Consider the following 57,671-nt stretch of genomic DNA (forward strand, 5'->3'; position numbering starts at 1 on the left):
CGCTTCGTAGAACACAGAAGCCGAAGAACCGCCGGAGCACCCGGTCAGCGCAATGGTGTAGGACGTCGTGCCCGCCGTCTGTCCCGCTGCCGTCAACGTGCTGGTGGACACGGTGGGCAGCGTGACCGTGAAGTCCTTCTTACTGGTGCCGTTGCCGTTGATCGTGCATGTGTTCGCCGTCAGTGCGCCGTTGAACGTGATCGTTCCGTCGGAAGCGTGCGCGCCCGCGGCCGTCAGTTCAAGAACCGCGGCCGTGATTGCCGAAATGACATACATCTTCATCTTTTGATTCTCCCAATTGATTGCGAATCGACGAGCGCTTGAAAAGTCCCGATGCATCGAACTCTTTCGCTCGACGGGCTTCTTAGAAAAAACACTGACTCTTTGCCTATCTAAATGCCTTTTAAACATGCAGCCTCGAGAAAGGCCAATCAAATAACAATTTATTGATTGACAGCAGTCGACAACCAAGGCCAAGTGATATTAGTCATCCAAATAAAGACACCTAATCAGATTTCTCTTAAATGGACTCTGTCAAAAATTGGAATGTTTGCCTGTTGTCTCTAGAAATATTCTTAATGCTGCTGTTATGCAGATAAAAATTTCAGGCAAAAAGGTGAGATGAGCATGGAATACAGAAGCGAACCCGGGACGAATCCCCGCTTGGTGATCTACGACACCGATCCCGGCATCGACGATGCCATCGCGCTCGTGTTCCAGGCGCGGCATCCGGAGATCGAACTCGTCGGCATCACGAGCGTGTTCGGCAATTCGGACATCGACACGACGACGAAGAACGCGCTCTATCTGGCGTCGCGCTTCGCGCCGGGCGTGCCGGTCGCGCGCGGCGCGGCGGCGCCGCTCAAGTGCCCGCCGCCCGAGCCAATCGCGCATATCCACGGCAACGACGCGCTCGGCGATATCGAGCGCATCGGGCATGTCGACGCGCTGGAGGATGGGCGCGCGGCGCATCGGTTCATCGTGGAGACGGTGCGGGCCCATCCCGGCGAGATCACGCTGCTCGCGGTCGGACCGATGACCAACCTGGCGCTCGCGCTCGAAGACGATCCGGAGATCGCCGCGCTCGTGCGCGAAGTCGTCGTGATGGGCGGCGCGTTCGGCTTCAACGGCACGCTCGGCAATACGACGCCCGCCGCCGAGGCGAACATGCACGGCGACCCGGATGCCGCCGATATCGTCTTCGGCGCGCCGTGGAAGGTGTCGATCGTGGGGCTCGACGTCACCCACGAAACCGTGATGACGACGGCGTTTCTCGCTTCGCTGCGCGACCGTGCCGGCGATGCGGGCCGCTTCGTGTGGGACGTGTCGCGCTTCTACGAACGCTTCCACGCGGACGACGGCATGTCGAAAGGCATCTACGCGCACGATTATTCGGCGGCGGCCTTCGTCGTCGCGCGCGAGCTTTATACCGTGCGCAGCGGCCCGGTGCGCGTGCTGACCGATGGCATCGCGGCGGGCCTCACGATACAAAAGCCCGCGTCGATGCTCGCGAGCGCGCCGGACTGGGACGCGCGCCCCGCCTGCGATGTCTGCATCGGCGTGGATGCGGACGCGGTGCTCGCGCTCTTCGCCAGAACCTTAACGGGCTAGCCGCGCGCCGAGCCACTCGCGCAGCGCCTCGACTTCCTCCATGCAGACGGAATGCGGCATCGGATAGGCGTTCCATTCGACGTCGCAGCCCTGCGCGCGCGCGAATTCGCACGCCTGCTCGCCGAGACTCACGTTGAGCACGTCGTCGAACGTGCCGTGCGCGGCGAAAATGGAAATCGAGCGATTGGCCTCGGAGAGCGATTCGTCGATCAGGCCTTCGGACGGAATGTAGCCCGACAGCACGATCAGCCCGGCAAGCTTCTCGGGATGCGTGAGCCCGGTGTGATAGGTCATCGCGCCGCCCTGCGAAAACCCCGCGATGAAAATGCGCTCGCTCGGAATGCCGCGCGCGTTCTGCTCCGCGATGAGCGCACGCACGCGCTCGACAGATTGCGCGATGCCCGCCTCGTCCACGCGCCGGTTGATGCCCTCGAACGACAGGATGTCGTACCACGCGCGCATCACATAGCCGTTGTTCGCCGTGACCGCGATCTCCGGCGCGTTCGGAAACACGAAGCGGATCGCGGGCGCGTCGGCTAAGCGCAACTCGGGCACGAGCGGCACGAAGTCGTTGGCGTCGGCGCCGAGGCCGTGCATCAGGATCACGGCGAATTCGGGATTCGGCGCGGTTTCGATCTCGATGGTCGAAAGTGGTTCGGTCATTGCCCGGCACTCCTGCTTCAGATGATGGGAACGAGAATCTGCACGATGCCGACGACCGACACCAGCCACACGAGCGAGCGCACGAACGGCACGCCCGCCGCGTAGAGCGGCACATAGACGAGGCGCGCGACGAAGTACGCCAGCGCGCCGTAATGCGTGAGCGCGTTCTCGCGTCCCGTCACGTGCACGATCAGCACCGCGATCGCGAAAATCGGCAGCGTTTCGAACAGATTCGCCTGCGCGCGCATGAGCCGCCCGGAGAGCTTGCCGGGCGGCGGCGTGGGGCCGTCGCGCGGTCCGGTGTTGTACCGGATGCCGACTTCGCGATTGCGCACCAATGCGGGGAGCAACACTTGCACCAGCGCGAGCACGAGCGTCCAGGCCAGCATCGTCAATTCGAAACTCATGGCGTCTCCGCAATATGAATCTGCAACGATGGGTCGCGCCCATCATGCCATCATGATCCGCGACCGTGTAGTCTTGACTGCGATCCGGCTTCGAGTCTTCCATTCATGCACGCGATGACCCTGCGTCTCTCCCCCGGCGACGACCTGCGCGCCGCGCTCGATCACGCTTTCCATGCGCGCGGTCTCTCGGCCGCGTTCGTGGTGCAGGGAATCGGCAGCCTGAGCGTCGCCCGCTTGCGCTACGCGGGGCGCGACGATGCCGCCGAACTAAGCGGCGACCTCGAAATCCTGACGCTCGCCGGCACGCTGTCCGCGCAAGGTCCTCACCTGCACATGAGCGTGTCCGACGCACACGGCCGCGTGTTCGGCGGACACGTCACGCCGGGCTGCATCGTGCGGACGACGGCGGAGATCGTCGTCGCGAATCTGCCGGACGAGCGCTACACGCGCGAGCACGACGCGGCGACGGGCTTCGCGGAGCTCGTCATTCGGCCACGGTGACGGCGATGGCGGGCTGCGCGCCGTCGAGCGCGAGTTCGTGACGCGCGATCATCTCGAAGCTCTCGCTCGTCTCCGAGTAATCCCAGCGCTCGACGGTCGTTTGCCGCATCTCAACGCCGCCGGCTTCGTGGCGAATCACGTTCACCGAATTGTCGATGGTGCCGCGCGTGCGCCAGGAAAGCGCCGTGCCCGCCTGCACCGCCCACATGCGGCGCGGAAGGCCCGCGAAGGTATCGTGCAGCGGCAGCACGTACGGCAGATGAATATGCCCGCCGAGAATGAGGTCCGCGCCCGCCCGCGCCCAGCGTTGAACCGCGCGTTCGCGGCCGTGCAACAGGTTCTTTTCGTCCTGCGCGCGCGTGACGGCCACCGGCTGATGCGTGACCACGACGCGCAGCTGCGCCGCGCCCGCCGTCTCCAGCCGCGCGGCGACGCGTCTGATCTGCTGCATCGACACTTCGCCGTCCTTGTGCCGGTACGGGCGTGTCGTGTTCACGCCGAGCGCGAGCAGCCCGGGCGATTCGAACGACGGCTCGAGATCGGCGCCGAACGCGCGTTGATGATTCGCATACGGATAAAACAGCCGGGCGAGCGGATTGAAGAGCGGAATGTCGTGGTTGCCGGGAATCACGAGCGTCGGCGTGGGACTGAGCGCATCGACGAATGCGCGCGCGGCGGCGAACTGCCTGCGACGGGCGCGCTGGGTGATATCGCCCGACAGCACGACGAGATCCGGCGACAGCGCGTCGACGAGACGCAGCAAAGCCGCTGCGACTTGCGGCCGCTCGGTGCCGAAATGTGTATCGGAAATCTGCAACAACACGGTCATGAGCGATTCGCTTCGGCCATCGCCGGTTCCGGCTTGAGCAGGAACAGCGGCTTGTCGGAGACGCGGAATTCCAGCGGCATCGGCAGCTTCGCGATCTCGCCGTCCGTCGCGATCTTGATCGATTTGCGCTTCTTCGACGGGCGCATCACCGTAATGCGCTCGAACGTGAAGCTCACGACGTGATCGGAATCGGACAGCCGCCCTGCCGCGCCATGCAGCGACAGCCACAGATGCATGAGCCGCCCCACCGGCCGCGGCGCAATCGCAACGAGCAAACCATGTTCCAGCGCGCGCGCTTCGTCCGGCATGCCGATCTGCTCCATCTGCAGCCGGTTATTGCCGACGAAGAGCGTCGACGAGCGAATCTCGGTGGTGCTGCCTTCGTGTTCGATATGCAGATGCAGGTGGCGGTGCGGCTTCAACATCGTGGCGAGCGCCGACCACAACGCGACCAGCCGGCTGCGGCCGAACTGCCGCTTGTAGATTTCGCGATCTTCGAGCAAACGTGGATAAAGCCCGAGACTCGCATTGACGAGAAACATGCGCCCGTTGACGAAGCCCACCTGCACCGGATAAGCGCGGGCGTCGAGCAGGAGTTTCGTGGCTTGTTCGAGATCGGCGGGAATGCCGTGGTCGCGGCTGAAGTAATTGAAGGTGCCGCGCGGCAGCACCGCGAATGGGCAGCCGGCGTCATGCGCCGCGTGCGCGACCGTGCAGAGCGTGCCATCGCCGCCGGCGCCGACGAGCACGCCGTCCTGCGCGAAGGCCGCGGCGGCCGCCTCGCGTGCGACGCTCGCCAGGCGGCGCGGATCGTCGACGACGCGCAACTCGAAGCGCCGCCCCGCCGCGCCCAGTTCCTGCTCGAGAATGGTGCGTGTCGCGTCGGCCGGACGGCGGCCCGAGCCCGCGTTCATCACGATGACGAACGGCGCGTCGGCGGCGAGCGTCTGTCCTGTTTCGGCGGATGCAGCGGATGTGACGGTTGGAGTCATCGGCGGCGCTCCTTGGATCCCCCGCGTGCGAAAGGCACGACGAGGCTGGCCCGCGCTTTCGCGCGAAGCCTGCCGATTATAACGAAATGCTTACAGTCAGACGGCCGGGCGCGTGGCGCGCCGCCGGTGCTTACGTGTGCTCGCCGCGAATGTAGTACTCGAGCTGCTGGATGGTGAACTGCTGCTCGGAGATGATGTTCTTCACCAGATCGCCGATGGAGATCATGCCGACGAGCTTGCCGTCGTCGATCACCGGCAAGTGGCGCATGCGCTTGTCGGTCATGAGCGCCATGCAGTCGTCGGTGGTCTGGTCCGGGCGCACATAGCGCACCTGCGAAGTCATGATGTCGCGCACGGGCGTCTGCTTCGACGCGCGGTCCATCAGGACGACTTTGCGCGCATAGTCGCGCTCGGTCATGATGCCCACGATCTCGTCACCCTCGGTGACGATTACCGCGCCGATATGCTTGTCGGCCATCAGCTTGATTGCATCGAAGACCGACGCCGTTGCGGCAACCGTATAGACGGTCTGGTCGGGTTTCGAATTCAGAACCTGTGCGACTGTTGCCATCGAGCGCCTCCGTTGTAGCGGGGAACGTTGTTGCGCCTGGGCGACGGGTTTGTCTTGCGCCCTTGAGGAGCCTAAAGCCTTGCGCGCGGCGCCTTCATCAGCATTAACCCGACCATTCGAAAAAGTATAGATCAACGGCGCGGCGCGCAAGTGCGGCGCGCCACGTGAATCGCGATTGATGCCGCGTGCCTTCAGTTTCCCCAATCGATGCCGCTAATCATGCATTCGGCGGGATTCATCGCCATGAGTACGACCACGACGGCAACGCGGCGCAATGCACCGCTTAGAGGGAGAACGAGGTGAGCAGTTCACAACAGGATATCGAGCAGCGCGTGCGGCTCGCGGGCAGCAACATGTTCGAGTTGCTCCTGTTCAGGCTCGGCGAGACGCCGGGCTCGGAGCAACGGGAACTGTACGGCATCAACGTATTCAAGGTGCGCGAAATTCTCGCGATGCCGGCGATCACCGCCGTAGCCGGATCGAGCGAGGCCATTCTCGGCGTGGCGGATATTCGCGGACAGATCATTCCGGTGATCGATCTTGCGCGCATCACCGGCTGCCGGCCGAAGAACGGGCCGAAGATCCTGCTCGTCACCGAGTTCGCGCGCACGACGCAAGGCTTCGCGGTCGAGGAAGTCGACGACATCGTGCGGCTCGAATGGAATCAGGTGCTCTCGGCGGAATCGCATTCGGGCGGCAAGACCGTGACGAGCTTCGCGCGGCTCGACGGCAACGTCGATGGCTCGCGGCTCGCGCAGGTGCTCGATGTCGAGCGCATCGTGCGCGACGTGCTGCCGTCGCGGGAAGCCGACATCACCGAGGCGAACACCGGGCGGCTGCATCTGAAGCCGGGCGCGCGCGTGCTCGCGGCGGACGATTCGGGCGTCGCGCGGGCGCTCATCGAACAAAGCCTTACCGCGATGGGCGTGCCCTTCGTGATGACCAAGACCGGTCAGGAAGCGTGGGACGTGCTGGAAGCGGCGCTCAGGAAAGCGCAGAAGGAAGGCACCGAGGTCGCGGATCACATCGCGCTCGTGCTCACGGATCTGGAAATGCCCGAGATGGACGGCTTCACGCTCACGCGCCGCATCAAGGCGGAAACGGGGCTGATGCACATTCCGGTGGTGATTCACTCGTCGCTGTCGGGATCGGCGAACGAGCAGCACGTGCGCAAGGTCGGCGCGAATGCGTATGTGTCGAAGTTCGAGGCGTCGGAACTGGCGAATGTGATGCGCGGGGCACTCGCGCACGCCGCCTGACAAACGATCGGCGCCCGGCGAACGCAAACCTCGTGAGTGTGCGTTGCCGGGCGCCGAAGCGATCTTTCAGACTATCAGCCTGGCGGATAAGCCGGGCAAGCCGAACCGGTTATTGACCGAAGAAGACCGATTGCGCCTTGTTGGCCGATTGCGTGCGGTTACCCGATTGCGCCAGCGCGTCGCGCGAGCCGCCGAAAGCGTGCACATCGGCGCCGTGAGCGTTTTCCTCGGCGGCGATCGCCTGTGCGCTCGGGCCTTGTTGCGAAGCCGGCGCGCCGACTGCCGGACGGTAGAACGGCGCCGGGCCGTAGCCGCTCGCGAAAGCGGGGGCGGCGAGCGTGGCGGAAGCGGCGATCAGGAGAGTAGCGAGAAGATTGCGTTTCATGGTGTGCTCCAAAGACGGTTGACGTTCAATCAGAAAGCGCCGCAGCGGTCTTGCGAGAAACTGTCTGCTACGTCGATGGAATGCAGTGTATACCCCTACTATCGGTTTTTTATCCCCATAAGTTTCAATTCACTTTTCGCTCTGAGCCAACAATCACTGGCCGCACGGGCGTGCGAATTCGGCGCAGAGGCCTGCGTGGCAAGGCTTTACGCTTGTCGGGCCGCAACGCCTTATCCAACTTCGTTTGGCAGGGACGGAACAAATAATCGAGGGAACGCGCGTGCAACATACCGGCACGTGCGCCGATCCGGGACGTTATCTCAGTGAACGAGCCGCCGGATCAGCCGGACCAGCTCGGCGGGCGGATTGCCCTTCTGGCAGTAGCCGTCGAATCCGGCATGGACGGCCTCGGGCCGCACGGTCTCCTCGCCCAGCGCCGTGAACGCGATGATCACCGCCTCACGCGTGCGGGCGATGCGACGGAGCACGCGCGCGGTGGCGAAGCCGTCGTGCTCCGGCATGGTGATGTCCAGGATGAAGACGTGCGGCACCCAGCTATCGACCGAATGCAGGGCAGCGACGCCGGACAGCGCAAAGCGCGTGTCGAATCCGTCGGATTCGAGCGCGGCCGACAGCGCTTCGGCGCTATGGACGTTGTCGTCGACGACAAGGATGCGCCACGGGGCGCGGTGCAAGTCGACGCTACGGTTCGTCCACAACGCGCAATGAGGGGAATGCAGGGACACGGACATGGGCATCGGACGAGATCACACGTCCCGCGGCGCAGCACGTTTCGCGCCCGCCCCGCTGCGCGGCGCTCAGGCGTCGTTCGCGCTTCGTTCCGGCTTCGCTCAGGCGTCGCTTTCCTTCTTGCTTTTGCGCCGCTTGCCCGACGCAGCGCTTTCGCTCTCGCGCAGCCGCGCATTCGCCTCGACCAGCGATGCCGCGTCGCGCTGCCGCAACGCGAGATCGAGCTCCCCGAGCGCGCCGAAGAGCGCAGTCTGTTCCGCCTCGTCGGGCGGCGCGGTGTCGCGCGACGCCACGCGCCGCGCTTCCTTGTCGAGCCGTTTCAGGAGCTTTGCGCCGAAGCGGGTGTCGATTGCGCCTTCGCGCGCGAGCCCCGCGATCACCGACGCGAGCCGGATCACGCCCGCTGCCGTCGATTGGGTCGCCCCGTCCAGATCGTCACGGTCTTCCACTGCCTTCTCCCCATGTTGGCACGCGGCGCCGCGCGCCGGCGGCGAACTCCACGCGGGCGCCGCGTGTGCGCCCGTCTTGCGTGGCGCGATCATACGCCATCAATATGACAGCCATATTTGCACGTCCTGACGCAGCCGGGGCGATCATTTCGCTAGCCGATCACGCGCGACGAGCGCGATTCGGGGCGCGACCGGTGGCACACTAGCGCGTGGCGGCGCGAATCTCCGATGCGTCGACGCGCGCGCCATCAGCAGACACGCCGATCTACCAGAACGCAACCGAATGACCGCATGAATCCCGCTACCCTGCAAAGACCGCCTTACGGCTCCGATTTCTCCGGCCTCGTCTGCGGCTTCCGGTTTCATGTCGATCAACCGGCCAGCCGATCGATGCCGAGGCCGCGAGCGAATGGCTCGCACGCGACGACACCACGCGGGAATTCGTCTGGCTGCACTTCGATCTCGCGAACAGCTCGTGCGAGCGCTGGATGCGCGGCCGCCTCGGCCTGCCCGACGCCTTCTTCGACACGCTCAACGAAGGCTCGCATTCGACGCGCATCGAGCATCAGGAAGGCGCGCTCTTCGCGGTCATCAACGACGTGATGTTCAACTTCGAGCTGACGCCCTCGGAGATCGCGACGCTGTGGGTCTACACGCATCAGAAGCTGCTCGTCACGGCGCGCCTCAAGCCTTTGCGCTCCGTCGATTCGCTGCGCGAGTCGGTCAGGCGCGGCGAACTGTTCCGCTCGCCCGCCGAACTGCTCGCGCATCTGCTGCGCGATCAGGCGGACCTGCTCGTGCATATCGTGCGGCGCACGAGCGTCGAGGTGGACGGCATCGAAGACCGTTTTCTTTCGATGCGCGGCGCCGCGACCCGCACCGATCTCGGCGGCCTGCGTCGTGTGCTCGTGCGATTGCAGCGCCTGCTCGCGCCCGAACCCGGCTCCGTGTTCCGTCTGCTCGCGCGGCCGCCGCGCTGGCTGCATGCGCAGGACATTCAGGACCTGCGCGATGCGACCGAAGAGTTCTCGCTCGTGCTCAATGATCTCGCGGGCCTCGTCGAGCGCATCAAGCTGCTGCAGGAAGAAGTCGCGACGCGCATGGGCGAGCAAAGCAACCGCACGCTCTTCACGCTGACGCTCGTGACCGTGCTTGCGCTGCCGATCAATATCGTCGCGGGCTTTTTCGGCATGAATGTGGGCGGCATTCCGCTCGCGGAGAACCATCACGGTTTCTGGCTGCTGGTCGCGATCGTCGCTACATTCACCGTGCTCGCCGGATGGTGGGCCTTCCGTCGCCGCCGCGATATGTAGGAAGAAGCAGGCACGTCCGATGCGGCATCACTGGTGAGGCGCACGCCTCGCAAACCGTCGGAGGTGATCATGGACAAGAACCGCATCGAAGGCACGGCTCGCCAGATGAAAGGCATCGTCCGCGAAGCCGTCGGGAAGGCGACCGGCAGCCGCGGCACGCAAATGCGCGGCACGGCCGAAAAAATGGCGGGCAAGATGCAGGCGAAGCTCGGCGCGGCAGCCGATGCCGTGCGGCGCATCAAGAAGTAGCGCCGCGCGGCTCGCTGAAAGTGTCAGAAGCCCAGGTCGCTCAGGCCCGGATGGTCGTCGGGCCGGCGGCCGAGGGGCCAGTGATATTTGCGATCCGCTTCCTTGATCGGCAGATCGTTGATCGACGCGTGGCGATGGGTCATCAGCCCCGCTTCGTTGAATTCCCAGTTCTCGTTCCCGTAGCTGCGATACCAGTTGTTGGCATCGTCATGCCACTCGTACGCGAAGCGCACCGCGATGCGGTTGCCCTCGTACGCCCATAACTCCTTGATCAACCGGTAGTCGAGTTCGCGCGCCCATTTGCGCCGCAAAAACGCGACCACTTCCTCGCGGCCATTCGCGAACTCGGCGCGATTGCGCCAGCGCGTATCCACGCTATAGGCCAGCGATACGCGCTCGGGCTCGCGCGTGTTCCATGCATCTTCGGCAAGACGGACTTTCAGCTTGGCGGATTCTTCGTCGAACGGCGGAAACGGCGGTTTGCTTTCCATGGCAATTTCTCCTTCGAAGCGATGAGTTAGAAAGTAGACAGATCTGTCTACCCGACGCACTCTAGCGCAGGTAGACGAACCTGTCTACAATAGATTGCATGAAACCATCGGCATCGTCTTTCGATCTCGCGGAGCTCGCGCCGGACGCGCGCATCCTGCACACCGCGCACGATCTCTTCTATCGCGACGGCATTCGCGCGACGGGCATCGATCGCGTGATCGCGGAATCGGGCGTCGCGAAGAAGACGTTTTATCGTTACTTTCCGAGCAAGGATGATCTGATCGTCGCGTTCCTGGACTTTCGTCACGAGAACTGGATCGCGTGGTTCCGCGATGCCCTGGCTCGCCACGGCGGCACGCTCAATGCGCTCGTGCCGGCGCTCGCCGAATGGTTCGGCAGCGAGAGCTATCGCGGTTGCGCGTTCATCAATTCGGTCGTGGAAGTCGGCGCGACGCTGCCGCAGGCCTTGGATATTTCGCGGCGTCACAAGCGCGACATGACCGCGGCCATTCGCGCGCTGATGCCGGCTTCGCGCACCGCGAAGGCGGACGCGCAGGCGCTCGCTTTGGCCGTCGACGGTGCGATCGTGACCGCGCAGTTCGCGGACTCGCCAGCCGATGCGTTGAAGGCGCTCGCCCGCGTGGTCCGCGCGATCCGGGCCAGCGCAACGGAGCGCCAGATCGCCGGATGAGCCGGTCAGGCGCTACCTGACCGTTGCGTTTTCGATCAACGGAACAGACGGTTGCAGTTCGAACGTCAGCTCGGCTGGCTTCGGGGCATTAGTTGCGCCGTCGTTCGCAGAAGGCGTGCGCTCGCCGGATTGCGTCTTCACCGAGCAACACAGCATCGAACTGATCTGCGAGATGTCCTCGGTACTCAACGTTGCGACGTCGGCCTTCAGGTTGAGCAAGGTCACGACGGCCTGGTAGCGCGCTCGCATCAGATCGCGTTGCGTGACGTAGAAGGTGTCGATGGCACGCAAGACATCGACGCTCGTGCGGCTGCCCGTTCGATAGCCGATCTTCGTCGCGTCGAGCGCCTCGCGCGTCGATCCGACGAGGCGCGCGAGCGTTGTGGTCCTCTCGCGCGCCTGGATATAGCGCGCGTAATTGTCGCGCGCCGAGTTCTCCGCCTGTCGCGATGCCAGCAGGACTCCCTGTTCCGCCTTGTCCTCCAGCGCAAGGGATTGTCTGACACGCCCTTGAATTTCGCCGCCCGTCAGCAACGGAATGCTCACCGACAGCATGCCCGTGGTCGTCGTGGTGGGCATGGCATAGCCTGCAGCCGCGCCGGCCGGCGTGTATGACCCCGTGAGATTGACAACCGGATAGCCAGCGGCGCGCGCTTTCTTGGTGTCGTACTTGGCAATTTCCCAGTCGATCTGCTTGGACTGCACGTCGTAGCCGCGCGCCTTTGCTTCGTCGACCCAGACTTCCGCGCTCTCCGGAGAAAGCTTCGGCAATGGAAGATCGCGCGGCAGCGCGGCGAGCGAAGTGAACGGTTGACCGCTCACCAGCTCGACAGCGCGACGCTTGATGGACAGCTCCTGTTGCGCGTCCAACTGCTGAAGGTGCGCCTGCTCGCGAGCCACCTCACCGTCGCGCACGTCGATCAGCGTCGCCTCACCGGCCGCGCGCTTGCGACGAATCTCCTCCGATTGCGCCTGGATGGCAGCACCATATTCGATCGTGCGCTTCAGTTCGTCCTCGGCTGCGAGCTCCTCGAAGTAGGCCTTCACGGCGCGAAGCATCGCGCTCTGCTGTGCACCGGCAAGATCGACCACGCCCTTCGCCGCGACATAGTCCGATTGTTTGTACGCCGTCCATTTGCTCCAGTCGAACAGCGCCTGCGACACGCTGACCATCCAGCCGCTCTGCCAGTAGGTCTGCCTCGGAAAGCTCTCCACTTCGATGCGGTTATACGTTCGCCCCCAGCCTCCTCCTATCTGCGGGAGCAACGCTGCGCGCGCGATCGGAAGGGCCTGCTTCGCTGCCTCGTAGTCGGCGCGTGCCTGCGCGAGTTCGGCATCGTGGCCGAGCGTCATGTCGACGATGGAACGCAAGTCGTCCGCGCGTGCCGGCGCAACGCACGCCAGCGTGCCAGCGAGAATCCAGCCCGCAACATTGTTCTTTCTCATGCGACGACTTCCTCGCCAGCCTCGGTATTGACGCCGTTGTCCCGCACGAGCGCGCCATCGGTGAAGCGAAAGCGCACATCGAACGTGGATGCAAGGGACATGTCGTGTGTGATGACGACCACGGTTCGATCCAGTTCGCGCAGCAAGCTGGCGATCCGGCGCACGGAAACCGGGTCGAGGTTGGACGTGGGTTCGTCGAGCAGCAACAACTCACGATCCTGATACAGCGCGCGCGCCAGCAACAGACGCTGCCGCTGCCCCGCGGAGATATTGGCGATGGTGTCGCTGATGATCGTGCGGGTTCGCATGGGCAGGCGCATGATGTCGTCGATCAGGCCGACCTTTTCAAGCAGAGCGTGCATGCGATCCTCGTCCGGATTGCCGGCGAAGAGCGTCACGTTATCCGCGATGGAGCCATGCAGGATGATGTCGCCCTGGCGCATATGCGCCTGATGACGGCGGATCTCGTCGACGGTCAGGTTCGGCCACGCGATGCCGTTCAGCGCGATCTGACCGTGCTGCAGCGTTTCCGCCGCCGAGAGCAATTTGAACAGCGTGGACTTGCCGCTGCCCGATGGCCCGACGATGGCGATCTTGTCGCCCTTGCGCACGCTGAAGCTCGCGTCGCGCAGCACGGGTTCATCGGACACGCCGTAACTGAACGTGACATCGCGCACGTCCAGCCTGTCGAAAGCGCGAATCTCGGTGGCGCGCTGGCTATCCTTCAACGGCGTGTAGCGTTCGTTTTTCGCCTCCACGATATCGTCCACGCGCGCGGTCGGCACGGTCAGCATGAAATACTCGAAGGCCGCGTTGATCGCGCGCGAGAAGCGTTCCGACAACAGCGCCTTGTAGATCAGGAACGAATAGAACACACCGACGGAGATCTTTCCGCCCAGCATCAGGCGCGCGGCCATCCACGTGATGAGGATGGTATCCGCATACTGAAGCAGCTTGAGGATCGAATCGCGCGTCGAGGCCAGCCGGCTGCTCGAGAGCCGGGCTGCGACATACGTCTTGTAGATCGTCATGTAGATCGCGGTACGGCGTGTTTCGCCCTGCGCGAGCTTGAGCAGTGAAGCCGCCCGGATCGTTTCGATCATGGAGTCGTCGCAGCGCGCGGAGGTTTCCAGAACGAGCGCGTGCGTGTCGCGCATCGACGGATACATGCTGAATGCGAACGCGAAGTACAGCGCGAACACGAGCACGGCGATGATCGTGAGCTTCGGGCTCTGAATGATCATGAGCCCCAGGGCGAGCGCGCCCACTATCAGATCGATGAAGAGGGAGACGGTCGTGCGCGTCGCGAAGTTATTGATCTCGTCCTGCGCCTTCACCTTCGCGAAGACGTCGCCGACGTGGCGCTTCTCGAACCACGACATCGGGTTGCGCAGCAGGTGGCCGACGAGCCCCTCGGTAGCGTTGACCTGCGCCATGCCGTTCACCAGCTCGGTGAGATAGGCCTGTACATACTGGCTCAGCGCGCCGATCACGAAGATGCTGGCGAAAGTCACGACCAGCACGTTCAGGAGATTGCGGTTATCCGCCGCGACGACATAGTCCAGCACCAGGCTGCCGAAGTAAGGAGACGCGAGAATCGCGAACTGGCTGCCCAGCGCCACGAACAGCACTTTGGCGATCTGCGCGTTCAGTTGGGGATTGAGCGCGCGCACGCGCTTCACCGCGGCGGGCACGCGCGATTTCGCGGAGATGCGGGGCATCTCCGGCGTCGGCGCGAACTCGAGCAGGAAACCGGAGACGGTGCTGATGAACAGGTCCATCGATACGCGCCGCCGGCCGCTCGCCGGGTCGATCACCTGGACGAAGCCCCGGCCGTACTTTTCGAAGACGACGAAATGCGCGCCGCCGAAGTGGAGGACAGAACCTTTCTTGATCGGTGAAAGATCCGAAGGATCGAAGCGGTACGCCTGAACGGACAGCCCGAAATCGATCGCAACGTCGTAGAGATCCATCAACGTGAGACCGTTGGCGGAAATCGGCTTGTACGCGGATAGTTCGCGCACTTCGGTGGCTCGTCCGTGATGGGATAGCACCATCGCGAGGCAGGCGTACCCGCACTCCGCCACTTCGTTCTGGTAAATGACTCGCACTGTCAACCTCTTAGCATTCGGAACAAAGGTGCAAGCACCCATTCGGCGATGGTTCTGCGCTCGACCACGATGCTCGCGGTCGCCTTCATGCCCGGCAGGATGGCGAGGTGCTGCCCGTCGAAGTCGAACGTTTTACTTTTCAGCGTGGCCCATGCCATGTATTCGCCATCGCCGCTTTTCGCGCCGTCCTGCTCGCCCATGCCGATGGTCGTGCCGGAGATGGAATCGATCCTCGCTTCGTAGGTACCGAATTTCGTGTACGGGAAGGCATCGAACTTGAGCCGGACAATCTGGCCCTCCTTGACGAAGCCGCGCCGCCGGGAAGGAATGCGCAGAGCGGCGCGCAGCGGACCGTGGTCGTTCGTCGCGATGACGAGCGCAACGTCACCCTCGGTGAGCGTGCGGCCGGCCACCAGGCTCGAAAAGGTGACGACGCCCGCACCCGGCGCCGACACGGTCGCGTCCTGACGCTCGCGCTCGTAGCGCGAGCGAATGTCCTGAACCTCTCTGTCGTGCCGCGCTTCGAGTTCGCGCACCTGCGCGTCGAGGTCCGCGCGCGCGCTGCGCGTCGCGTCGACGTCGCCCGCCAGCTGCTGGCGGCGTGCTCTCGTCTGCGCGACCGCGACCTTGCCCTGATGGACATCCGCCTGGGCCTGCTCGATTCGATCGGCCGTCACATATTCGGAAACGGAATTCAGACGCGTCACCTTGCGCTCGGATTCATTGACGAGTTGACGGCCTTGCGCGATCTGCTCGTCGAGCGCGGCCAGTTCCGCGCGCCGGCTTGCTTCCGTCACACGCGAGGCCTCGAGCTGCGCGTTCAACTGGGCACGCCGCTGCTCGTACTGGTCGTCGGCGGCGCGAATCTGTTCGTCCCGCGCCTGTTCGTCGAAGACTTGCCGGCGCTGACCGTTGGCCGACAACGAAAGGTCGCGCTGCAGCCGGAAGAGCGGCGCGCCCAATGCCACGCGCTCGGCAGGCTTCGCATAAATGGCGGACACGAGCCCCGCGAGGCCGCGAATTTTGATTTCGGCGGGCGAGACGATTTCGCTTGGCACATCCTGCTTGAGTTCGACCTGATGCATGAACCCGAAGGCGATTGCACCGACGACAAATGTCGACGTGGCATAGGCGATCCAGCGCCAAGGCACGTCCTTGAATTCGGGGAGGCTCGTTGCTTGCATAGCGCTCGATGATGGATGTCGGTTGGCAATATATGTGTCGCGTGCAAGCTGTCTGCCGCTCGTGGCAGACGGTCCGGTCAACGCGCGGATTGTTGGGCGAAAGCGCTATTTCGCGGCGGCAAACGAATACATCGCCGGGTGGCCCGAAGTGAGCCACTGAGGGTAGTTTTCGGAGAGCGCGGCTTCGATATCGCCCGCAAGGCGCTGCGGCGCGCCCTCGTCGGCAAGCCGGATAGGGTCGAACAGACGGACCTTGAACCGCCCCTGCTCGAATCGGAGATAAAACGGCAGCAGCAGCGCGTCGAACGTGGCGCCCATGCGGAACACACCGTTATGGATTCTCGCGTTGCGCCCGAACATGGATACACCGACCGTTTCCATCGGATAACGATGCATCGTGTACGGCGGCACGTCCGAGAACAGCACGGCCACGCCGTGACGTTTGAGCGCACGGGCGACGCGCACGCCCAAGCCGCCGCGATTCGGATCGTTGTAGGTATAGAGAACCTTGATGCCGGGAATCAATGCGTGATCATCGCCATACTGGTTTTGCGGAACTCCCGATACCACGGCGAGCGAATCGATCCCGAGCAAAGCGCCCATTTTTTCGACGACGTAGATGTTCGCGTACTGCGAAACGTAGTGAAACGGGGAAACGAATATGGGCTTGCCAGGCGCGATGCTTTTTAGCCGCCGCACTTCGTCTGCGAGTGTTTGCGCCACGGCATCGAGATCCGGCAGTGATTCGCCGTTTCGAATCGCGCGACCAAAGTAGATGCGCTGGTCGATCAGCTTTTCGAGCAATATGCCAGCGCGAGCGCGCTGCGCGATCTCGGCGGGTAATCCCAAAAGATCGCGACCAAGCTCAGCGCGACTGACTCCGGTCGCACGCCAACGCACGTCGCACCAGCTACGCATCAACCATCCGACGTTGGCGAGACGCTCGATATTTTTCACCGGAATGCGGCCAATCAAGGAACGGCGCGCACGGAAGTTTTGTCGCGCAACCCACTTCCTGATCGATCGAACAATGGCAGACATTTACGGATAGACTGAATTCGAAAAAAACCCAATTGCTCAATGAACAGCACCGCAATGAAAGAGGTAGAGTGCTTTTAGCCATCGGCGCAAGTGAATATCGCGGACTCCGTTTAGGTAACAGAATTTTCAGGCGCACCCACACAGGCGCGCCCAGATCTCTCTTTTGAGAGATCCGCATTACCCTATCACTACAGATTCCGCTGTAATCGTAAGATTAATGTTCGTTGTGTTGGTCGCAGTCGTAGTCGTAGTCGACTTATTACCACCACCCGCCAGTTGCAATTGAACCAGCATATTGCGATCGAGTTTTTGCATGCCACACATTCCAGATTAAAAACGCTAACACGAGAGCGGTCAGGAATTAATTCCTAACCGCTATTCTGCTTTAGCCGGTGATGCTAATCGTCAGATCCGTCGTGTTCGTTGCCGACGAATTGACCGACGACTTTGCCGTGCCGCCAGCGATTTGAGCTTGAACCAGAACGTTGCGATCGATCTTTTGCATGATTTAATTCCTTTTCGAAAATTTAAAGAAACATTACGGCCGTTGCATCGCGAAGCATCGCGCCTTGATTTGACGCAATGCTCGCACCTCGAGCGGCTGTTACTTTGCCTGAATGATGATGTAGACCGTATTGCTCGCATTAGCGCGCGAGTTCTTCGCGCAACCGCCAGCCAGTCCGGAGTTCATCAACGCGGTGCGCTCGATTTTCTGCATGACTTACCTTTATTCAGACTTCGAGACGTTGACGTCCAGGGTCGTGTTGTTCGTCGCCGTGGACGAAATCACGTCCTTAGCCGCACCACCGGCGATTTGAGCTTGAACCAATGCGCTACGCTCAATCTTTTGCATTTTGAACCTCACTAATAACTAGTTTTAAAAAAACATGCCCACACCTGAATGTGAACACACAGAAAATCGCTGCGACGTACCGATACAGTCATCGGAAAGTCGCAGTCGATCGTCTCCGTTAGCTGGAGAAGATACCCGTTGCGTTTGGGCAAATGAATCTTATATTTTTGCCGTACTAATCACTAGCGCGATTAATCCTAAAAAATTAGGGATGCATGGAAGATTGAATAAAACAATGCGCACCCTCTGCGAAAAAGCACCCCCTTTTGTGCGTTGATTGCTTTTTCTCATCGAATAAATTCGATATGCACCGTGGCGGTCCCGCACGCTAATTGCCGATCTAATTCAGAAGCCATAAGGTTTATGAATGGAGTAACGCTTTGAGCTAAACCCGCGCCTTAATTGCTGCCTAAAAGCTATTAACTCACCACGATCGACGCCATCATCCCTTCGACCACCTCCGCCAGCCTGTCGAAGTTCGTGGCGATCTGATCGTTCGGCACGCACGCATAACCCAGCATCAAGCCCTTTTTCGCCGCGAGCCGGTTCATGTAGTAATGGCCGAGCGGCCGGGTCACGACTCCGGCGCCGAGCGCGGCGGCGGCGACAGCGCGGTCGTCTGCCGTATCCGGCAGTTCGAGCACGAAGTGCAGGCCGGCTTCATCGCCGCGCACGGGCAAGGCATCGCCGAAGCGCGACCGGATCGCGTTGATCAGTAACTCGCGCCGTTCGCCGTACAGGCCGCGCATGCGGCGCACATGCGAGGTGAGATGGCCGTCCAGGATGAACTCGGTGAGCACGGCCTGCTGCATCAGCTGGCCCTCGCGATAGAGCTCGGCCACGCCGGTACGAAACGAATCGACGAGATTCTCCGGCACCACCATATAGCCCATCCGCAGTCCCGGATACAGCATCTTGCCGAGACTGCCGACATAGATCACCTGCCCCGCATCGTCCAGTCCCTGCAGCGATGACAGCGGCCGGCTGCCATAGCGGAACTCGCTGTCGTAGTCGTCCTCGATGATCCACACCTTGTGCTGACGCGCGAACTCCAGCAGCGCGCGACGTCGCGCGAGGCTCATCACCATGCCGAGCGGGTATTGATGCGACGGCGTCACGAGCGCGATGCGCGGGGGCTCGGCCATGTCGCGGGCGGTCGGGTTCAGGCCTTCGACGTCGACGGGAACCGGCACGAGCGTCAGACCCGACGATTGCAGCACGCTGCGCACGCCCCAATAGCACGGCTCCTCGACCCACGCGCGGTCGCCGAAATCGGTCAGCAGCCGCACGGCGAGATCGATCGACTGATGAATGCCCGTCGTGATGATGATCTGGTCCGGCTGGCACTTCACCGAGCGCGCGACGCGCAAATAGTCCGACAACGCGCGGCGCAACGGCCGATAGCCGCCGCCGGGCGCATACGTGAGCAGCTCGGGACTCGCGCGCTTCCAGAGGCGCGCCTGCAGGCGGCTCCATGTGCGCGCCGGAAACTCCGCGACATCCGGCACGCCCGGCATGAACGCGCCCCACTGCTTCGGCGATACGCCCGCCTGCGCGATCAGCCGCTCGCCGCGGCGCGATATCGTGCACGGCGCCTTCGTTGCTTCGGGCGGCTGCCTGAGGGCGCCATCGCGCGGCGCGGTGTCGGCGACATAGGTGCCGCTGCCCGTCGTCGACGTCACATAGCCTTCGGCCGTGAGCTGCTCGTAGACATGCAGCACGGTATTGCGGGCAATGCCGAGATCGAGCGCGAGCGTGCGCGAACTCGGCAGCTTCGTGCCCGGCGCGAGCTGGCTCGTGAGGACCGCCTGCTGCATCAGTTCCAGCACCTGCCGGTACATCGGCTCGGCGGCCGCGCGGTCGAGCCGCGCGCTCAGCCAGTCGGCAAGGATGATCGTGTCCATCGGTTCTCCGCGGTCGGAACCATCCCTTCAGAACGCCGAAGTGGTTCTATTCTGAATATTGAAATGGCTCCCCATTTTAGAACCGTCCCGAGCTATAGTTATCCCAAGCAGTGGAAAAAATTTCCGGGCGTCCGCGGGACGTTCGGCAGTATCAGGGTTTTCCGAAGGAGACACGGAAGATGAAAACCGATCAGGTGATCGTCAGCTTTCGCGGCGTGCGAAAGACCTATGACGGCGAAACGCTCGTCGTCAAATCGCTCGATCTCGATATCTATCAGGGCGAATTTCTCACGCTGCTCGGGCCGTCCGGCTCTGGCAAGACGACCTGCCTCATGATGCTCGCGGGCTTCGAGTTCCCGACAGGCGGCGAGATCTGGCTCGACGGCAAGCTGCTCAACAAGGTGCCGCCGCACAAGCGCGACATCGGCATGGTGTTTCAGAACTACGCGCTCTTCCCGCATCTGTCGGTGCAGCAGAACGTCGAGTATCCGCTGACGGTGCGCAAGATGTCCGCGGAGGAACGCGCGCATCGCGTGAACAACGCGCTCAAGATGGTGCGCATGGAGAGCTTCGCCAAGCGTTATCCGGCGCAGTTGTCCGGCGGTCAGCAGCAGCGCATCGCGCTTGCCCGCGCGCTCGTGTTCGAGCCCAAGCTCGTGCTGATGGACGAGCCGCTCGGCGCGCTCGACAAGCAGTTGCGCGAGCACATGCAGATCGAGCTGAAGGCGCTGCATGAAAAGCTCGGCGTCACCTTCGTCTACGTCACGCACGATCAGGGCGAAGCCCTCACGATGTCCGACCGCGTCGCCGTGTTCGACAAGGGCATCGTGCAGCAGCTCGACACCGTCGATCATCTCTATGAAGCGCCGTGCAACGAGTTCGTGGCGAACTTCATCGGTGACAGCAACCGGCTGCGCGGCACCATCGAACAGGCGCAAGGCGATTACTGCGAGATCCGTCTCGCGGACGGCACGCGCCTGTCCGGCCTCAATGTCGCGAACGCGAAACCGGGAGCGTCCGCCATCGCGTGTATCCGGCCCGAGCGCATGAAGCTCACGCAAGGCAACGGACACGCCAATGGCAACGTCAACGCGCTGTCCGGCGAGGCGAAGAGCCTCATCTATTTCGGCGATCACGTACGCATGCGCTGCGGCGTGCGCGAGCAGGACGAGTGCTTCGTCAAGGTGCCGCTCGGCACCGCGGCGCTCGACGGCTTCGCGCCCGGCGCGCCCATCGCACTCGAATTCGCACCCGAGCATTTGCGCGTGTTCGCCTGAATCCGAAGCAAGCGCTTCGCTTCCCACCCGTCGTTTCACTGATAAAACCAAACCGACAGAGGAAACCATCATGAAGAAGTTCGCATCGTGCTCAACGGCGGCTGCCGCCGCGCTCCTGTTCGCGTCCGCCGCTCATCTGGCGAACGCGGCGGAGATCACCGTCGTCAACTTCGGCGGCGCGAACGGCGACGCGCAGAAGGTCGCGTTCAACCAGCCGTTCGAGCAGTCGACCAAGAACAAGGTCACGGCCGTCGAGTACAACGGCGAACAGGCCAAGGTCAAGGCGATGGTGGAAGCGAAGCACGTCAACTGGGACGTCGTGGAGGTCGAATCGGGCGATCTCGGCCGCGGCTGCGACGAAGGCCTTTACGAGAAACTCGACTGGTCGAAGATCGCGAAGAAATCGGACCTCGTGCCCGAATCGCCGGCGACGTGCGGTGTCGGCTTCTTCGTATGGTCGACGGCACTCGCCTATAACGCCGACAAGCTCAAGACCGGCCCGGCAAGCTGGGCGGACTTCTGGGACACGAAGAAATTCCCCGGCAAGCGCGGCATGCGCAAGGGCGCGCGCTACAACCTCGAATTCGCGCTGATGGCCGATGGCGTCGCGCCGAAGGACGTCTACAAGGTGCTCGGCACGAAGGCCGGCGCTGACCGCGCGTTCAAGAAGCTCGACGAACTGAAGCCGAACATCCAGTGGTGGGAAGCAGGCGCACAACCGCCGCAGTTCCTCGTCGCGGGCGATGTCGTGATGTCCACCGCCTACAACGGCCGCATCGACGCGGCGCGCAAGGAAGGCAAGAACCTCAAGGTCGTGTGGAACGGCAGCATCTACGACCTCGACTACTGGGCCATTCCGAAGGGTTCGCCGAACAAGGACGTGGCGCAACAGTTCATCGCGTATTCGGTGTCGCAGAAGCCGCAGGAAGTCTATGCGCAGCACATCGCGTACGGTCCGGTGAACAAGGCCGCGATCTCCGCGCTCGACGCGAAGACCAAGTCCGATATGCCGAATTCGCCGGAGAACGCGAAGAACGCGGTGCTTCAGGACATGGCGTTCTGGACCGACCACGGCGACGAGCTCGAGCAGCGCTTCACCGCGTGGGCATCGAAATAAGCGGATTTCAGCCGGCATGACGGCCGCGCTCGCGTAGGGCGCGGCCGGGAAGGAGACACCAACGTGAACACCATGACGATCCCCGCGGACGACTCGCGCGAATCGAGCGCGCGTCTCAAGCGCGAACTGAAGATCGCCGATGCGAAGAAGCGCGCCATGGCGCTTATGCTCATCGCGCCGCTCGCCATTTTCCTGTTCCTGATTTTCGTGGTGCCGATCGGCGCGCTGCTCACGCGCGCGATCGAAAATCCCGAAGTCGCGAACGCGCTGCCGCATACCGGCGCCGCGCTCGCGAAATGGGACCGCAAGACGCCGCCATCGGACGAAGCGTATGCCGCACTCGCACAGGATCTCACCGCGATCTCGGACGGCGAATCGATGGGCGCGCTCGCCCGGCGCCTGAACACCGAAATTCCAGGCTACCGCTCGCTCGTCGCAAAGACGGCGCGCGCGATGCCGCTGACCGGCGACGACGGCAAGGCCCTGCCCGCCGCGCAGATCAAGTCGAAGATTCTCGACATCGACGAACGCTGGAACGATCCCGCCTACTGGCAAGCGATCGCGAAGAACGCGGGCCGATATTCGCCCTTCTACATCCTCGCATCGCTCGATCACAAGCAGAACGGCTTCGGCGATATCGTCCACGCCGATCCGGATCAGTCGATCTACCTCAACGTCTTCGGCCGCACGTTCGTGATCGGCTTCGGCGTGACGCTGTTCGCGCTGCTGCTCGGCTACCCGCTCGCCTACTGGATCTCGACGCTGCCCGCGCGCCGCGCGAACCTCGTCATGGTGCTCGTGCTGATTCCGTTCTGGACCTCGGTGCTCGTGCGCGTCGCCGCGTGGATCGTGCTGTTGCAGAGCGAGGGCCTCGTGAACAAGGCGCTGATCGGCAGCGGGTTGATCGGCTCGCCGCTCGCGCTGCTTTTCAACCGCGTGGGCGTTTATATATCGATGACGCACATCCTGCTGCCGTTCATGATCCTGCCGCTCTACAGCGTGATGAAATCCGTGCCGCCCACTTACCAGCGCGCGGCGGTATCGCTGGGCAGCCATCCGTTCGCCGCATTCTGGCGCGTGTATGTGCCGCAGACCTATCCGGGCATCGGCGCGGGCGTGCTGCTCGTGTTCATTCTCGCGATCGGCTACTACATCACGCCGGCGCTGCTCGGCGGGCCGAACGACCAGATGGTCAGCTATTACATCGCCTACTTCACCAACGTGACGATCAACTGGGGCATGGCCTGCGCGCTCGGTGCGCTGCTGCTGGCCGCGACCCTCGTGCTGTATGTGATCTACGGACGCTTCACGCGCTCGAACGTGAGCCTGGGGTAAACAAAGATGAAACTCGCCAAACCGATGTTCGCGCCGCATACGTCAGCCATCGAGCGCGCCTGGTATTTCACGTTGCGCATCCTGTGCGTGCTGATCCTGCTGTATCTGATCCTGCCGGTGCTCGCGATCGTGCCGCTGTCGTTTTCATCGAGCACCTTTCTCGTCTACCCGATTCCAGGCTGGTCGATGCGCTGGTATCACAACCTCGTCATGTCGCAGGAATGGCGCATGGCGGCGAAGAACAGCTTCATCGTTGCACCTTCCGCAACGCTCGTCGCGACGATCCTCGGCACGCTCGCGGCGGTCGGGCTGACGAAGGCGAACTTCATCGGCAAGAGCGTGCTGATGGCCGTGCTCATTTCGCCGATGATCGTGCCGGTGATTGTCGTCGGCGTCGGCATGTATCTGTTCTTCGCGCCGCTCGGCATCGCCAATACGTATTTCGGGCTGATTCTCGCGCACGCGGCGCTGGGCGTGCCCTTCGTCGTGACGACGGTCGGCGCGACGCTGCAGAACTTCAACCACAATCTCGTGCGCGCGAGCCAATCGCTCGGCGCGAGCCCGCTGACGACGTTTTTCCGCGTGACCTTGCCCGTTATTGCGCCGGGCGTGATCTCGGGCGCGCTGTTCGCGTTCGCGACCTCGTTCGATGAAGTCGTGGTCACGCTCTTCCTCGCCGGCGCCGAGCAAACGACGCTGCCGCGCCAGATGTTCACCGGTATTCGAGAGAACATCAGCCCGACCATTGCGGCGCTCGCCACGATTCTCATCGTGTTCTCGACGAGTCTGCTGCTGGCGCTGGAGTGGCTGCGGGGACGGGCGGCGAAGCGTGCGGTCGCGGGATGAGGCGGGCGCCGGACCGCTGCAGATAGGGCGGACTGGCGGGAACGCCCGCGCGGTGGGCCGCCTGGTTGGGCCATGTGCTTTTGCGAAGGGTCACGGGTGCAGTCGATCCGAGGCTTTCGCGGGCCACTGACTCGCGGACGGGGCATTCTTATGAGACTCACATCGCGCGATCGAACGGCGGACGCTGCCATCGTCGCCTGAATTGGCGTCGCGTATCGGTCCGCCGGGAACCTTTCGGATCGCCTGGAAGCCCCGCCAGCAAAGGAATAAACCGGGCCGCGCGTTCTCCATCCGGCCAACCGCGCAAGAGTCGCGGCCGCTTCTGGCCAGACCGTTCTTCTTATCGGACTCGCATGGCGTGACTGAATGCGGACGCTGCAAACGTCGCCGGAATCGACATCGCATATTGGTCCGCCGGGAACCTTTCGGATCGCCTGGAAGCCCGTCCAGCAAAGCATCAAAACGGGCCACGCCTTCGCCTCCCGGCCCGCCGAGAAGGCCCGCGGCCACCTCCTCCGGGCCGTGCTTATCGGATTCACGTGGCGCGATTGAATGCGCACGCAGCAATCGTCGCCGGCATGGGTTCGCATATCGTCCGCCGGGGGTCTTTCGGATCGCTCAGCATCCCGCCAGTAAAGAAATAAACCTCCCCCGTTCCCTCAAAGCCTCCCGCCAAGGCCCGCAGTCGCCTTCGGCCGAGCGGCGCCTAGCGGACCCACATGGCGCGAATTGAACTGCGGCACGCTGCAATTCGTGGCCGGAACTGGCCTCGCGTATCGGTCCGCCAAAAGGCCTTCGGGTCGCCCGGAAGCCCCGCCAGCAAAGAAACAAACCGGGCCGCGCGTTCCGCTCCCGGCCCACCGCCAAAGGCCTGCGGCCTCTTCCGCCCCGATTATTCGTATCAGCGGGATAGTGTATTCACTGATGCAGTATTTATCGGAATATGCTTAATGGCGTACGTTCTAGGTCCAGTCAAAGCCTGGAACAATGCCATGACAGCTGTTTCGAAAAGAGCGGACCCGTGGTCACAGACGGTTCACCTGCTCGAAGCGATGCCCACGGACATCGCTCGCACCGCACCATCCCAAAAATCCGCCCGCGCCGAGAGCGCGTTTCTCGAGCGCCTGACGCGCGACTGGAATCGCACGCATCCGCATCATTCGGACGATCGCTCGCCGTTCCCGCAGGCGATCGTGCGCGTGATCGAGCGCCCGAGCAGCGCGACCGCGCTCGTCTACTGGTCCGACCCCGGAACGTGCCACTACGGCTATCAGGGCTGGCGCGCGACCACGGCGACGGCGGAGGGCGTTTGTTCGCTCTCGGGGATGCCGATTCATCGCGGCGATCAGGTGTATCGGCCGTCGCAACGCGATCCGAAGCCGCAGAACGCCTCCGCCATGATTCTCGCTGCCGCAATGCCTCGCAACAGCGAAGAGATGGAAGTCGATATGCACGGCTGACGCGCGCTAGAAGAAAACGGCGGCAGAACCGGCCTCGCTGGCCGATCCCGGACGCTGCCGCCGTGCGCAATCAATAACCGACTGTGATCCGCTGTCTGATATGAGCGTCGCGCTCGAACTCGTCGAGGAAGGCGATCGCGAAATCGTCGAAGGAAATCCAGCTGCGGCCGCCGCTGTCGACGAGGAGTTCGTCCACACCGATCCGGAATTTCTGCGTGCGCGGTCCGGCCACAAATTCCGCCGACGGCGAAACGAAGGTCCAGTCGATATCGCGCTCACGGCGCAGCGCATCCAGAAAGTCCGCGCCTGCCGTCGCTTCCGGCTTGTACGCAACGGGGAAGTCCGGCAGATCGAGCACGCGCTGACCCGGCGCGGCATACAGGCTGCCCGCGCCGCCCACCACCAGCAGGCGCCGCACGCCGGCGCACCTCACAGGACCGACGATGGCCTGTTCCGACACGCTGACGAAGCGCGTGGCGCTGAACACGGCGTCGTGACCGGCAATGGCGGTCGCAAGGGCGTCGGCATCGAGCGCATCGACGCTTTGCGGCGTCACGCGGTCTCGCGCCGGAATTCCAGATGCGTCGCGAGCAATCGCCGTGACCGTGTGACCGCGCCGCAACGCTTCCTCCAGCAGACGGCTGCCGACATTACCCGTCGCACCGATGATCGCGATATTGCTCATTGCCAGCTTCTCCTTTTTCTAGCGGCGTTCAAGACGGCGTCGTCCAACCGGACGGTTCATGATAAAGGGAAATAAACCTTGGCACAGCCGGCGTTTTCGATAGAGTTTATTTCCGCGCGGGACGGAATTCGAGAACCGATTACCGCGCCTTCATGATTAAAAGCATACTGGCAAGCATAGGGCGATGCAATTTCCGGGCCGATTTACGGCATGGCCCGCCATACCGACACGCCGTGGTCATAATGAAACTGCGCATTCGACAGCACCGCTCCCTATTAGACTAGAGGCCCCGCACTCTTTCGAGATGCGCGACAGCGGCGATTACCGGCGCGCCGCGCGCAGCAGTTTCGGAGCGAGTTTTCAAATCGAAGTCGCCAAAATGTCATGACATTGGTTTATATTGCAGTTCCTCGCCGCTCCATTACCGGAAGGAGTTAATCGTGAAGAATCCGCAATTGCAGGGTGCCATCGAAGGACGCGACAATCCGGCAGGCGAAACCGCCTACGAACCGATTCCGGTTCGCGCAGTCCCAAAGGAATCAGCCGATCAACCCGGCTACTCCGATTCGCTGGACATCCCGCTCAATTACGGCATCGTGATGGACGCAGTCAGGGACGCGGTACGCGCGAACCCGTAAGCGTTCAACAGCTCATGCAAAGCGCCCCACTCGGGGCGCTTTTTTTTGGGCCGCGCAGGCTGCCGACTGTAGTGGACACGTGGCTCCGTGGTGTCGTTAAGTCAGACAAATCAGGCGTTTAGCAAGCTTTCCCGTTAAGCGATTCCGACAAATGTCAATCGGTGCGAATCTGAGCCAAAGACGCCGATCCGCTCATTAACGAGATGGTACACTGCCGCCTCCGTTGCGCCGGCTCCGTGCTGTGTCGCCGCGACGAGCCTCGCGCATGTCGATATTTCGTCCATGCTCATGGGCGCTAAATGGGCAAATTGAGCCTTCTGCCGCGGCCTTTTCCGCCGATTCGACAAATCAGTCCGCTGCTAGTGTTTCTACTGGCGAAAAAAACCACATTGAAGTAAGTTCAGACGTGTAATAGCGCCTGGACAAATGTCCGGATCAGTGCTCGAGGGTTAGTGGAAATCCGGCGAGCACATAGACAAGACCGATCAACCACGTGCTGCGGCTCGCGCCCTGCCGAACGAGAACATGGCCGCTATTTTCGATTACCTGTTGGACAGTCAGATTTCCCGGCAATGGCGCGGGCTCCTGGCCGCGCTGGCCGAAGAATTCGAAACGCAGATCGGACGCAACGAACTGCGTCAGCTGATGCAGCGCGTGGGCAGCCGTTTTGCCGATGCCCGTCCCCTGCCGCCCTGCGACTCGACGGCGGCGCTCGCCGACGCGCTCAACACCTTGTGGCGCGACACCGACTGGGGCTTCGTCGAACTGTCCGACGAACGCGACTATCTGAGCATCGTGCATTACTGCGCACCCCTGCCCGCCTTCGGCGAGCGCGCGCTCGCGTGGACGCCCGCGTTTCTCGAAGGGGCTTATCAGCAGTGGCTCGCCGCGCTCGGCGCGCAAGGACTCGCGATCCGGCAGGCCAGCGAGTTCGGCGACGACGCGGCCATCGAGTTCAGGCTCGCGCGCGTCGCGGCCTGAAGCGTCCAGCGCAATCCGACCGCCGCCACGATGCGGCGGCATCGACCGCCCCGACGGGTGGCTCAAAACATGCGGCACCGGCCAGGCACCAAAAAGCACGACGAGGAAGCGGCACCATGAATACTTCGCGCGACATCGAGAAGCTGTTCGATCATTTCGGCGGCAATGCAGGCAACTATCAGGAAATCGGACGGGAGAACGAGGCTATGACGGCTCGCACCCGCTGGCCCTTGCTCGCCACGCTCGACTTCGCGCAGCCGTCGATTCCGGAGATCGCGCCGCCGCGCGATGCGCAGCCGGGCGCACCGCGGGCACGCTCGCACGAACCATCGGGCGAGCCGCCCGAAAAGCCGACGCCCATTCATCGCGGCAAGCAGCCGCTCTTCACACGCCCCCATCGCCGCACGATTCCGCCGGTCAATCCGCCCGCGACGGAATCGCTGAGCGCGCTGCGCTTTTCGGTGCTCGGCGAATCGGCGTCGAACCAAATCGGAACGAGTCCGGATTCGGCTGCCGCTTGCGCGCCGAGCGTGCCGCCTGTTCAAGCGCCGGTCGCGTCCAGTCTCGTCAGGAATGACGGGGCGAATCCCTCGCGCCCGGCAGCCACTTTCGGATCGAACTTCGCCGCGCGCCGCGTGACAACGCAGGTTTCACCGGTCACGCCCGCCGCCGAAGCGCCGCGCGCGCCCGAACCCGCGCCCGCTGCGGCGCAATCGATTCTCGGCAAGCTCTTCAAGCCGCTCGCCCAGACCACGGCGAGCGCGCCCGCGAGTTCGCTCGACGCAATATTCGAGCGGCTGCGCCGCGCCAGCCCGCACGCCGACGACCCCACGAACATGCACGCAGGCGCGGGCCACGCCGCGCGCGCGAGCCGCCTCTCACGCTCATGAAAGTCATCACGGTAGTTTCCGCGAAGGGCGGTGTCGGCAAGACGACGCTCGCCGCCAATCTCGCCTCGGTGCTCGCCGCGCGCAACCGCCGCGTGATCGTGCTCGATCTCGATCCGCAGAACGCGCTGCGGTTGCACTTCGGCATTCCGCTCGACAGCATCGACGGCATCTCGCGCGCGACGCTCAGCCGCGATCCGTGGCAGACCGTGATGTTCGACGGCGTCGACGGCGTGACGGTGCTGCCCTACGGCGCCGTGACCGAAGATGACCGCCGCCGCTTCGAGGCGCTCGTCGACAGCGATCCCGAGTGGCTCGCGCACTCGCTCGATTCTCTTGCGCTCGACGCAAACGATATCGTGATCGTCGACACGCCGCCGGGCTCGTCGGTCTACACGCGCACCGCGCTCACGGCGGCGAACTTCGCGCTCAACGTCGTGCTCGCCGATGCCGCGTCCTATGCGGCGATCCCCGGCATGGAGCGCATGGTCGATGCCTACGCCGCGCCACGCCCGGATTTCGCGGGCCAGGGCTATGTCGTGAACCAGGTCGATCAGTCGCGCCAGCTGAGCAAGGACGTGCTGAAGGTGCTGCGCAACATGCTCGGCACGAAGCTGTTTCCGGGCGTGATCCATCAGGATGAAGGCGTCTCCGAATCGCTCGCATGCGACACGACCCTGATCCATTACGATCCGCTTTCGCAAGCCGCCGCCGATCTGCGCGCATGCGGCGCCTGGCTCCTGTCGGCGATCGACGCGATGGCCGCCTCATCGAGGAAACTCGCATGAGTTCCGCGAAGATCCCATCGCCGGAAACGGAGGTCAGCGTCGCGACTTCGCGTCTCGAACGTTTCGTCGATGCCGGCATCTGGAGCAGCCGGATCGTCGTGATCCTGCTGACGGTGTTCGCCGCGTTCGCGCTCTATTTCGTCGTCACGGTGCCGCTCGCGTTCGGTCAGCAACTCGCATTCGCGACGATCTGCTTCGCCTGCGCGCTCGGCTTCCGGCGTCTGCAAGGCCAGTACGCGACGCTCGTGATGATCATGCTGTCGGTGGCCGCATCGGGCCGCTACATGTTCTGGCGCCTGACGGAGACGACCTACTGGGAGCGTCCGCTCGACGCCGCCTGGGGCCTGTTGCTCGTCGCCGCCGAGGTCTACGCGGCGCTGGTTCTCCTGCTCGGCTACTTCCAGACCGCGTGGCCGCTCAAGCGCAAGCCGCTGCCGCTGCCCGCCGACCGCAGCCAGTGGCCGACCGTCGACGTCTTCATCCCGACGTACAACGAGCCGCTTTCGGTCGTGAAGCCGACGATCTACGCGGCGCTCGCGCTCGACTATCCGGCCGACAAACTCGCCATCCACGTGCTCGACGACGGCCGCCGTCCCGAGTTCAAGACGTTCTGCGAGGAAGTGGGCGTCAACTGGACGATCCGCACGCACAACCGTCACGCGAAGGCGGGCAACATCAACGAGGCGCTGAAGATCACCAAGGGCGAATTCCTCGCGATCTTCGACTGCGACCATATCCCGACGCGCTCCTTCCTGCAGATCTGCCTCGGCTGGTTCCTGCGCGACAAGCTGCTGTCGATGCTGCAGACGCCGCATCACTTCTTCTCACCCGATCCGTTCGAGCGCAATCTCGGCACGTTCCGCAAGGTGCCGAACGAAGGCGAGCTGTTCTACGGCCTCGTGCAGGACGGCAACGATCTCTGGAACGCGACCTTCTTCTGCGGCTCGTGCGCCGTGCTGCGGCGTTCGATGGTCGAGGAGATCGGCGGCATCGCGGTCGAGACCGTGACGGAGGATGCACACACCGCGCTCAAGCTGCATCGGCTCGGCTATACGACCGCGTATCTCGCGATTCCGCAGGCCGCGGGGCTCGCGACGGAAAGTCTGTCAGGCCACATCGGGCAGCGCATCCGCTGGGCGCGCGGCATGACGCAGATCTTCCGCATCGACAATCCGCTCACCGGCAAGGGCCTCAAAATCGGTCAGCGGTTGTGCTATCTCAACGGCATGCTGCACTTCTTCTATGGCGTGCCGCGTCTCGTGTTCCTTACCGCACCCTTGTCGTATCTCTTCTTCGGCGCGCATGTGATCGAAGCCGCGGCGAGCAGCATCGCGGTCTTCGCGCTGCCGCACATGATGCACGCGAGCATCACCAACTCGCGCATGCAGCGCAGCTTCCGCCATTCGTTCTGGGCCGAAGTGTACGAGTCGGTGCTGGCGTCGTACATCACCGCGCCGACGCTGCTCGCGGTCATCAACCCCAAGCTCGGCAAGTTCAACGTGACGGCCAAGGGCGGCCAGATCGCGAAGGATTACTTCGACTGGTATATCTCGCGCCCGTATCTATTCCTGTTGCTGCTGAATCTGCTCGGCTTCGTCGCGGGCATCGTGCATATCGTCATGTACTGGCACATCAGGAGCGAGGTGAACACGACCATCCTCAACCTCTGCTGGACGGTCTACAACATGCTGATCCTCGGTGCATCGGTGGCGGCGGCGAGCGAGCGCAAGCAGGTGCGCGCCACGCATCGCGTGACGATGAAAATGCCCGTGATGCTCAAATTCTCGACCGGCCGCACGCTCGCGTGCGAGACCATCGACTATTCGGAAGGCGGCGTGGGCGTCGCACTGCCCGCCAAAATCGAAGTGCCGATGCACGAGCGCGTCACCGTCTCGCTCTTTCGCGGCGACGAAGAGTATGCGTTCCCCGCGACTGTCGGTTATACGGAACCCGGCCGCGTCGGCCTGCGCTTTTCGCAGCTCACGCGCGAGCAGGAATACGACTTCGTGAAGACCACTTTCGCGCGCGCGGACGCCTGGACCGGCTGGTCCGAGGGACGCCGCCCCGATACGCCGCTGCGCGGGCTGTCGCACGTGCTGCTGGTGGGCACGCGCGGCATCGCGGGACTGTTCGAGCATTTGTACAGCGACCTTCGTACCTGGATGAACAAGCGCCCGGTGGATGTGAAGAAGCTGAAAACCAAAGACCAATAATGGGCATGGGTATGTCGAAGTTGCGCGTTGAAAACGAGACGGGCGCGCGCGCGCCGCGTTTTTGCGAAAGGCCTTTTGTGCGTGCGCTGGCCGTCTTCATGGCGTTGCAGACCGCGCTCGCGGCGCCGGTCGCATCGGCTGCGGCGGCCGCCGCATCGGACAGCGCCGCGGCGGGCGCGCAGCAGGCCACCGGCGTCGGCGCCGTGCCCGCGCCGAGCCCGGCCGTCGTCTACAACCCGGCCACGATCGGCCAGCCCGCGCTCGCGATGCCCGTGCCCGCGTTCTCCGGCAAGTCCGACAAACCCCTCGCCTCGCGCACGCCCACCACCGCCGATCCCGGCACGCTGGTGCCGGGCGGCCGCCGCCAGACGCTCAGCTTCGCCGACTACGGCGCGCTCGATCCGCTGCAATTGCGCGGCACCGATGGCCAGAACGGCATCGCGTTCTCCGTGCGCGGCGACGAAGTCGTGACGGGCGCGATCCTGCATCTGATCTACAGCTATTCGCCGTCGCTGCTGCCGTCGATCTCGCAACTGAAGGTGCTGATCAACGGCGAAGTGGCCGCGACGCTGCCCGTGCCGCGCGATCAGGCCGGCGTGCTCGTCGCGCGCGATGTCGCGATCGATCCGCGCTTCATCACTGAGTTCAATCACCTGAACGTGCAGCTGATCGGCCATTACACGCAGCAGTGCGAGGACCCGTCGAACTCGACGCTGTGGGCGACCGTCAGCAACGCGAGCTCGCTCGATCTCACGTATGCGTCGATTGCGAGCAAGCCCGATCTCGCCGCGCTGCCGCAGCCGTTCTTCGACCGCCGCGACGTGCGCCGCCTCGAATTGCCCTTCGTGTTCGCGGGCAAGCCGAGCCTGCCCGCGCTCGAAGCGGCCGGCATGGTCGCGTCGTATTTCGGCTCGCTCGCGGGCTATCGCGGCGCGGTCTTCCCCGCGCAGACCGACAACGTGCCGCTCTCGGGCAATGCCGTGGTGTTCGCGGTCGGCGATGCGAAGGTCGCGGGCGTCGACATTCCGCCCGTCTCCGGCCCGACGATCGCGCTCGTCGAACGCGACGCCAACGCGCGCGGCCGCATCCTGCTCGTGCTCGGCCGCGACGACGCCGAACTGAAAACCGCCGCGAAGGCGCTCGGCGTCGGCCAGAACGCACTGAGCGGCACGAGCGCGACCATCACGCAGTTCAACGACCTGCAGCCGCGCCGCCCCTACGACGCGCCGAACTGGCTGCCGACCGACCGCCCCGTGCGCTTCGGCGAGCTTGCGGAAGCGCGCGATCTGACCGCCCACGGCTACGACGCCGACGCCGTGCGCGTCAATCTGCGCGTGCCGCCCGATCTCTTCATGTGGCAGACCAAAGGCGTGCCGGTCGATCTCGGCTATCGCTACACCGTGCGCCCGGCGCCGGATCGCTCGTCGCTCAATATCAGCGTGAACAACGGCTTCGTGCAGTCGCTGCGCATTCCGGCGGTGGCCACCTCGACCTTCGATCTCGGCCACTACTTCAGCCGCGTGCTGCCGGACAAGACCGTCGCCGCGCGCCGCGAGATCTATCTGCCGCCGCTGCTCATCACGCCGCGCGCGCAACTGCGCCTGCACTTCTACTACGACATCCCGAAGACCGGCGAATGCACGGGACGCGTGCTCGATAACGTCGTCGGCGCGATCGATCCGAACTCGACCATCGATCTGTCCGGCTTCCCGCACTACATGGCGCTGCCCGATCTGGCCGCGTTCGCCAACGGCGGCTTCCCGTTCACGCGCATGGCCGATCTTTCGCAGACGGCGGTCGTGCTGCCGAACGAGCCGAACTCGGCCGATTACAGCCTGTATCTGCTGGAGATGGGCCGCATGGGCGCATCGACGGGCTATCCGGTGACGGGCGTCACCGTGACGAGCGCAAACGATGTCGACCGCTTCGCCGACAAGGACCTGCTGATTCTCGGCTCGCCCGGCCGCCAGCCGCTCCTGCAGCGCTGGACCAAGAACATGCCCTTCTCCGGCGACGGCGACGCGCGCACCTTCCAGCTCTCCGATGTCGCGTTCAAGGTCGTCGACTGGTGGCACGGCGAGCAAGGCCCGGAACGCTCGCCGGCGCGCGCGGATCTGTCGCTCGTCAGCTCGAACGGCGATGCGCTCCTGACCGGCTTCGAATCGCCGCTGAAGAGCGGGCGCAGCGCGGTCGCGCTCATCAGCGCGGCGGGCCAGTCGGACGCCGATCTTTCCGCCGCCCTGCTCGACAACGACCTGCTGCCGTCCATTCAAGGCGCGATGGCCGTGATCCACGGGCGCACGGTGACGGTGACGTCGAACGGCGAGGCGTATTACGTCGGTCATCTGTCGCCGATGCATTACATGCGCTGGGCGCTGTCGTCGCATCCGCTTCTGCTGGTGCTGAGCGGCGTGCTCGCTGCGCTCGTCATCGCCGCTCTGTTCTACCGCGCGCTGCGCTCGATCGCCGCGCGGCGCCTGAGGGATTGATATGCGGGTATTCACCACCAGGTTTTTCGCTGGTGCAATCATCGCCGTCTCGGCGGCAAGCGCGCAGGCCGCGCAGCAATGCGACTGGCCCGCGTACCGTCTCTTCGTGGAGCGCGTCGTGCAGGCCGATGGCCGCGTCATCGACCGTTCGACCGACGCGCAGCAGACCACATCGGAAGGCCAGTCCTACGGCATGTTCTTCGCGCTCGTCGCGAACGACCGCGCGACTTTCGATCGTCTGCTCAACTGGACGCGCAGCAATCTGTCGGCGAATCAGTTCGATGCGAACAGCCTGCGCCTGCCCGCGTGGCAATGGGGCAGGAAGCAGGACGGCTCGTTCGGCGTGATGGATCCGAACCCGGCATCCGATGCCGATCTGTGGATCGCCTACGACCTGTTCCAGGCCGGCCGGCTGTGGAAGGAGCCGGCGTACACGAAGCTCGCCTACGCGCTCGCGACGCAGATCGTGAAGCAGGAAATCGTCGACTTACCAGGCCTCGGTCCGATGCTGCTGCCCGGTCCGCAAGGCTTTCGCGCTGGCGACGTGACGCGCCTGAATCCGAGCTATCTGCCGCTGCCGCTGTTGCGCGGCCTCGCGCATGAAATGCCTGACGGCCCGTGGGCGAAGCTCGCGCAAAACGCCGCGAAGATGGTCAAAGTCACGTCGCCGCGCGGCTACGCGCCGGACTGGGCGGCTTATCAAAACGGCCAGTTCGCCGTCGATCCGAAGAACGGCGATACCGGCAGCTATGACGCGATTCGCGTCTATCTGTGGGCCGGCATGGCGGCGAGCGGCGATCCGCTCGCGCGGCCGTGGCTCGATGCGCTCGGCGGCATGCGCCAGAGCGTGGCGCAGACGGGCTTTCCGCCTGAGAAAGTCAACGTGACGACCGGCGCGGCGACCGGCGAAGGCCCGCTCTCCTACTGGGGCGCGCTTGCGCCCTACTTCAAGGCGCTGAACGACGAGCGCGGCCTCGGGCTTGCGCGCACCCATCTCGAAGCGCTGGCCGCGCCGCCGGGCGCGGGCCGCGAGCCGGTCTACTACGACCGCGTGCTCGGGCTGTTCGGTGGCGGTTTCATCGACGGACGATATCGCTTCGACGAAAACGGCCGTCTCCAGCCGAACTGGAGACGCGCATGCTGATCCGGACCAGAAAACGCGTGCTCGCGGCGCTGATCTGCGCCACGCCCGTACTGGCCTTCGCGCAGGCCGCCGCCGACCCGCTGACCGTGCTCATCGACCAGGGCAAGTACTGGCAGGCGCACAAGCGCGGCGATCTCGCGGAGCAGGCGTGGCAGAAGGTGCTGCGCATCAATCCGAAGCAGCCCGATGCGCTCTTCGGCATGGGCATGGTGCTCGCCGACCGCAAGGACGGCAGCGGCGCGCAGCAGTATCTCGCGCAGTTGCGTCAGGTCGCGCCGAACTATCCGAACATCGACGAGCTCGGCCGCCGTCTCGGCGAAACCAGCTCGCGCGACCAGACCGTGAACGACGCGCGCCGGCTCGCGCAGAGCGGACAGAGCGCGTCGGCGGTGCAGGAATACAGGCGCGCGATCGAAGGCAAGCCGACGACGCCGCAGCTTCAGCTCGAGTACTACCAGGCGCTCGCCGCGACGCCCCAGGGCTGGGACGAAGCGCGCCGCGGCCTCGAGCAGCTGGCGCGCGAGAATCCCGACGAGCCGCGCTACCAGCTCGCCTATGCGCAACACCTGACCTATCGCGATTCGACGCGGCGCGACGGCATCGCACGGCTCGCGAAGCTCGCGAACGACAGCGCCGTCGGCGCGGACGCGAAGAAGAGCTGGCGGCAGGCGCTGCTCTGGCTCGGCGCGCGCGCGTCGGATGCGCCGCTTTATCAGGCGTATCTGCAGGTTTCGCCCGGCGACGCCGCCGTGAAGGCGCGCTTCGATTCGATGGTGCAGCAGGACAAGTCGGCACGCGAGCGCGCAGAGGCCGATGCCGTCGTCGATACGCGCGGCCGCACGGTCGCGGAAGGCTTCGCCGCGCTCGATCGCGGCGATCTCGTGACGGCGCGCGCGCGCTTTTCATCGGTGCTCGCGAGCAATCCGAACGACGCCGACGCGCTCGGCGGCATGGGCGTCGCGGCGCTCAAGCAGGAGCGTTTCGCGGAGGCGCGCACGTATCTCGAACGCGCCTCGCGCGCGGGCAATCCGGCGCGCTGGAAAGACGCCCTCACGAGCGCGACCTACTGGACCTATACGAGCGATGCCATCGGCGCGCGCAGCAACGGCCAGATCGCGCAGGCGAAGGCGCTGTTCGAGCGCGCGATCGCGATCAATCCCTCCGATGTCACCGCGCAGGTGCTGCTCGGCGAAATGCTGCTCGCGAACGGCGATCCGCGCGGCGCGGAAGCGGCGTACCGCATGGCGCTGCGCCGTCAGGCCGACAATCCCGACGCGATTCGCGGGCTCGTCGGCGCATTGGCCGCGCAAGGGCGCGGCGACGAAGCGCTCGAATTCGCCAATCGGCTGAACACGGAGCAGCAGGCGAAAGCGGGCGGCATCAACAAGCTGCGCGGCGAGGCGCAGGCCGCGCAGGCGCGCGCGGCGGAAGCGCGCGGCGATCTCGGCGCGGCGCGCAGTCTCTTCGAGGACGCGCTGCTCAACAATCCCGACGATCCGTGGCTGCGGCTCGATCTCGCGCGCATCTACGTGCGTCAGGGCGCGGTCGGCAATGCGCGCAGCATGATGGACGGCCTGCTCGCCACGCATCCCGACATGACCGACGCCCTCTACGCGAGCGCGCTGCTCTCGGCCGAAACGCAGGACTGGTCGACGGGACTCGCGCAGCTCGAGCGCATTCCCGCCACGCAACGCACGCCCGCGATGACCGCCTTGCAGCATCGCCTCTGGGTTCATCAGCAGGCCGATCTCGCGACGCGCGCCGCTGCGGCGGGCCAGCGCGAGCAGGCGTTCGCGATCCTGCGCCGCGCCGAGCCGGTCGCGGCAGGCAATGCCGAACTGATGGGCGCGGTGGCGTCGGCGTATGTGAAGGCGGGCGATCCGGCACGGGCGCTGTCGCTCGTGCGCGGCGCGATCGCCAGTGCGCCGAACGACACCGGCCTGTTGCTGCAATACGCGGGCATTCTGTCGGCGACGCAGCAGGAAGCCGAGCTCGGCTCCGTGATGCGCCGCCTGCAGTCGATGCCGCTCACGACGCAGCAGCGCGCCGACTTCAACAATCTGAACGTGGGCATCGTCGTCGCGCGCGCGGATGCCGTGCGCCGGCAGGGCGATCTCGCCGCCGCGTACGACGTCATCGCGCCGTGGCTCGCCGCGATGCCCGACAACGCCGATCTCCAGGCCGCGCTCGGCCGCATGTACACATCGGCGGGCGATGACCGCAGCGCGCTTGCCTGCTATCAGAACGCGCTGTCGCGCCGCCCCGACGATGTCGGCTTGCAGACGGCGGCGATGTCGGCCGCGAGCGGCGTGCACGATTTCAAGCTCGCGCAGACCTACGCGAATCAGGCGTATGCCGCCGCGCCCAACGATCCCGGCGTGCTGGCCGCGATCGGCCGGATGTATCGCGCGCAAGGCAAGCTCGATCTCGCGGCACAGTTCCTGCAACGCTCGCTCGTCGCGGCCAATACGCCCGCGCCGGCCGCCGCGTCCGGTCAGGCGCGCGGCAATGTCCCGCGCGGCTGGGAAAGCGCGATGAGCCGCATCGGCTCGAATCCGCTCCCCGGCACCAATCCGTTCGAAGGCAAGACGGCCGTCGATACGGCGTCGAATCCGGCGCTCGCATCCGGCGCGTCTTATCGTCAGGCCCTTCCTCAGAGTTACTCGCAGCCCGTGCCGACCTATCTGCCGCCTCCTCAGCCCGCGCCTTATACCGCGCCCTATGTCGCGCCCTCGCCGGCACCCGTGCCTCAGGGCGCGCCGCGTCCGGTTTCGAGCGGCGGCTATGGACCCGACGCTTACGGCTCGGGGCAATCCGGCGCGCCGTTGCAGCCGTATCCGGGGCAGGATGCGGGGGCTTCGGCCGGGTATGCGGTGCAGGCTTATCCGCAGCAGCAGGCTTATCCGCAGCAGCAGGCTTATCCGCAGCAGCAGGCTTATCCGCAGCAGCAGCCCTACCCGCAGCAGCAGCCCTACGCCGCGCAAGACCCGTACGCCGCGCCCTGGCCGATGTCGCCCGGCGCGCGCGACGCGCAAGCAAACGCCTACGCGCCGCAGCCTGCTGCCGGCGCGACGAAGAAGCAGAAGGCGTCGAACAAGGCGACGGCGGCGCGTCCCGCCGATCCCTACGCCTACACCGCGCCGCCGCAACCGCAGCCATACGCGCAAGCGCCGTACGGCCAGCAGCCTTATTACGCGCCGCCGCAACCCTACGCGCCGCAGTACGCGCAGCAGCCCTACATCCCGCAGCCGCCCGCGGGCTACGCGCAGCCCTACTATCCGTCGCAGGCGCAGCCCGCGCAGCGCGCCGCCACCGCCGCGACAATGAGCGCCGGCGGCGTCCCCGTGCCGGTCGCGAATTCACAGACGGCGGGTGTCGCGGAAGAGCTTGCGCAGATCAATCGCGAGCAGGCGAGCACGATCTCGGGCGGCCTCATCTTCCGCAGCCGCGACGGCGAGGACGGCCTCTCGAACCTGACCGACATCGAAGCGCCCATCGAAGGCCGCATCAAGGCGGGCAACGGCCACGTGATCGTGCGCGCGACGCCCGTGACGCTCGACGCCGGCACGGCGAGCAGCGAGCCGAATACGCTCGCGCGCTTCGGCTCGGGTCTCGGCGCGGTGGCCAATCCGCCGACCAACAACTACGGCTCGCAGACGGCGACGGGCGTCGGCCTCTCCGTCGGCTACGAGAACCGCAACATCAAGGGCGATATCGGCACGACGCCGCTCGGCTTCCGCGAGACCAACGTCGTCGGCGGCTTGCAGTATCAGAACGCGATCACCGACAAGGTCTCGTACTCGCTCGCGGTCGCGCGCCGCGCCGTGACCGACAGCCTGCTCTCGTATGCCGGCACGCGCGATCAGGGCGCGGGCCTCGAATGGGGCGGCGTGACATCGACGGGCGCACGCGCCGATCTCGGCTGGGACGACGGCACGAGCGGCGTCTACGTGAACGCTGCGTATCAGTTCCTCGACGGCAATCAGGTCGCGACCAACAACGCGGTGAAGGGCGGCGGCGGCATCTATACGCGCATCATCAAGGACCCGGACCAGACGCTCACCGTCGGCGCGAACACCACGCTGATGCACTACGACAAGAACCTGTCGTATTTCACGTACGGGCAAGGCGGCTACTTCAGCCCGCAGCAGTACGTGATCCTGAACTTCCCGGTCGAGTACATGGGGCGCACGGGGCTGTTCTCCTACGACCTGAAGGGTTCGATCGGCGTGCAGCACTACCGCGAGGACGCGTCGAACTATTTCCCGACGAACGCCACCTACCAGGCGCGGGCCGCGAGCTCCGGCGCGACGCCCGATGCGGGCGCGGTCTATCCGGGCCAAAGCAAGACGGGCGTGTCGTACTCGCTCAGCGCGACGGGCGAATATCAGCTTGCGCCGCAACTCGCGTTCGGCGCGACGGCATCGTTCGGCAACGCGTATCAGTATCGCGAGTGGCTCGCCGCCGTGTACGTGCGCTACAGCTTCACGCGACAGGGCGGCGTGCAGCCGGCCTTCCCGCCGCAGGCGTTCAGCTCGCCGTATCTGTCGCTGTCGAACTGATGTTCTTGCGCGTGCGCTTCGCTTGCGGCTAGGCTTAGGGCCACGGCCGCAAGCGGGCACACGGGCAAGATCAGCCGATGAAAACACAAAGCGCGCTCGTCGCGAACAACGACCAATTCCTGCGCGACCTGCAGCTCTTCTGCATCGTCGCGCGGCGTTCGAGCTTCATCGCGGCCGCGACCGAGACCGGCATCTCGCCGGCGCATGTCAGCAAGCGCATCGCGATGCTGGAGACGAGTCTCGGCGTGAAGCTCTTCATGCGCACGACGCGCCGCGTGTCCATCACGAGCGACGGCGAAGCGGCCTTCCAGTGGGCGCAGAAGATTCTCGATGACGTGCAAGGCATGGCCGACGCGTTTTCCGGCCTCGACGATCCGCGCGGGCTGTTGCGCATCGGCACGAGTCTGCGGCTCGGGCGCGAGCATGTGTCGCCCGCGCTCACCTTGCTGCGGCGGCGTCATCCGGGGCTGGAGATCTGGCTCGAACTGCTCGACCGGCGCGTCGATCTCGTCGGCGAGAACTTCGATATCGACATTCGCGTCGGTGAAGTGCACGAGCCGCATCTGATCGCGCACAAGATCGTCGAGAGCTTTCGTGTGCTCGCGGCCGCGCCCGCGTATCTCGAACGGCGCGGCGCGCCGAAGACGCTCGCCGAGCTCTCACAGCACGATTGCCTGCTTTTCCGCGGACGCGATCAGCGCTTCGGCGTCTGGCGGCTCGCCGGGCCAAACGGCGAGGAAAGCGTCAAGGTGACGGGACCGATCGCGTCGAATCACAGCGACATCGTGCGCCAGTGGGCCGAGGATGGCTTCGGCATCGTGATGGGATCGATCTGGGATGTCGCATCGAGCCTGCAGAACGGCACGCTCGTGCCCGTGCTGCCCGCCTACCGGCAACGCGCGGACGTGTGGGCGGTGACGTCGGCGCGTTCGTCGCATTCCGCGAAGATCCGCGTGTGCATCGATTTCCTGCGCCAGCAATTGACGAGCGGTCCTTATGCGCTCGTCACGTCCGGCGTCGCCGGATTCTGAGGGCGGTCGGGCGCGTCGGCACGGCGCCATAGTGATCCGCCACTTTTTGTCCGCAATGCGCGCCGTCTAGGTCCGCGCGAACGCCGCGACAGCTGAGCTTTTCCTCCGAACCGTTATTACGCGGCCCTCAGCGCGCGCCGACCCCAGCGTGCGAACCACACATTTTTTCGTTGCACGGACGTCACGGTCGCCGGCAAAAAGACCCGCATTCTGCAATGTTTATTTCCAAATGTTTTTGAGACATGTAATGATACTGATTCGCATTTATAACAATCGCAACGATAGGTCAGTTCAATCAGGCCCGCCGCGACCGGATGCGCTAACAGGTTCAAGGCGTCGCCGCCCGCTCCGCTTTGATCGCTGTTCGATCACTTTCGCAGACGAAAACCCGCTTCGCTGCCGATTTGGATATCACTAACAAGCATCGGGATAAGAACGACATGTTGAGGAAAACGCCGCTCGCAGCGGCATTGGTGACTATTGCCGCGGTTCCCATGGCCGCACCGCTCTACGCCCAAACCGCACCGCAAGCCGCAGCGCAGTCCACGCAAGCCGCATCGCAGAACGCTCCTTCCGCATCTCAAGTCGCGCAAGCGGCGCCTGCCGACGGCACTTCCGCCGCCACCGCACCCGAAACCGCCGCCCTGCCCGCCGTCAAGGTGACGGGCCAGGCCGACGCGCCGGATTTCCAGCCCGACATGTCGAGCGTCGGCGCCAAGGTGCCGACCGCGCTGCGCGATATTCCGCAGGCGGTCGTGGTCGTGCCGAAGGCAGTGCTGAATTCGCAGGGCGTGAGCTCCTTCACCGACGCGCTGCGCAACGTGCCGGGCGTCACGATCGGCGCGGCCGAAGGCGGGCAGATCGGCAACAACATCAACCTGCGCGGCTTCTCGGCGCGCACGGACATTTATCTCGACGGTTTCCGCGACCGCGGCCAGTACTATCGCGATACGTTCAATCTCGAATCGATCGACGTGCTCTACGGCCCGTCGTCGCTGTACTTCGGACGCGGTTCGACGGGCGGCGTCATCAATCAGGTCAGCAAGCAGCCGAACCTGAAGCCGCGCGCCGATGTCTCGCTGCAGGCGGGCACGCACGACCGCTATCGCACGACGGTCGATATCAATCAGCCGATGACGGACACCTCCGCGTTCCGCATCAACGCGTTCGGCCAGTCGCTCGGCTCGACGCGCGACGAGATGCACAACAAGGATTACGGCATCGCGCCCGAAGTGAAGTTCGGCATCGGCACGCCGACGCAGGTGACGCTGTCCGCGCTGATCCAGCACAACCGCGATCAGCCCGACTACGGCATCCCGCCGCTGAACGGCCATCCCGCGCCCGTCGACACGAAGACCTTCTACGGCTTCACCGACGACCGCACGATCCAGGACGTGCAAACCGTGAACGCCCGCGTGGAGCATCGCTTCAACGACATGTTCACGCTGCGCAACCAGACGCAGTTCAGCCACTACAGCACCGAGGCGCGCGCGACCAACCCGGCGGCCGTATTGACGGGACCGCTCGGCACGTCGCCCGCGCTCTCGAACGGCAACTACACGACGCTGCCGCTCACGTCGCTCTATGTGCGGCTGCAAGGCAAGGACCGCAACATCAACGATCACTCGGTCTACAACACGACCGACTTCCAGGGCAAGTTCGCGACCGGCCTCCTGAAGCACGACATGCTCTTCGGTGTCGATCTGAGCCACGAGACGTACAGCAACCAGACCTTCACCGCGACCACGCCGGGCCTGCCGTCGAACACGCTCGCGATCGTGCCGCTCGTCAATCCGCCTTACGTGCCGCGCCCGTCGAACTATCGCGAAGTGGCGACCAATCTCGCGGAATCGAGCGCGAACGGCATCGGCATCTATTTGAACGATACGATCTCGATCGGCGAACACTGGAAGTGGATCGGCGGCGTGCGCTGGGACCGCTACGAGGCGTCGATCCACAACTCGATCAACGCGCCCGGCTACGCGACGCAGACGAACTACTTCACGAGCGTGCGCACCGGCGTCGTGTGGCAGCCGACCGACTGGCAGTCGTACTACGTGTCGTACGGCACGTCGTTCAATCCGTCGCTCGAAGCGCTCACGCTCACCAACGGCCAGCAGAACACGCCGCCCGAGCATAACCGCTCGTACGAGATCGGCTCGAAGTGGGATCTGCTGAACGGCGGGCTGTCGGTGACGCAGTCGCTCTTCAACATCGACAAGACCAACGCGCGCACGCAGACATCGACGGGCGAATACACGCTCGACGGCGACGTGCGCGTGCGCGGCTATCAGCTGGGCGTCGCGGGCCACATCACACGGCAATGGCAGATCTTCGGCGGCTACACGTACATGGACGGCACGGTGCAGAAGGCGTTCGACGGCACCACCGGCAACCAGCTCGCGAACACGCCGCATAACATGCTCACGCTGTGGACGACCTACGACTTCACGCCGGCGTGGCAGATCGGCGGCGGGCCGACGTATGTGTCGTCGCGCTATGCGGCGAACAACAATCTGGTGGAAGTGGGCGGCTACGTGCGCTGGGACGTGATGGCCGCGTATCATCAGAAGCGCTACGATATCCAGCTCAACGTGCTGAACATGACCGACAAGAAGTATTACGACGCACTGATTCCGTCGGATGGCGGGCGCGCGGTGCCGGGCCTCGGCCGCACGTTCCTCGCGACGTTGAACTACCGCTTCCGTTGATGTGAAATGAGCGCGCGCCGCGATACATGGCGCGCGCCCGAAGGCCATAACAATGATCCTCTCGATACCGAACGTGCTGAGCCCCGAAGACACCGCCGCGATGCGCGCGCGTCTCGAAGCCAGCGACTCCTGGGTCGATGGCCGCGCGACCGCGGGCTATCAGGGCGCGCCGGTCAAGCGCAACATGCAGATCGCGGAAGGCTCGCCGATCGCGCAGGAACTGGGCGATGCGATCATCGGCGCGCTCGAGCGTCATCCGCTATTCATCAGCGCGGTGCTGCCCAATCGCGTGTATCCGCCGCTCTTCAACCGCTATGAAGGCGGCATGCATTTCGGCAGTCATGTCGATGGCGCGATCCGCATCGTGCCCGGTCACGGCGCGCGCGTGCGCACCGATGTCTCGGTCACGCTCTTTCTCACGCCGCCCGAGGACTATGACGGCGGCGAGCTCATCATCGAAGATACTTACGGCGTGCAGGAAGTGAAGCTGCCTCCCGGGCATGCGATCGTTTATCCGGCCACGAGCCTGCATCAGGTGCGGCCGGTCACGCGCGGCGCGCGCGTGTCGAGCTTCTTCTGGGCGCAAAGCCTCGTGCGCGACGATGCGCAGCGCGCGCTGCTCTTCGATCTCGACAACTCGATCCAACGCCTCAACGCCACCGACGGCGACGAAGCCGCGAAGCGCTCACTCGTCGGCTGCTATCACAACCTGTTGCGCATGTGGAGCGATACGTGATTCACGCGGCGCGCAGGACGTTCGGCTTGCCCTTGCCCACTTCGGCAAGCAGGGCTTCGTCGCGCGCGATCACATCCGGCAGATGCGCGCGCAGAAACTCGACCCACGTGCGCGTCTTGGCATCGACGAACTTGCGTGACGCATAGAGCGCATAGAGGTTCGTGCGCTGCAGCGTGTGATGCGGCAGCACGCGCACGAGCGAGCCGTTGCGCAAGCCTTCGATCGCCGCATACAACGGCAACATGCCGATGCCCATGCCTTCGCGAATCGCCACCACGAGCGACTCCGCGATATTCACCTGCACCGGCCCGCTGATCTGCAGCGTCTCGCGGCCTTCCGGCCCTTCGAGCGTCCATTCGCGCGCGGGAAACGCGGGCGTCTGCAAGGTGAGGCAATCGTGCTGCGCGAGATCGGCGGTCACTTCGGGCGCGCCGCGCGAGCGCAGATATTCCGGCGATGCGCACAGAATGCTGAAGGTCGCGCCGAGCTTGTTCGAGATGACTTCCGAATCCGACAATGCGCTCGCCGAGACCACGGCCACGTCGCTGCTGCCTTCGAAGAGATCGGGCATGCGCTGCGACAGCGTCAGCTCGACCTTGACATCGGGATACAGCGCGCGATACCGGGCGATGGCCGGCAGGATGTAATGCTGGCCCACGCTCGCGAAGCTGAACATGCGCAGCGTGCCCGACGGATGTTCATGCGCGCAGCTCGCTTCCTCTTCCGCGCCGTCGATGTCGGCGAGAATCTGCCGCACGCGCTTCAGATAGCGCTCGCCCGCCGATGTGAGCGCGAGACGCCGCGTCGAGCGGTTCATCAGGCGCGTGCGCAAATGGGCTTCCAGTTCGGAGACGGCGCGCGACATCGCGCCGGTCGTCGAATTCATCGACTGAGCCGCAGCCGTGAAGCTGCCGGCTTCGATCACGCGGGTGAAGACCCGCATGTTCTGTAGGGTATCCATCAAACGGTCACAAATACTTCGGAAGCGTCATTGTCCGACTTTTCCCGGGGGCGATTGTTGTTGAATCCGGAAAGAATGTTCCCGAATTCCCTCATTAATCGCCGTGAACGGGTTGCCTACAATCGGCGCCTTCACGATGAGGAGCCTGTCGGCGGACTGCATGTCGTTCCTGGAAGCACGCGTGTCGATGCGCGACTGGCGCGCCACCGATGGCCACATCTGGCTTCATCTCGCGAAGACGCTGCTCGCCGCGTTCCTTGCGATGGGCATCGCGATGCGGCTGGAACTGCCGCAGCCGCGCGTCGCGATGACGACCACCTTCGTGCTGATGCAGCCCTTCTCCGGCATGGTGCTCGCCAAGAGCGTCTATCGTTTCGCGGGCACGGCGCTCGGCATGCTGGCCGCGCTCGTGCTGGGCGCGGTGTTCGTGCAGCAGACCGAGCTCTATGTGCTCGCCCTGACACTATGGGTCGCCGCGTGCACCGCGCTCGCGGTGCGCTATCGGCAGTTCCGCTGGTATGGCTTCGTGCTCGCGGGCTATACGGCGGCGCTCATCGGCATTCCCGCCGTCACCGATCCGAATACCTTGCTGATCGCCACGCTCACGCGCGGCGCGGAAGTCATGCTCGGCATCGTGTGCTCGAGCGTCGTGAGCGCGCTCGTGTTTCCGCGTCATGCGAGCGCGACGCTCGTGCAGTCGCTCGCGCGGCGTCAGACGGACTTCGCCGCGTTCGCGGCGGGCGTGTTGCGCGGGCGTCTGTCACGCATCGCGCGTGAGCGCCGCTTCGCCGATTTCGTCGATGAGATCGTCGGCTTCGAAGCGACGCGCGGCATCGCCGCCTACGAATCGCACGCGATGCGTCAGGGCAACGGCGCGCTCGCGCAACTGAACAGCGCGTTCATGGATGCCTGCGCGCGCCTGCATGCACTCGATCAGTCGGTCAAGCGTCTGCGATCGGATCACACGCGATGCGCGCACGATGCGCTCGCGCCCTTCCTCGACGAGCTCGCGCGCATCTTAGAACGCGACTCGCTGCAAGCGCATCTGGCGCGCTACAAGGCGACACTGCCGCGGCGCGTGCGTGAAGCGCAACGCAGTCTCGCAAGCGCGGATCACGCGACGCAGCTCGACTTCACCACGTCGGGCGAGCTGCTGTATCGCTTCGTCGACGACACGATGCGCTATCTGTCGATCGCGAATGGCGAACCGTCGAACGATCGCGCGCCGTCCCGATATGAAGCGAAGACCAACCGCTTCGTCATTGCAGCGACCTTCGCGCGGACGGGCAGCGTGATCGCGGCGACCGCGTGGTTCTGGATCGTCACCGCGTGGCCGAGCGGCGGCTATGCCGTGATCGGCGCGACGCTCGCGTGCGCGTTGTCGTCGGCATCGGCGCGGCCGTCGAAGTTCATCGCGCAGATGGCAGCGGGCGCGGCGTGCGCGGTCGTGACGGGCTATGTGTTCCTGTGCCACGTCTATCCCGCCATCGACGGCTTCGCGCTTCTGTGCGCGGTGCTCGCGCCGCCCCTCGCGGCAGGCGCGTTCCTCGCGATGCGTCCCGCCGCCGCCGGATACGGCATCGGCTTTTGCGTGTTCTTCTGTCTGCTCGCCGCGCCCGACAACCGCATCGTCTACGATCCGGGCCTGCTCCTGAACAACGGCGTCGCCGTTGTCGTCGCGATGCTCGCCGCGGCCATCGCCTGCGCGGTCATCGTGCCGCCGCGCACCGCGTGGCTCGTCGGCAAGACGCTCGCGGAACTGCGCGCCCAGGCCGCGCTCGCCTGCGAAGGCAAGCTCGCGGGACTCGGCGAGCGCTTTCACTCGGGCACGCACGATCTGATGTCGCAACTGCGCGGCCTGCTCACGCGGCGCTCGCGCGAACACCGGCAGGCGCTGTCGTGGATGCTCGTCACGCTCGAAGTCGGGCAGGCGATGATCGATCTGCGTCGCGAAGCACGCGCGTTGCCCGCACAGCGCTTCGCCGATGCGTTGCGCATCGCGTGGAGCACGTCGCTCGCGCGCGTGTTGCGCGATATCGCCGTGCTGTTCCGCGCGCCGGACAGCGAGACGCTGCGTCGCGCGATCGGTTCGGTCGTCGCGTCGATCCTCATCGCCGAAAGCATGCTCGACGCCGTGCGCGACGAACCCGACGAACGCGACGCGAGGCACGACATGCAACGCGTGCTCGCGTGCCTGCATTTCATCCGCACCGCGCTCGTCGATCCCGATGCGCCTTTCGATGCGCATCGCTGAGCGCATCTTTTCCCGGGATGGAAATGTGCCTTCCTGGCGCGGCGATTAATCCGCGCACGCCCGCGCCCTATAGTTCGCATAGCGACGCGCGGCCCTTGATTAGCGCCCATTTGCCGCACGATGCGACGCATGAAACCCGCATGGAATTAGATGAAGCGCAACGTTGCACGGCATTGGAACAATGTCTTGCAATGCCGCGGCTTCGAAGGCGCGCGTGCTGCCTATAATCGCCCGCCCGATTGAGCCTGAAAGCGTTCGTGGAGATGTCAATGTACGAAGATCGTATTCGCTGTGCCGCCTTGCGCGGGAAAGTCACCTCGGCCGCCGACGCGGCGCGGCTCGTGCGCGACGGCATGATCGTCGGCGCGAGCGGCTTCACGCGCGCGGGCGACGCGAAGGCCGTGCCGCTCGAAATCGCGCGCCGCGCCCGCGAGGAGAGCGAGCCGTTGCGCATCACGCTGATGACGGGCGCATCGCTCGGACATGATGCCGACCGCATCCTGACCGAAGCGGGCGTGCTCGCGCGCCGCCTGCCCTTTCAGGTCGATACGACCTTGCGTAAAGCGATCAATCGCGGCGAGGTGATGTTCGTCGATCAGCATCTGTCGGAGACGGTCGAGTTCCTGCGCGCGAACCGGCTCGGCAAACTCGATGTCGCGATCGTCGAAGCCGCCGCGATCACGGAGACGGGCGGCATCGTGCCGACAACGTCGGTCGGCAATTCGGCGAGCTTCGCGATCCTTGCCGAGCGCGTGATCGTCGAGATCAATCTCGCGCAACCTGCCGCGCTCGAAGGGCTGCACGACATCTGGATTCCCGAGCGCCGGCCGCAGCGCGAGCCGCTTCCGATCGTGCGCGCGCATGACAGGATCGGCGAGAGGGCCATCGAGATTCCCATCGAGAAGATCGCCGCGATCGTCATCACCGACAAGCCGGACAGCGCATCCACCGTGTTGCCCGCCGATCGGGACACCGCGCTCATCGCGGGGCATCTGATCGAGTTCTTTCAGCACGAAGTGTCGCGCGGACGCTTGCCGAAGCAGTTGCCGCCGCTGCAGGCGGGCATCGGCACGATCGCCAATGCGGTGCTGTCGGGCTTCGCGGCGTCGCCGTTCGAAGCGCTGACGATCTATTCCGAAGTGCTGCAGGACTCGACCTTCGATCTGCTCGATTCCGGCAAGGCGACGTTCGCATCGGGCGCATCGATCACGTTGTCCGCGGAGCGGCAGGCGCAGGTGTTCGGCGAGATCGACCGCTATCGCGAGCGGCTCGTATTGCGGCCGCAGGAAGTGAGCAACCATCCGGAAGTGATTCGCCGCCTCGGTCTCGTCGCGATCAACACGGCGCTCGAGGCGGATATCTACGGCAACGTGAACTCGACACATGTCGGCGGCACGCACATGATGAACGGCATCGGCGGCTCGGGCGATTTCGCGCGCAACGCGGCCTATGCGATCTTCGCGACGAAATCGATCGCGAAGGAAGGACGCATTTCCAGCATCGTGCCGATGGTCCCGCATTGCGATCACAACGAGCACGATGTGGATATCGTCGTGACCGAGCGCGGGCTCGCCAATCTCACTGGCCTCGCGCCGCGCGAACGCGCGATGAACGTGATCCAGAACTGCGCGCATCCGATGTATCGCGATTTGCTGCGCGACTATTACCGCGATGCAGCAGCACTCGGCGGACACACGCCGCATCGTCTGGATCAGGCGTTTTCGTTTCACACGCGCTTTGCGGCGAGTGGATCGATGCTGCCCTGAACACTGCTTTGACATGATCGCGCGCGCCATGCTGCGGCGCGAAAGCGAATGGCGCGCTAGAACGAAGCCGTGACCGCGAGATTAGGCGCACAATGGCGGGAGCCCGCTTGGGCTGGCGAACAGGAGGAGCACCATGACCGCCATCACCTGGGTTCTTGCCGCCGACGGCAGCCGCGCGCGAATCTTCGAGACGGAAGGATTGAAGCTCGATTTGCGGCAGGTCGAGGACCTCAGGAATCCGGCGCCGCGCACGGCGGAATCGGCGGACAAGGAGCGCGAGAAGTTCGCGAGAACCGTCGCCGAGTTTCTCGAAAGGAGTCGCCTGCATCAACGATTCGATCGCTTGCGCCTCGCGGTCGAGCCGAAGTTTCTCGGCCTGCTGCGCGATCATCTGAGCAGCGAAACGCGCAAGCTCGTCTACGAGGAAGTCAGCAACGACGTGTCGAACATGGACACGCGCGATATTCGCCGTCATCTCGACCGGCCTTGAATCCACTCTTGCCGACGCGCCGCTTCCGCGAGAGAAGCGGCGCGCCGCGCGTCACGCCGCGGGCATGATGTTCTGATTGCTGCGGAACAGGTTGTCCGGATCGTAACGCCGCTTCACTTCGGCGAGCCGCTCGTAGTTCGGGCCATACGCCGCCCTCACCCGATCGCCTTCCTCGCCTGTCATGAAGTTCACGTAGACGCTGCCGAGCGCATGCGGCGTCATCGCGGCGAACATGTCGCGCGCCCACTTCGTGCACTGCTCGTCGTCGGCGGCATCGCTCCAGCGGCCGTGAATGTTGATCGTATAGATGGAATCGCGATTCGCGTAAGCCGTCGCATCGACGGGCACGCGGTTCGTCTGCCCGCCCATCGCGCCGATGAAGACCTCGCATTGCGTCGATGGAAGCGACTTCACCGCATTCGTCAGGATATCGAACGTTTCGTCGTTCAGCGTGGCGAAGTTATGCGACTTCCAGTAGTTGCGCTCGCCCGGCGTGAGCAGCGGATCGAAGGCCTTTTGCCATGCGGCGAAGGGCATCGGCCCGAGATGCTCGCCGTAGGGCGTGCCGAACGCGCGCACCGGCGCCAGCGCCCTTTCGCCGTTCTCGACCGGACCGATATAGCAGCTCGCGAGCACGACGACCGGCTTGCCGTGCACATCGGCGGGCAGGAACGGCAACGGCGGCGCGAGACGCAGCACGGCCCACACGGTCAGCTCGTCGGGGCTTTGCGCGACGAACTCGCGGTACTTCGGCAGCACCGTCTCCGCCTGTTCGAGCGGATACACGACGAGTCCGCCATAGATTTGCGGCCCGACTTCGTGCAATTGATATTCGAAGAGCGTGACGACGCCGAAATTGCCGCCGCCGCCGCGCAGCGCCCAGAAGAGATCCGGCTCGCTGTCCGCGCTCACGCGCCGCAATTTGCCATCCGCCGTGACGATCTGCGCCGCGATGAGGTTGTCGACCGTCACGCCGAACTTGCGGCTGATCCAGCCGAAGCCGCCGCCGAGCGTGAGGCCCGCGACACCCGTCGTCGAGTTGATGCCGAGCGGCGTCGCGAGTCCGAACGCCTGCGCTTCGTGATCGAAGTCGGAGAGCAGCGCGCCGGGCTCGACATAGGCGCGCTTCGCTTCCGGATCGATCCGCACGGATTTCAGCGCGGAGAGATCGATCATCAATGCGTCGTCGCTGACCGCGCTGCCCGCGATGTTGTGGGACCCGCCGCGAATCGAGACCAGAAGGCTGTTGGCGCGCGCGAACGCGAGCGCGCCCATCACGTCGGCGGTGCCCGCGCAACGCACGATCAGCGCGGGGCGCCGGTCGATGGTCGCGTTCCAGACCTTGCGTGCTTCGTCGTAGTCGGCATCCGACGGTGAGATGACCTTGCCTCTCACCGACGCCTTGAGGGTATCGATCGCTTCGCCTGAGATGTTGATCATTGTGAGACCTCGCTGCTAGATAAAGCGCCGCGACGTGCCCGACCCTGCCAGCTGGTACGGCGAAAGCGCACGGAACCCGCCATCGGATCACGCGTGGCGTGTCGATCGGATGCACACCTGGGAGACCGCGGGGGCGGGAAGAATTGCGACAACGGACGCATCGGTCCGCTCACTGATTTAATGCCTCGGTTTACGGGATGTAAAGGGGCTGACCAGTGAAATCGTGCATGTGATCTAGCATGTATCGGACAAAGTTGCCGATGCGATGGATTAGCGCATGCAGCGTTTCATTCGCTTTATATGTATTCCTTATTTAATCCAGATCAATTAAGGAAACTTCCGCTTAAGAAACGCAAAAAAAAAACGCGCCGGGGAGCCGGCGCGCTGATGCTTCGTGCGATCTGTATCGATCAGTCCTTGCCGTAGTTCGGCGAGCGCGGACCATACAACAGACCGTTCGATCCGCCCGTCGCCAGCAAACGTGCACTGGTCAGTCCCGCGACGGCCCACGACTTGTCGGTGGTGACATTGACGGCGTGCTTGACCGCCGTTTGCACGAGCGCCGTGACGAGTCCTCCGCCCACGGTGAAATCGTTGCCGGTCTCGCTACCGTTCGCCTTTGCCGAACCCTTCCACAGTGTCTCGCCCGAGCGCAGATCGACCAGCCTGGCTTCCGCCGCGACCTCGGTCGTAGTCGCGAGGACCCGATACGACGAGCCGTACTTCGTGATCTTCGTGTACAACGCGGCGTCCGCGCCGAAGATGCTGCGCAGCTTGTCGGGCGCGACGCCCTGGATGTCGTTGGGCGTCGTCAAGCCGTTATGCCTGAAGGTCTCCTCCATCTCGGCGACCGGCACGACGTAGTAGCCGCCTTCGGCGAGCGGCATCGTCATCTGGGACAGCATGCCGTAGGTTGCGTCGACTTCGTTCGTGTCGTTGATCGGCGGGAGAACGAGAATCGAGCTCGGCTTGCTGTTGCGAAATGCGGTGTGGTCGGTCTGGGTCGGCGAACGCGAAGCGCATGCCGTCAGGGCCACGACGATCGACAGCACCGCGAGGAGTTTGCGGGAAATATTGAAGGTCATGGTCGGTGCTTATTGAAGTTTGCTCAACAGGAAATCCATAAAGGCGGAAGATTCGGGGAATTGCGCCTTCTCTTCCGTCAATTGCTGACGCGCCTCGGCGCCCTTGCCGACGCTTGCGTACAACGTGCCCAGATGAGCCCGGAATCCGGGCGGCAACGCTCCGTTCTTCGCGGTGATCTTCTCGCGCGCCGTCTCGAGTGCAGCGATCTGATCTTCCGCACCCTTTTGTGCCTTGAAATACTCGTAGACCTGAGGCTGATAGCCGTCCCATTGATAGAGCGACGGGGTCTTGGTGGCACAGCCCGTGAGCAGCGCGCACGCCACCGCGACCGGCAGCGCGAGGCTGGCCAGCCGGAAATTCTTCGTGATCATGTTCTTCGGATGAGAGTGAGTGAATTAGCGTGCGACTTGCAGCGCGCCCGCGTCGACCTTTTCGGCCAGGTGATTGACCGCTTCGCTGATGGCCAGGTCGAGCACCTTGCCGTTGAGCGTGGAGTCATAGCTCGAAGTGCCGCCGAAGCCGATCACTTCGCGGCTCGACAGGCTGTACTCGCCGGCACCCTGGCTCGATGTCACCACCTCGGACGTGGTCGTATCGACGATATTCAGACTGACCTTCGCGTAGGCCACCTGCGTCTTTCCGCGCCCGAGAATACCGAACAGCTCACGGTCGCCGACCTCTTTGCGGCCGAACTCCGTGACGTCGCCCGTAATGACGTAATTCGCGCCCCGGATGGCCTGCGCCTTGTTGGAAAAGCCGGCTTCCTGTTTCGTTTCGCTCAGGTTGTCCCGATCCAGCACGGCAAAGCGCCGGCTCTGCTGCAAGTCGGTGATGAGAATGGTCTTCGCCTGGCTGCCGAGACGATCGACGCCATCCGAAAACACGCCCCGCATATAGCTCGAGTGATTGTCGAACTTGCCGATCGCGACCGGCACGGATTTGCCCGCGAAGGGCTTCTGGGCGCTCGCGACTTCCGGTACCGCCAGCGCGCGCGAGGCTTCGGTCGCGCATCCGCTCAACATCGCTGCAACAGAGGCGATGACGATGGCCATATGGCTTTTTGTGAATTTCATTGATTGCCTTTACCGTCGAACTTCAGAATCACCTGCCGTATGACGGTGATTTTGGAAACCGACGATTATTTGGCAATTTTCAAGCTGGAGAGGAAAGAGAATTCCTAAAATCCGATCGGCGACGGCGGAGGATCAGTCCGCGCCGTCACCGTCGAATTCCGTCGATGCAAAGCCGCTCACGCCCGCTCCAGCACCGCCATCTCGCGCACGACCACGAGCAACATCGACAGGCTCGCCCCGCCGCTTGCCCGCAGTTCCGCCAGCAGCCGCGTATAGCGATCGATCGCCGCCTCCCGCTTCGCGCGCCAGCTTTCGACGATCACATCGGGTGCATCGATGCCGCGCGACTGTTCGAGCGCGCTGATCGTCAGCGCGCGCTTCAGCCGCGCAAGCTCCTCCATCGCCGCGGCGCGTGCGAGCAGATCCCAGTGCGTCACGATCGGCAGCGCCATCGCCCGCTCGGCGATGCCGCGATAATCGAGCAGCGTGCCGATGCCGAAGTACACGCTCGCGACGAGTTCCAGACTGCGCTCCGAGCACGCCGCCACTTCCGCGCTGTCGAGCACGGCGGTCGCGATCTCGCCGCTCGCGACGCGCGCCGCGAGACTGCTTTCGACGCCCGAGTCCTCCAGCTCGCGCCGGCGCCCGTACCACGCGTCGAGCTGCGTCGCGGGCAGCAGCGCCGGCAGTTGCGGCGCGAGCCGTTGCGCCGCCTCGCGGCAACGCGCGAGCAAGCCCTTCGCCTCGTGCAGGCCGGACCCGTTGTGCTTCAGATGACGCAGGAACCAGAGCGATGTGTCGTCGAGCAGCCGCACGACATCGACGAACATGCGCGCCTGCGCTTCATCGGCGACGATATTGTCGAGCGCGTCGATGCTGTGCCACAGATCGTCGAGATCGAAGACATCGCGCGCCATCAGCGCCGCACGCACGATATCGCTCGGGCGCGCATCGGTCTCTTCCATCAGCCGATGCACGAACGTGCAGCCCACGCGATTCACGAGCGCATTCGTCAGATGCGTCGCGAGGATTTCACGCTTCAGCGGATGGCGCTGCATCGTATCGCTGTAGCGCTGTTGCAAAGGCTTCGGGAAATACTCGGGCAGCATGTCGGCGACGAGCGCGTCTTCCGGCACGTCGGAGTCGAGCAGCTCGTCGTAGAGCCACATCTTGCCGTACGCGAGCAGCACCGCGCGCTCCGGCGACGTGAGCCCGGACTTCACCGCGGCGCGCTCGGTGATTTCATCATCGGACGGCAGGAACTCGATCCTGCGCTTCAGACGCCCGGCGCGCTCGAGAAAGCGCATCATGCGCGCCTCGGCATCGAGCGTCTCCGCTTCGTGACGCTTCGCGATGGAGAGCGCCTGCGTCTGCGCGTAGTTGTCCTTCAGCACGAGCAGGCCGACTTCATCGGTCATCTCGGCCAGCAGCGCGTTGCGTTGCTTCTCGGTCATCTCGCCATCCGCGACGACGAGGCCGAGCAGAATCTTGATGTTGACCTCGTGATCGGAGCAGTCGACGCCCGCGGAGTTATCGATCGCATCCGTGTTGATGCGCCCGCCGTGCTGCGCGAACTCGATGCGCCCCAGTTGCGTGAAGCCCAGATTGCCGCCTTCCGCGACGACCTTCACGCGCAGTTCCGCGCCGTTCACGCGCTCGCCGTCGTTGGTGCGGTCGCCGACCTGCTGATGCGTCTCCGCGCTCGATTTCACATACGTGCCCACGCCGCCGTTGTAGAGCAAGTCCGCTTCGGCGAGCAGGATCGCGCGAATGAGCTCGTTCGGCGCGAGCGTCGCCGTGCCGATGCCGAGCGCGGCCTGCACCTGCGGCGAGATCGGAATCGACTTCGCCGTGCGCGGATAGACGCCGCCCCCTGTGGAGATGAGCGCGGCATCGTAGTCGGCCCAACTGGAGCGCGGCAGCGCGAAGAGCCGCGCACGTTCCTCGAAGCTCTTCTCGGTATCCGGCGACGGATCGAGAAACACATGCCGATGATCGAACGCCGCGATCAGTTTGATATGACGCGACAGCAGCATGCCGTTGCCGAACACGTCGCCGGACATGTCGCCGACGCCGACGACCGTGAAGTCGGTCGTCTGCGTATCGAAGTTCATCTCGCGGAAATGACGCTTCACCGATTCCCACGCGCCGCGCGCGGTGATGCCCATCTTCTTGTGGTCGTAACCGACCGAGCCGCCGGACGCGAACGCGTCGTCGAGCCAGAAGCCGTATTCGTGCGCAATGGCATTCGCGTAATCGGAGAACGTCGCGGTGCCCTTGTCCGCCGCGACGACGAGATACGGATCGTCGGGATCATGGCGCACGACATCGGGCGGCGGCACGATGCCGTCGGGCGTGCGGTTGTCGGTCACATCGAGCAGGCCGCGCAGGAACATCTGATAGCACGCGACGCCTTCGGTGAGAAACGCCTCGCGATCCGTCACCGGTGGCGGATTCTTCACGACGAAGCCGCCCTTCGATCCCACCGGCACGATCACCGTGTTCTTCACCATCTGCGCTTTCATGAGGCCGAGCACTTCGGTGCGGAAATCTTCGCGCCTGTCCGACCAGCGCAGCCCGCCGCGCGCGACGCGCCCGCCGCGCAAATGCACGCCTTCGACGCGCGGCGCATAGACCCAGATCTCGAACATCGGCTTGGGCTCGGGCAGGCCCGGCACCTTCGACGGGTCCAGCTTGAACGACACATACGGACGCGGCTGGCCGCTCGCATCGCGATGAAAGTGATTGGTGCGCACCGTCGCCGTGATGACGCCGAGGAACTGCCGCAGAATGCGGTCTTCATCGAGGTTCGGCACCTGATCGAGCGCGCCTTCGATATCGGCGAGCACGCGCTCCGCCGCCGTGTCGCGATCTTCCATCGAGCCGCCGCGCGCCGGATCGAAACGCACCATGAAGAGCTGCAGCAGCTTCTTCGCGATCAGCGGATTGCCGATCAGCGCGCGCTCGATATACGCATCGCTGAAGGTCGAGCCGACTTGTCGCAGATACTTCGCGTACGCGCGCATGATCGTCACGTCGCGCGCGCCGAACTGTGCGCGCAGCACGAGACGGTTGTAGTCGTCGTTCTCGATCTCGCCCGACCATACGGCCGCGAACGCGTTCTCGAAGAGCGGCTTCACGCGATCGATATCGAACTCGACATCGTCCTGCAATTCGAGGCCGAAATCGTGGATCCACGCGTTCGGCGCGCCGGTCGGCTCGATCAGATACGGACGCTCTTCATCGACGCGCACGCCGAGATGTTCGAGCATCGGCAAGCTGTGCGACAGCGCGATCGGATCGCCGGCGCGATACACCTTGAAGCGGAACGCGCGCCGCCCCGCTTCGATCGGCCTGTAGAGACTCATCGAGAGGCCGCCGGGTTGCGTATGCGTCGCCTCGATCAACTCGATGTCGCGCACCGCCGTGCGCGCCGGATAATCTTCGCGATAACCCGCCGGGAAGGAATCGGCATAACGCTGCAACAGGCGATTGCCCGCTTCCTCGCCGTGACTGTCGATCAGCGCATCGGCGAGATCGTCCTGCCAGCGCCGCGCGACCTGCACGATGCGCGTTTCGAGCTCGCGCGTATCGACTTCGGGCATCGCGCCCCGGTCGGCACGCACGACGATATGAATGCGCGCGAGCGGCGATTCGGACAAAAGCGGCGTGAACTCGATGCTCTTGCCGTTGAACGCCTCCATCAGCACACGGCTGATGCGGCGGCGCAGATCGGTATTGAACTTGTCGCGCGGCACGAAGACGAGGCACGACACGAAGCGGTCGAAACGGTCGCGCCGCACGAACAGGCGCGTGCGCTGATGTTCCTGCAGACGCAGCACGCCGATCGCGATATCGAAGAGCACGTCTTCATCGGCCTGAAACAGCTCGTCGCGCGGATACTGCTCCAGCACCGAGATGAGCGACTTCGCCAGATGCCCCTTCTCGAGAAAGCCCGCGCGCCGCACGATGTTCGCGCACTTGCGCCGCACGATCGGAA

46 protein-coding genes and 1 pseudogene (2 of these 47 only partly in view) are annotated in these 57,671 nt (G+C 64.4%); 25 read left to right on the top strand and 22 right to left on the bottom strand.

Annotated features, from left to right (window positions below):
- A protein-coding gene (locus tag AWB78_RS08835) for a fimbrial protein (protein WP_062604178.1) crosses the window boundary here: on the bottom strand, positions 1-282 show its 5' portion. 255 nt of this gene lie to the left of the window's left edge; only the first 282 of its 537 coding nucleotides appear in the window; its start codon is at positions 280-282; its stop codon lies off the left edge, out of view.
- Positions 283-627: 345 nt separating this feature from the next.
- On the opposite strand from AWB78_RS08835, the gene AWB78_RS08840 reads away from it, so the two are divergent.
- Entirely contained in the window at positions 628-1,611 is a 984-nt protein-coding gene (locus AWB78_RS08840; RefSeq protein WP_062604247.1) for a nucleoside hydrolase, read from the top strand.
- On the opposite strand, the gene AWB78_RS08845 is transcribed toward AWB78_RS08840, so the two are convergent.
- Positions 1,600-2,274 (bottom strand): alpha/beta hydrolase, encoded by a 675-nt coding sequence (locus AWB78_RS08845; protein WP_062604179.1) that lies wholly within the window; start codon positions 2,272-2,274, stop codon positions 1,600-1,602. The two genes, AWB78_RS08840 and AWB78_RS08845, sit on opposite strands and share 12 nt — an antisense overlap.
- Before the next feature lie 17 nt (positions 2,275-2,291).
- Positions 2,292-2,681, bottom strand: coding sequence for an MAPEG family protein (locus tag AWB78_RS08850; RefSeq protein WP_062604180.1), 390 nt, complete (start codon positions 2,679-2,681; stop codon positions 2,292-2,294).
- A gap of 105 nt (positions 2,682-2,786) precedes the next feature.
- Between AWB78_RS08850 and AWB78_RS08855 the strand changes: the two genes are divergently transcribed.
- A complete protein-coding gene (locus AWB78_RS08855; RefSeq protein ID WP_062604181.1) occupies positions 2,787-3,182 on the top strand; it encodes a PPC domain-containing DNA-binding protein in 396 nt (131 codons plus the stop codon).
- Here the strand turns inward: AWB78_RS08855 and AWB78_RS08860 are convergent.
- The 3 genes from AWB78_RS08860 to AWB78_RS08870 all read right to left on the bottom strand — a co-directional run bounded on the left by AWB78_RS08860 (position 3,166) and on the right by AWB78_RS08870 (position 5,574).
- Positions 3,166-4,011 (bottom strand): metallophosphoesterase family protein, encoded by an 846-nt coding sequence (locus AWB78_RS08860; RefSeq protein ID WP_062604182.1) that lies wholly within the window; start codon positions 4,009-4,011, stop codon positions 3,166-3,168. The genes AWB78_RS08855 and AWB78_RS08860 overlap by 17 nt on opposite strands.
- The gene (locus AWB78_RS08865; RefSeq protein ID WP_062604183.1) at positions 4,008-5,003 is read right to left on the bottom strand and encodes a diacylglycerol/lipid kinase family protein; all 996 of its coding nucleotides are present in this window, start codon (positions 5,001-5,003) and stop codon (positions 4,008-4,010) included. Before AWB78_RS08865 ends, AWB78_RS08860 begins: the two co-directional genes overlap by 4 nt.
- A 130-nt stretch (positions 5,004-5,133) precedes the next feature.
- Positions 5,134-5,574 (bottom strand): CBS domain-containing protein, encoded by a 441-nt coding sequence (locus AWB78_RS08870; RefSeq protein WP_014251054.1) that lies wholly within the window; start codon positions 5,572-5,574, stop codon positions 5,134-5,136.
- A 299-nt stretch (positions 5,575-5,873) separates the two neighbouring features.
- Between AWB78_RS08870 and AWB78_RS08875 the strand changes: the two genes are divergently transcribed.
- Positions 5,874-6,833 carry a chemotaxis protein gene (locus AWB78_RS08875; RefSeq protein ID WP_062604184.1) on the top strand — a complete coding sequence of 320 codons (960 nt, stop codon included), beginning with the start codon at positions 5,874-5,876 and terminating at the stop codon, positions 6,831-6,833.
- A gap of 109 nt (positions 6,834-6,942) precedes the next feature.
- Here AWB78_RS08875 and AWB78_RS08880 read toward each other — a convergent pair whose 3' ends face one another.
- From AWB78_RS08880 to AWB78_RS08890, 3 genes are all read right to left on the bottom strand, one after another.
- Positions 6,943-7,218 carry a hypothetical protein gene (locus AWB78_RS08880; protein ID WP_062604185.1) on the bottom strand — a complete coding sequence of 92 codons (276 nt, stop codon included), beginning with the start codon at positions 7,216-7,218 and terminating at the stop codon, positions 6,943-6,945.
- A gap of 320 nt (positions 7,219-7,538) precedes the next feature.
- Positions 7,539-7,970 carry a response regulator gene (locus AWB78_RS08885; protein WP_062604186.1) on the bottom strand — a complete coding sequence of 144 codons (432 nt, stop codon included), beginning with the start codon at positions 7,968-7,970 and terminating at the stop codon, positions 7,539-7,541.
- 99 nt (positions 7,971-8,069) lie between these two features.
- Complete coding sequence (locus AWB78_RS08890; RefSeq protein WP_062604248.1) at positions 8,070-8,417, bottom strand: hypothetical protein; 348 nt, start codon at positions 8,415-8,417, stop codon at positions 8,070-8,072.
- A gap of 291 nt (positions 8,418-8,708) precedes the next feature.
- On the opposite strand from AWB78_RS08890, the pseudogene AWB78_RS08895 reads away from it, so the two are divergent.
- Positions 8,709-9,730: pseudogene (locus AWB78_RS08895) on the top strand (transporter).
- 69 nt (positions 9,731-9,799) lie between these two features.
- Positions 9,800-9,979 carry a CsbD family protein gene (locus AWB78_RS08900; RefSeq protein ID WP_062604187.1) on the top strand — a complete coding sequence of 60 codons (180 nt, stop codon included), beginning with the start codon at positions 9,800-9,802 and terminating at the stop codon, positions 9,977-9,979.
- A gap of 23 nt (positions 9,980-10,002) precedes the next feature.
- On the opposite strand, the gene AWB78_RS08905 is transcribed toward AWB78_RS08900, so the two are convergent.
- Positions 10,003-10,470: a nuclear transport factor 2 family protein gene (locus tag AWB78_RS08905; RefSeq protein WP_062604188.1), complete on the bottom strand. Its 468-nt coding sequence runs from the start codon at positions 10,468-10,470 to the stop codon at positions 10,003-10,005.
- A 98-nt stretch (positions 10,471-10,568) separates the two neighbouring features.
- Between AWB78_RS08905 and AWB78_RS08910 the strand changes: the two genes are divergently transcribed.
- Positions 10,569-11,162: a TetR/AcrR family transcriptional regulator gene (locus AWB78_RS08910; protein ID WP_062604189.1), complete on the top strand. Its 594-nt coding sequence runs from the start codon at positions 10,569-10,571 to the stop codon at positions 11,160-11,162.
- 12 nt (positions 11,163-11,174) lie between these two features.
- Here AWB78_RS08910 and AWB78_RS08915 read toward each other — a convergent pair whose 3' ends face one another.
- The 5 genes from AWB78_RS08915 to pdxR form a co-directional block, all read right to left on the bottom strand.
- On the bottom strand, positions 11,175-12,608 hold the full coding sequence (locus AWB78_RS08915; protein ID WP_063958956.1) for a TolC family protein: 1,434 nt from the start codon (positions 12,606-12,608) through the stop codon (positions 11,175-11,177).
- The gene (locus tag AWB78_RS08920; protein WP_062604190.1) at positions 12,605-14,719 is read right to left on the bottom strand and encodes a peptidase domain-containing ABC transporter; all 2,115 of its coding nucleotides are present in this window, start codon (positions 14,717-14,719) and stop codon (positions 12,605-12,607) included. The genes AWB78_RS08915 and AWB78_RS08920 overlap by 4 nt, the downstream gene beginning before the upstream one ends.
- 2 nt (positions 14,720-14,721) lie before the next feature.
- Complete coding sequence (locus tag AWB78_RS08925) at positions 14,722-15,903, bottom strand: HlyD family secretion protein (protein WP_062604191.1); 1,182 nt, start codon at positions 15,901-15,903, stop codon at positions 14,722-14,724.
- 105 nt (positions 15,904-16,008) lie between these two features.
- Positions 16,009-16,944, bottom strand: a complete 936-nt coding sequence (locus AWB78_RS08930; protein WP_062604192.1) for a lysophospholipid acyltransferase family protein — start codon at positions 16,942-16,944, stop codon at positions 16,009-16,011.
- A 1,272-nt stretch (positions 16,945-18,216) separates the two neighbouring features.
- Positions 18,217-19,701: a MocR-like pyridoxine biosynthesis transcription factor PdxR gene (gene pdxR, locus AWB78_RS08935; protein WP_062604193.1), complete on the bottom strand. Its 1,485-nt coding sequence runs from the start codon at positions 19,699-19,701 to the stop codon at positions 18,217-18,219.
- Between the two features lie 179 nt (positions 19,702-19,880).
- On the opposite strand from pdxR, the gene AWB78_RS08940 reads away from it, so the two are divergent.
- The 5 genes from AWB78_RS08940 to AWB78_RS08965 all read left to right on the top strand — a co-directional run bounded on the left by AWB78_RS08940 (position 19,881) and on the right by AWB78_RS08965 (position 25,736).
- Positions 19,881-20,978, top strand: coding sequence for an ABC transporter ATP-binding protein (locus AWB78_RS08940; protein WP_062604194.1), 1,098 nt, complete (start codon positions 19,881-19,883; stop codon positions 20,976-20,978).
- Between the two features lie 70 nt (positions 20,979-21,048).
- Positions 21,049-22,095, top strand: coding sequence for an ABC transporter substrate-binding protein (locus tag AWB78_RS08945; protein ID WP_062604195.1), 1,047 nt, complete (start codon positions 21,049-21,051; stop codon positions 22,093-22,095).
- A gap of 63 nt (positions 22,096-22,158) precedes the next feature.
- Positions 22,159-23,430: an ABC transporter permease gene (locus AWB78_RS08950; protein WP_062604196.1), complete on the top strand. Its 1,272-nt coding sequence runs from the start codon at positions 22,159-22,161 to the stop codon at positions 23,428-23,430.
- Positions 23,431-23,436: 6 nt separating this feature from the next.
- Positions 23,437-24,276 (top strand): ABC transporter permease, encoded by an 840-nt coding sequence (locus AWB78_RS08955; protein ID WP_062604197.1) that lies wholly within the window; start codon positions 23,437-23,439, stop codon positions 24,274-24,276.
- A 992-nt stretch (positions 24,277-25,268) separates the two neighbouring features.
- On the top strand, positions 25,269-25,736 hold the full coding sequence (locus AWB78_RS08965; RefSeq protein WP_232477649.1) for a DUF3331 domain-containing protein: 468 nt from the start codon (positions 25,269-25,271) through the stop codon (positions 25,734-25,736).
- 70 nt (positions 25,737-25,806) lie between these two features.
- Here the strand turns inward: AWB78_RS08965 and AWB78_RS08970 are convergent, their stop codons facing one another.
- Positions 25,807-26,421: an NAD(P)-dependent oxidoreductase gene (locus AWB78_RS08970; RefSeq protein WP_062604200.1), complete on the bottom strand. Its 615-nt coding sequence runs from the start codon at positions 26,419-26,421 to the stop codon at positions 25,807-25,809.
- A gap of 440 nt (positions 26,422-26,861) precedes the next feature.
- Between AWB78_RS08970 and AWB78_RS08975 the strand changes: the two genes are divergently transcribed.
- From AWB78_RS08975 to AWB78_RS09025, 11 genes are all read left to right on the top strand, one after another.
- Positions 26,862-27,059, top strand: a complete 198-nt coding sequence (locus tag AWB78_RS08975) for a hypothetical protein (protein WP_062604201.1) — start codon at positions 26,862-26,864, stop codon at positions 27,057-27,059.
- Between the two features lie 525 nt (positions 27,060-27,584).
- The gene (bcsD, locus tag AWB78_RS08980) at positions 27,585-28,040 is read left to right on the top strand and encodes a cellulose biosynthesis protein BcsD (RefSeq protein WP_062604202.1); all 456 of its coding nucleotides are present in this window, start codon (positions 27,585-27,587) and stop codon (positions 28,038-28,040) included.
- A 116-nt stretch (positions 28,041-28,156) separates the two neighbouring features.
- Positions 28,157-28,930, top strand: coding sequence for a cellulose biosynthesis protein BcsP (gene bcsP, locus AWB78_RS08985; protein ID WP_062604203.1), 774 nt, complete (start codon positions 28,157-28,159; stop codon positions 28,928-28,930).
- Positions 28,927-29,715: a cellulose biosynthesis protein BcsQ gene (bcsQ, locus tag AWB78_RS08990; RefSeq protein WP_062604204.1), complete on the top strand. Its 789-nt coding sequence runs from the start codon at positions 28,927-28,929 to the stop codon at positions 29,713-29,715. The genes bcsP and bcsQ overlap by 4 nt, the downstream gene beginning before the upstream one ends.
- Positions 29,712-31,928, top strand: coding sequence for a UDP-forming cellulose synthase catalytic subunit (gene bcsA / locus AWB78_RS08995; RefSeq protein WP_062604205.1), 2,217 nt, complete (start codon positions 29,712-29,714; stop codon positions 31,926-31,928). The genes bcsQ and bcsA overlap by 4 nt, the downstream gene beginning before the upstream one ends.
- The gene (gene bcsB, locus AWB78_RS09000) at positions 31,928-34,417 is read left to right on the top strand and encodes a cellulose biosynthesis cyclic di-GMP-binding regulatory protein BcsB (protein ID WP_096031761.1); all 2,490 of its coding nucleotides are present in this window, start codon (positions 31,928-31,930) and stop codon (positions 34,415-34,417) included. Before bcsA ends, bcsB begins: the two co-directional genes overlap by 1 nt.
- A gap of 1 nt (position 34,418) precedes the next feature.
- A complete protein-coding gene (bcsZ, locus tag AWB78_RS09005; RefSeq protein ID WP_062604206.1) occupies positions 34,419-35,561 on the top strand; it encodes a cellulose synthase complex periplasmic endoglucanase BcsZ in 1,143 nt (380 codons plus the stop codon).
- Positions 35,555-40,123, top strand: a complete 4,569-nt coding sequence (locus tag AWB78_RS09010) for a cellulose biosynthesis protein BcsC (protein WP_062604207.1) — start codon at positions 35,555-35,557, stop codon at positions 40,121-40,123. Before bcsZ ends, AWB78_RS09010 begins: the two co-directional genes overlap by 7 nt.
- A 77-nt stretch (positions 40,124-40,200) precedes the next feature.
- Positions 40,201-41,154 (top strand): LysR family transcriptional regulator, encoded by a 954-nt coding sequence (locus AWB78_RS09015; RefSeq protein WP_062604208.1) that lies wholly within the window; start codon positions 40,201-40,203, stop codon positions 41,152-41,154.
- A 440-nt stretch (positions 41,155-41,594) separates the two neighbouring features.
- Positions 41,595-43,865, top strand: a complete 2,271-nt coding sequence (locus AWB78_RS09020) for a TonB-dependent receptor (RefSeq protein ID WP_062604209.1) — start codon at positions 41,595-41,597, stop codon at positions 43,863-43,865.
- A 52-nt stretch (positions 43,866-43,917) separates the two neighbouring features.
- The gene (locus AWB78_RS09025) at positions 43,918-44,601 is read left to right on the top strand and encodes a Fe2+-dependent dioxygenase (RefSeq protein ID WP_062604210.1); all 684 of its coding nucleotides are present in this window, start codon (positions 43,918-43,920) and stop codon (positions 44,599-44,601) included.
- Between the two features lies 1 nt (position 44,602).
- Here AWB78_RS09025 and AWB78_RS09030 read toward each other — a convergent pair whose 3' ends face one another.
- A complete protein-coding gene (locus AWB78_RS09030) occupies positions 44,603-45,562 on the bottom strand; it encodes a LysR family transcriptional regulator (protein ID WP_062604211.1) in 960 nt (319 codons plus the stop codon).
- Positions 45,563-45,698: 136 nt separating this feature from the next.
- Here AWB78_RS09030 and AWB78_RS09035 point away from each other — a divergent pair, with 136 nt between their 5' ends.
- The 3 genes from AWB78_RS09035 (at position 45,699) to AWB78_RS09045 (ending at position 50,072) form a co-directional block, all read left to right on the top strand.
- A complete protein-coding gene (locus tag AWB78_RS09035; protein ID WP_062604212.1) occupies positions 45,699-47,816 on the top strand; it encodes an FUSC family protein in 2,118 nt (705 codons plus the stop codon).
- Between the two features lie 269 nt (positions 47,817-48,085).
- Positions 48,086-49,582: a succinyl-CoA:acetate CoA-transferase ScpC gene (gene scpC, locus AWB78_RS09040; RefSeq protein ID WP_062604250.1), complete on the top strand. Its 1,497-nt coding sequence runs from the start codon at positions 48,086-48,088 to the stop codon at positions 49,580-49,582.
- Positions 49,583-49,715: 133 nt separating this feature from the next.
- Entirely contained in the window at positions 49,716-50,072 is a 357-nt protein-coding gene (locus tag AWB78_RS09045; RefSeq protein ID WP_062604213.1) for a host attachment protein, read from the top strand.
- 51 nt (positions 50,073-50,123) lie between these two features.
- On the opposite strand, the gene AWB78_RS09050 is transcribed toward AWB78_RS09045, so the two are convergent.
- The 5 genes from AWB78_RS09050 to AWB78_RS09070 form a co-directional block, all read right to left on the bottom strand.
- Positions 50,124-51,512, bottom strand: a complete 1,389-nt coding sequence (locus AWB78_RS09050) for an FAD-binding oxidoreductase (protein WP_062604214.1) — start codon at positions 51,510-51,512, stop codon at positions 50,124-50,126.
- A 410-nt stretch (positions 51,513-51,922) separates the two neighbouring features.
- Positions 51,923-52,597, bottom strand: a complete 675-nt coding sequence (locus tag AWB78_RS09055) for a DUF799 domain-containing protein (RefSeq protein ID WP_062604215.1) — start codon at positions 52,595-52,597, stop codon at positions 51,923-51,925.
- A 9-nt stretch (positions 52,598-52,606) separates the two neighbouring features.
- Positions 52,607-52,966 carry a DUF4810 domain-containing protein gene (locus AWB78_RS09060; RefSeq protein ID WP_082883270.1) on the bottom strand — a complete coding sequence of 120 codons (360 nt, stop codon included), beginning with the start codon at positions 52,964-52,966 and terminating at the stop codon, positions 52,607-52,609.
- A 27-nt stretch (positions 52,967-52,993) separates the two neighbouring features.
- Positions 52,994-53,671, bottom strand: a complete 678-nt coding sequence (locus AWB78_RS09065; protein ID WP_062604217.1) for a CsgG/HfaB family protein — start codon at positions 53,669-53,671, stop codon at positions 52,994-52,996.
- Positions 53,672-53,847: 176 nt separating this feature from the next.
- Positions 53,848-57,671, bottom strand: the 3' portion of a protein-coding gene (locus AWB78_RS09070) for an NAD-glutamate dehydrogenase (protein WP_062604218.1). It continues 1,042 nt past the right edge of the window; 3,824 of the gene's 4,866 nt are visible here — the last part of the coding sequence; the start codon falls outside the window, past its right edge — the gene reads right to left on this strand; it ends in the stop codon at positions 53,848-53,850.

Source organism: Caballeronia calidae (assembly GCF_900044055.2).
Lineage (GTDB): Bacteria > Pseudomonadota > Gammaproteobacteria > Burkholderiales > Burkholderiaceae > Caballeronia > Caballeronia calidae.

What these genes read in the sequence shown, in the direction of transcription:
- AWB78_RS08840 (WP_062604247.1), top strand. Translation starts at nt 628, where the DNA reads ATGGAATACAGAAGCGAACCCGGGACGAATCCCCGCTTGGTGATCTAC.
- AWB78_RS08845 (WP_062604179.1), bottom strand. Translation starts at nt 2,274, where the DNA reads ATGACCGAACCACTTTCGACCATCGAGATCGAAACCGCGCCGAATCCC.
- AWB78_RS08850 (WP_062604180.1), bottom strand. Translation starts at nt 2,681, where the DNA reads ATGAGTTTCGAATTGACGATGCTGGCCTGGACGCTCGTGCTCGCGCTG.
- AWB78_RS08855 (WP_062604181.1), top strand. Translation starts at nt 2,787, where the DNA reads ATGCACGCGATGACCCTGCGTCTCTCCCCCGGCGACGACCTGCGCGCC.
- AWB78_RS08860 (WP_062604182.1), bottom strand. Translation starts at nt 4,011, where the DNA reads ATGACCGTGTTGTTGCAGATTTCCGATACACATTTCGGCACCGAGCGG.
- AWB78_RS08865 (WP_062604183.1), bottom strand. Translation starts at nt 5,003, where the DNA reads ATGACTCCAACCGTCACATCCGCTGCATCCGCCGAAACAGGACAGACG.
- AWB78_RS08870 (WP_014251054.1), bottom strand. Translation starts at nt 5,574, where the DNA reads ATGGCAACAGTCGCACAGGTTCTGAATTCGAAACCCGACCAGACCGTC.
- AWB78_RS08880 (WP_062604185.1), bottom strand. Translation starts at nt 7,218, where the DNA reads ATGAAACGCAATCTTCTCGCTACTCTCCTGATCGCCGCTTCCGCCACG.
- AWB78_RS08885 (WP_062604186.1), bottom strand. Translation starts at nt 7,970, where the DNA reads ATGTCCGTGTCCCTGCATTCCCCTCATTGCGCGTTGTGGACGAACCGT.
- AWB78_RS08900 (WP_062604187.1), top strand. Translation starts at nt 9,800, where the DNA reads ATGGACAAGAACCGCATCGAAGGCACGGCTCGCCAGATGAAAGGCATC.
- AWB78_RS08905 (WP_062604188.1), bottom strand. Translation starts at nt 10,470, where the DNA reads ATGGAAAGCAAACCGCCGTTTCCGCCGTTCGACGAAGAATCCGCCAAG.
- AWB78_RS08910 (WP_062604189.1), top strand. Translation starts at nt 10,569, where the DNA reads ATGAAACCATCGGCATCGTCTTTCGATCTCGCGGAGCTCGCGCCGGAC.
- AWB78_RS08915 (WP_063958956.1), bottom strand. Translation starts at nt 12,608, where the DNA reads ATGAGAAAGAACAATGTTGCGGGCTGGATTCTCGCTGGCACGCTGGCG.
- AWB78_RS08925 (WP_062604191.1), bottom strand. Translation starts at nt 15,903, where the DNA reads ATGCAAGCAACGAGCCTCCCCGAATTCAAGGACGTGCCTTGGCGCTGG.
- AWB78_RS08930 (WP_062604192.1), bottom strand. Translation starts at nt 16,944, where the DNA reads ATGTCTGCCATTGTTCGATCGATCAGGAAGTGGGTTGCGCGACAAAAC.
- pdxR (WP_062604193.1), bottom strand. Translation starts at nt 19,701, where the DNA reads ATGGACACGATCATCCTTGCCGACTGGCTGAGCGCGCGGCTCGACCGC.
- AWB78_RS08940 (WP_062604194.1), top strand. Translation starts at nt 19,881, where the DNA reads ATGAAAACCGATCAGGTGATCGTCAGCTTTCGCGGCGTGCGAAAGACC.
- AWB78_RS08945 (WP_062604195.1), top strand. Translation starts at nt 21,049, where the DNA reads ATGAAGAAGTTCGCATCGTGCTCAACGGCGGCTGCCGCCGCGCTCCTG.
- AWB78_RS08955 (WP_062604197.1), top strand. Translation starts at nt 23,437, where the DNA reads ATGAAACTCGCCAAACCGATGTTCGCGCCGCATACGTCAGCCATCGAG.
- AWB78_RS08965 (WP_232477649.1), top strand. Translation starts at nt 25,269, where the DNA reads ATGACAGCTGTTTCGAAAAGAGCGGACCCGTGGTCACAGACGGTTCAC.
- AWB78_RS08970 (WP_062604200.1), bottom strand. Translation starts at nt 26,421, where the DNA reads ATGAGCAATATCGCGATCATCGGTGCGACGGGTAATGTCGGCAGCCGT.
- bcsD (WP_062604202.1), top strand. Translation starts at nt 27,585, where the DNA reads ATGGCCGCTATTTTCGATTACCTGTTGGACAGTCAGATTTCCCGGCAA.
- bcsP (WP_062604203.1), top strand. Translation starts at nt 28,157, where the DNA reads ATGAATACTTCGCGCGACATCGAGAAGCTGTTCGATCATTTCGGCGGC.
- bcsQ (WP_062604204.1), top strand. Translation starts at nt 28,927, where the DNA reads ATGAAAGTCATCACGGTAGTTTCCGCGAAGGGCGGTGTCGGCAAGACG.
- bcsA (WP_062604205.1), top strand. Translation starts at nt 29,712, where the DNA reads ATGAGTTCCGCGAAGATCCCATCGCCGGAAACGGAGGTCAGCGTCGCG.
- bcsB (WP_096031761.1), top strand. Translation starts at nt 31,928, where the DNA reads ATGGGCATGGGTATGTCGAAGTTGCGCGTTGAAAACGAGACGGGCGCG.
- bcsZ (WP_062604206.1), top strand. Translation starts at nt 34,419, where the DNA reads ATGCGGGTATTCACCACCAGGTTTTTCGCTGGTGCAATCATCGCCGTC.
- AWB78_RS09010 (WP_062604207.1), top strand. Translation starts at nt 35,555, where the DNA reads ATGCTGATCCGGACCAGAAAACGCGTGCTCGCGGCGCTGATCTGCGCC.
- AWB78_RS09015 (WP_062604208.1), top strand. Translation starts at nt 40,201, where the DNA reads ATGAAAACACAAAGCGCGCTCGTCGCGAACAACGACCAATTCCTGCGC.
- AWB78_RS09020 (WP_062604209.1), top strand. Translation starts at nt 41,595, where the DNA reads ATGTTGAGGAAAACGCCGCTCGCAGCGGCATTGGTGACTATTGCCGCG.
- AWB78_RS09025 (WP_062604210.1), top strand. Translation starts at nt 43,918, where the DNA reads ATGATCCTCTCGATACCGAACGTGCTGAGCCCCGAAGACACCGCCGCG.
- AWB78_RS09030 (WP_062604211.1), bottom strand. Translation starts at nt 45,562, where the DNA reads ATGGATACCCTACAGAACATGCGGGTCTTCACCCGCGTGATCGAAGCC.
- AWB78_RS09035 (WP_062604212.1), top strand. Translation starts at nt 45,699, where the DNA reads ATGAGGAGCCTGTCGGCGGACTGCATGTCGTTCCTGGAAGCACGCGTG.
- scpC (WP_062604250.1), top strand. Translation starts at nt 48,086, where the DNA reads ATGTACGAAGATCGTATTCGCTGTGCCGCCTTGCGCGGGAAAGTCACC.
- AWB78_RS09045 (WP_062604213.1), top strand. Translation starts at nt 49,716, where the DNA reads ATGACCGCCATCACCTGGGTTCTTGCCGCCGACGGCAGCCGCGCGCGA.
- AWB78_RS09050 (WP_062604214.1), bottom strand. Translation starts at nt 51,512, where the DNA reads ATGATCAACATCTCAGGCGAAGCGATCGATACCCTCAAGGCGTCGGTG.
- AWB78_RS09055 (WP_062604215.1), bottom strand. Translation starts at nt 52,597, where the DNA reads ATGACCTTCAATATTTCCCGCAAACTCCTCGCGGTGCTGTCGATCGTC.
- AWB78_RS09065 (WP_062604217.1), bottom strand. Translation starts at nt 53,671, where the DNA reads ATGAAATTCACAAAAAGCCATATGGCCATCGTCATCGCCTCTGTTGCA.